A 57,671-nucleotide genomic window follows, 5' to 3' on the forward strand; every position below is an offset into this window, starting at 1 on the left:
CGGGAAGTTCGAGGTGGTCTTTCTGCTGTCCGGGGCATCGGGCTGCATCGCGAGATCTGGCAGAAGGGCGCCGGGCTGCGGACGTACACCATCGTCAGGGTCGCGCTGTTCATGCTAGGGGTCAAGTGTGGGTCCAGCGATGCCCCGCAGACCGGGACCGTCTCCCTGGATCCGTCCCGCATGGCCGTGGATCGTCTCGGGGCGCGGTGGCCAAAGGGCTCAGCTGAGTGGGACCGGACGGTAGTGCGTCGTCAGGCGGCCCGTTTCGTTCAGGACGTGGAAGGCCAGGGACGGCGGGAGGTCCCTGTGGACGTGGTGGGTGGGGGAGGTTTGGGGTTCCCACGGGAGGCGGAGGGTCGAGACCACTCCGGGGGCCACCAGGAGGGGGCGGTTTGCGAATGTCGTGACCGCGGGGGTGTGGGCGTGGCCCGTGAGGAAGGCCGTCACGTTCGGGTGGCGGGCGGTCAGGTCGGTCAGGCGGTGCTCGTCGAACTGGCGGATCTCGTCCACGTACGGCGTGTGCAGGGCCACCGGCGGATGGTGGAAGGCGATCAGCGCCGGCACCTCCGAAGGGGCCTCTGCCAGGGTGGCCGCCAGCCAGTTCAGGGTCTCGTCGTCCAGTCTGCCGTGGTCCTTGCCCGGGACCGAGGTGTCGCAGAGAGCGAGCGTGAAGGCGTCCGTCATATACGCCTGGTTGATCGGGGCCGTGCTCGGGGCTTCCGTCAGGAGGTGCTCGCGGAACGCCGCGCGGTCGTCATGGTTGCCGGGGCAGGTCAGGAGCGGGTGGCGGGTCGTCAGGAGCTTGCGGGCCGCCTCGTACTCCGCCGGGGCCCCGTGGTCGGCGATGTCGCCCGTGACGATGACGGCGTCCAGGTCGTACGGGAGGGCGTTCAGGTAGTCCATGACCGCGCGGGTGCGGGCGATGCTGCGGCCGTCGTCCTCCTCCCGCGTGTCTATGTGGAGGTCGCTCACGTGGGCGATCACCGTCTGCTTCGCGGAACGTAGCGGCGTCGCGGACTTTGGCGGCTGCGTGGAGTGTGGCAGCCGTGGCGGTTGCGTCGGCATTGCTGGGTCGGCCTTTCTGGTGGGCTCGCGGTTTCTCCGCGTAGGTGAACCTACGGCCGCGCACCCGCCTCCGTTAAGGGCCGGTCGTACGCGCCTGGCCTCGTCCGGGGGCGCGGCTCCGTAGGAAGCGGATCGACGGGGCCGGGGGGCTGCCGTCCTGGGGCGGGTCCCCCGGGGTCACTACCGCGCGTACCCCGTAGACCTCGGCGATCAGTTGCTCCGTGATCACCTCCGCCGGGGTGCCCGCCGCGTACGCCGTGCCCTCCTTCAGGATCAGCACGTGGTCGCAGTACATCGCCGCCAGATTGAGGTCGTGCAGCGCGATCACGCTGGTGAGGGGGAGTTCCGCGATCAGTGCGAGCAGTTCCAGCTGGTGCTGGACGTCCAGGTGGTTGGTCGGTTCGTCCAGGAGGAGTTCGCGGGGTTCCTGGGCCAGGGCGCGGGCGATCTGCACGCGCTGGCGTTCGCCGCCGGACAGCGTGTGCCAGGACTGGGCCGCCCGCTCGGTGAGGCCCGTGTGCTCCAGCGCCTCCCGCACCGCCCGCTCGTCCTCGGGCGTGGGGGCCGACCACGCCCGGCGGTGCGGGACGCGACCCAGGCGTACGACATCTCGTACCGTCAACTCGACCTGCGTGGACGCGTGTTGCTCGACCACGGCGATGCGGCGCGCCACCGCCCGGCGGGGCGTGTCGGCGAGCGGACGGCCGTCCAGGGTGACCACCCCGGCGGCGGGCGCGAGGACGCCCGCGAGGAGGCGCAGCAGCGTGGACTTGCCGGAGCCGTTGGGGCCGAGGAGGCCCACGGTCGCGCCGGGCGGCGGGGCGAGGCTGACGCCGTCCACCACGAGCCGGCCGCCGGCCTCGCGGGCGACGCGATCCGCGCGCAGGCCGCGCCCGGTGCCGGCCGGCCCTTCCCGGCCCCCGGTGCCGGCCGGCCCTTCCCGACCCCCGGACCCAGCCGGCCCTTCCCGACCCCCGGTCCCGACCGGCCCTTCCCGGCCCCCGGGTCCGCGCGCCGTGTCGGGCGTCGTCTCGGGCCTCACCCCGCCCGACCTCTCGGGCCTCACGTCGTCGCCCCCCGCGTCCGGTACAGCACCAGCACGAACGCCGGTACGCCGATCAGTGATGTCACCACGCCCACCGGGACCTCCTGGGGGTCCAGGGCCGTGCGGGCCAGCGTGTCCACCCAGATCAGGAAGAGCGCCCCGGCCAGTGCCGTGACCGGCAGCAGGCGGGCGTGGCCGGCGCCGGCGAACGCGCGGGCCGCGTGCGGCAGGACCAGGCCCACGAAGCCGATGGCGCCCGCCGAGCTGACCAGCGCGGCGGTCAGCAGCGCCGTCACGCAGAGCAGCACGAGCCGGGTGCGCGCCACGTGCACGCCCAGCGTGGCCGCCGCCTCCTGGCCGAACGCGAAGGCGTCGAGCGTACGGGCGTGGCCGAGGCAGACGACCAGCGCCACGGCGAGGACGGCGCCGCACAGCCACACGTCCGTCCAGCCCGCCCCGCTGAGCGAGCCCAGCAGCCAGAACAGCACGCCCCTGGTGGTCTCCGCGTCGCCCGCCGTGAGGACGACGAACGACGTCAGCGCGGAGAAGAGCTGCAGCGCGGCCACGCCGGACAGCACCACCCGGTCCGTCGTCCCGCCCAGCGTGTGGCTCAGGAGCAGGACGAGCGCGAAGGACAGGAGCGCGCCCACGAAGGCCCCCGCCGAGATGGACACCGCTCCCCCGCCCACCCCGAGGACGACGACCGCGACGGCCCCCGTGGACGCCCCGGACGACACCCCGAGCACGAAGGGGTCCGCGAGGGGGTTGCGGAGCAGGGACTGCATGACCGCCCCGCACACCGCGAGGCCCGCGCCGCAGACGGCGGCGAGCAGGGTGCGGGGCATCCGCAGGTTCCAGACGATGCCGTCCCTGAGGGTGGTGAGGCGCGACTCGCCCCAGCCGAGGTGCGCGGCGAGCACCGACCACACGTCGGGCACGGAGATGTCGGCGGGGCCGATGGTGACGGCGAGCGCCACGGACAGCGCGAGCGCCGCGCACGCGGCCAGCCACAGCAGCCCCTGCCGGGCGGGTGCGGCCACGCTCATGTGGTGAGCCCGAACTTCCGCAGCCCGGCCGCCACTTGCTCGATGCCGTCGACGGTGCGGATCGTGGGGTTCATGGCCTGGCCGCTGAGCCGGACGTACCGTTTCTTCCTGACGGCGGTCAGGTTCTTGGTCGCCGGGTTGGTCTCCAGGAACCTGATCTTCGCCTCGGCGCTCTCGGCCGACTGCGACCTGCGGGTGAGGTCGCCGAGGACGAGGACGTCGGGGTCGCGGTCGGCGACGGTCTCCCAGTTGATCTGGGGCCACTCCTCGCGGGTGTCGTGGAAGGCGTTCTTCGCGCCGACTTCGCGGGTGATGATGCCGGGGGCGCCGCAGCAGCCCGCCATGTACGGGGCGTCGGAGTTGGCGAACCAGTAAAGGATCGTCGCGTCGGACGCCTCGACGTCCTTCGTGGCCTTCGCGACGCGGCCCTTCAGGTCGGCGATCAGCCGCTCGCCGCGCTGGCGCACGCCGAACACCTTTGCCAGGTCGCGGATCTCGCCGTAGACGGTGTCCATGGTGAGGGTCCGCACGCGTTTGCCGTCGCCGCCGCCGTCGTTGTCCTTGCCCGCGCAGTCGGTGGGCGAGACGTAGACGGGCACGCCGAGGTCGGTGAACTTCGCGCGGTCGGCGACGCCGCCCTTGCCGACGGTGTAGAGGAAGGAGGCGCTGACGAAGTCCGGTTCCTTGGCGAGGACCTTCTCCAGGGAGGGGTAGCGGTCGGCGAGCCGCTCCACCTTCGCGTTGTCCTTCGCCAGGTTCTTCGCGACCGGGTCGGTCCAGGTGCCGGTGCCGGCCATGCGGTCGGCGAGCCCGAGGGAGAGAAGGATCTCCGTGGAGCCCTGGTCGAGCGAGACGGCGCGCTGGGGCGGGGCCGTGACCAGCACGTCCTTGCCGCAGGAGGCGACGGTGACGGGGTAGCCGTCGGCGCCCTTGCCCGCGGGCTCCGGCGCCGAGCCGCCGCCGCAGGCGCTCAGCGTGAGCGTGCCGGCCATGAGGAGTGCGGCACGGCGCAGGACGGATGTACGGGCTTTCGAGGACACGCGATCCCTTGAGTGTCACGGCTCATACGCGGAGCCTGGTCTGCGTCACGACCTTCGCCGCCCGGTGTGCGGGCGAAGGCGCCAGCAGGTCTTCGGACTCGGGATCAACCGGGCGGGGCGCCTTCCCGGGCGTCGTGAGACGCCCAGTGGCCGTGGCCCCGCCCGTCCCCCTCACCGCTGCGCGTCAGTTCCGGATTCGCACCGGATTCCCTGGCCCAGGTGTGGGTTTGACTGGCTTGCGCAAGTTATCACGCGTGCTCACGGGGTCGGTCCGGGCCTCGGCTCGCCCCGGTAGGAGCCGAAGGACCAGTGGTTTCCCTCCGGATCCGCGACGGCGAACTCGCGTCCGCCGTACGGTTTGTCCTCGATCTCGGCGATGACCCGCACGCCCGCCTCGGTGAGCCGGCGGTACAGGTCCTCCACCCGGTCGGTGACGACGTAGGCGCTCGCGGTGCCGGGTGTGCCGCAGGTGCCCTCGGTGGCGGGGTCGTGGGAGCCGAGCATGACGCCGCCGCCCTCGGGCCAGTCGAGCTGCGCGTGGACGACGCGGCCGCCGTCCTCGTGGACGGCCGTGCGCAGGAAGCCGACGGTGCCGACGAGGAAGTCGATCAGCGCGGGGGCGTCCTCCGCCTGGAGACCCGGCCAGATGGTGGGAGCGGGCGCGCCGGGGGCGGGTGCGCCGGGGGTGGGTGCGTTGGAGGCGGGTGCGCCGGAGGTGGGTGCGTTGGAGGCGGGGGCGGGGGACGGTGCGGGGTTCGGTGTGGTGTTGGTCATGTCCCTCACTCTTCGCCCTCGCCGTGCGCCCCGGCTTGGATGTTCCGGCACTCTTCGGCGAGCCAGCCGGTGGGGCTCGTCCCCGTGTACCGGCGGAAGTCGCGTACGAGGTGGGAGTGGTCGCAGTAGCCGGTGTCGGCCGCGACCCGGGCGAGGTTCGGCGGGCCGCCCGCCGCGACGGCGCGGACCACGGCGTCCTTCGCGTGCTGGAAGCGCATCAGGCGGGCGGCCTGCTTGGGGCTCAGCCCGGTCTCGGCGCGAAAGAGCGCGGTCAGGCGGCGTTCGCTGAGCGCGACGTGCCGGGACAGGGCGCCCAGCGTGTCCGCGCCGCGGTGCCGGGCCAGCCGGGCCCAGGCCTCGGCGACCTCGGGGCGTACGGTCCCGGCGGTACGGTCCGTGGCCGCGCGCCGGCGCAAGTAGGCGGAGAGGGCGGCGAAGCGGTCCTCCCAGCGGTCCAGCTCGCACAGCCGCTCGCGGAGGTCGCCGGCGCGCTCGCCGAACACGTCGGTGCCGGCGACGACGGACTGTCCGGTCAGCGCCCCGGCGGGCAGGCCGAGGAGGGCGCGGGCCGCCAGCGGGTGCACGGCGAGCTGGATGCCCGCCTCGTGCTCGGGCTGGACGACGTACACGGGGCTCTGGTGCAGGCCGCCCACGACGATGTCGGTGCGGGTGGCGTCCGGGCCGGTCGCCCGGTCGGGGGTGTCGCCGCCGGCGATGGCGCCGTCCAGCGAGAAGATCACCGTCAGGTGGGGCGAGGGCAGGCCCCGGTGCAGGGCGGGGCGCTGTCCCGCGGTGCGGTAGCCGACCGCGGAGACGACCATGCCGTCGAGCCGGGGGACGGCCCTGACGAACTCACGGGAGCCCATGCGGCCAGTATGGGCGATGCGACCGCCCCCCGCGGCGGCCCCCGCCATCCCCGCCGGCGCCCGCCGTCACCGCTGGCCCCCGCCATCCCCGCAGCCCCCGCCCTCCCCCGGGTCCGGCGTCCCTCTCCCCTACCCGCCTCCACCTCCCCCCATGCCGCCGCCGCCCGGTGACGTCGATCATGGGAATCGGCCCCCGGGGGCCCATAGAGTTGCGCGCCGCTCCGAACGGGGCGCACACCGCTCTCAGGGAACGGCAGGGACGCAGAGACATGGCAGCAGTACGGGTGAAGAGCAGGCCGGCCCTCATCGGCGCCATGGGCGCGCTGGCCGCCGCCGTCCTCGCGGGCAGCGCGCTGTGGCCGACGGACCAGGCGAGCGCCGCCGACACCTCGGCGGCCACCGCCCGCGAGCTGTCGCACTGGCCGAAGCCCGTCGCGAAGCGGCTCGGCGAGGTCATCGCCGCGAACGACCACAAGGGCGCGTACGCCGTCTTCGACGCGGACAACACGACGTACCGCAACGACCTGGAGGAGTCGCTGCTGCCCTTCCTGGAGATGAAGGGCGTCCTGACCCGCAAGACCATGGACCCGTCCCTGAAGGTCATCCCCTTCAAGGACAAGGCCGGGCACAAGGAGAGCCTCTACAGCTACTACAACCGGCTGTGCGAGGTGGACGACCAGGTCTGCTACCCCTGGGCCGCGCAGATCTTCTCCGGATTCACGCTGAGGGAACTCAAGAAGTACGTCGACGAGCTGCTGGCGTACGGCAAGCCGATCCCCGCCGAGTACTACGAGGACGGGAAGCCGACGCGGACCGAGGTGAAGCCGCCGGAGTTCTCCCCGGGCATGCGGCAGCTCTACCGGACGCTGCGGGCGCACGGCATCGAGGTGTACGTGGTCAGCGCGGCCGCCGAGGACCTGGTGCGCATGGTCCTCGCGGACCCGAAGTACGGCTACGGCGTGCGGCCGCAGAACGTCATCGGCGTCTCGCTCCAGCTCAAGGACCGCGGGACCGGTGACGTCACCACCTCCCGCAAGGAGATCGCCGAGGGCCGCTTCGGCGAGAAGGAGCGGGCACGGCTCGCCGGGCGCGAGCTGACGCCGAACCTCTGGGCGCCGCTGACCTGGTTCGAGGGCAAGCCCGCGGCGATCAACACCTACATCGACGAGTGGCGGAAGCCGGTCCTGGTGGCCGGGGACACCCCGGTCAGCGACGGCCCGATGCTGTTCCACTCCGCGGACGTGGAGCACGGTGGCGTACGGGTGTGGGTCAACCGCAAGGACGCGTACATGAAGCAGCTCGACGGCATGAAGAAGGAGAACGCGCGACGCCAGCGGGAGTTGGGCCAGAAGGTGACCGCGGACAAGCGGTGGCTGACGGTCACTCCGGAGCAGATCGGCTGACACGCCGCACGACCACGTCGGCCGCGGGGGTACGGGGTCATGGGCGTACGGGCCATGGGCGCACCGCTCATGACTCCCCGGCCCGGTGTCCCCCCGCCCGGCGCCCGTCGGCGGTCGCCCAGGCCGCCACCCGCTTGGCGAGCGCGCCGCCCGTCCGGGCCCAGGCGAAGTGGTCGAGCCGGGTGCCGGTCTCCCGCGCGGTCAGGTGGTGGCGGGTCAGGCGCGCCCGCGGGGTCTTGGCGAGCAGGTGGTCGAGGGCGCCGGCGGGGGCGTAGGCATCGCGCTCGACGGAGACGGCGAGAACAGGCAGATCCAGGGTGCCGAGCACCGTCTCGTAGTCGAGCGCGGAGCCCCTGGCGCGGTAGCGGCCCGTACGCACCTGGCGCGCCCAGTCGCGCATGACGCCCCTCGGCTGGTCGCCGCCGAAGCCGAGCCGGGTGCCGGGCCAGCGGCCGAGCACGGCCGCCGTGGCGGTGATCAGCAGTTGGGTCAGGAGCAGGCCGGGGCCGCGCAGGGCGCCGAACGCGCGGAACCAGACCGAGCCGGTGGCGACGATCACTACTCCGTCGACGCCGGGACCCCGAAAACCGGAACCCCCTACGCCGGAGCCCCCAACACCGGAGCCCCCGACACCGGCGTCCCTCAAGTCCGGGCCCCCGACGCCCGAGCCCCCGAAGTCCGAGCCCCCGGCGCCGACGGTTTTCCTCGCCAATGACGCGTACACCAACGCGAGTTGCCCCCCGAGGCTGTGGCCGAGGAGGTACAGGGGCGGCTCGGCGCCCAGCTCGGCGCGGATCGCGGCGAGGACGGCCGGCAGGTCCTCCTCGACGATCGCCCGGTAGCCGTGGTCGCCCGCCGCGCGGCCGGTGCGGCGCGGAGTCGCCTCGCCCTGGCCGCGCAGGTCGGCGGTGAGCGCGGTCAGCCCCTCGTCGTGCAGCTGACGCGCGAAGCGGCGGTAGAAGCGGGCGGGGGTGCCCATGGCCGGCAGGACGAGCACCACGGGAGCCGGGGGCGGGCCCGGCGCCGGCCCCGAGCCGGACGGCAGGAAGCGTTCCGGCGCGGGGGCGCGCAGGCCGCGCACCGGAAGGCGGGTGCCGTCCGGGAGTTCGGCGGTCGTCACGAGGGGCAGCGCGGCGACGGGTTCCGGCTGGGTCATGGGGCCCAGCATGTCCCATCGCACACATGACCGCACGGGCCCACGCCGAAACGGGGCACGCCGGGACGGAGCCACGACGGGACGGGGCGCGCGACGGGCAACTCCCGCCGCGCGCCCCGCATTTGGTCGGCCGGCGCTGCGCGGCCGCTCGCTCAGCGGCTGTAGCGCATCAACGCGCGCACCATGTGGCAGGTGATGTCGGAGGGCGGGTGGATCCCGACCTGCTCCGCCATGCTCCTGATCGTGGTGTTCTTCGCCTGGTTCGGCAGATGGACGCCCGAGTCGAGCAGGGCGATCGCCAGGCGCATGGCCTTCAGACGGCGGTTGTGGTGGACGTACCACTCGCGGGGGCGGCCGGCGGGCAGCGCCTTCTTCTCCAGCGGGGCGTACGGCAGGTCGATCAGTACGGGTCGGGAAACACGCTTCTTCGTCGGTGCGGCAGCGGGCACGGGCATCCTCCTGTCGCGGTCGGGACCCCCCGTCGGGCGCCCTCGAACACTACGTTGATTCTACCGCCCGGCACTGACAATCGCCGCTGGCCAGACGGGCTTTGAGGCATTCGAACAAGGCCGTGCCGCACGGGCCTGGGGCGGGTGGTTCGGGGGGTAGCGTGTGGGCATGGAGATCTGGATCAACCCCGCCTGTTCGAAGTGCCGGAGCGCCCTGACGCTGCTCGACGCGGAGGGCGCCGACTACACCGTGCGCCGCTACCTCGACGACGTGCCGAGCGAGGACGAGATCCGCGCCGTCCTCGAACGCCTCGGCCTCGAACCCTGGGACATCACGCGGACCCAGGAGCAGGCCGCCAAGGACCTTAACCTCACCGACCGCGAGGCCTGGCCCCGTGACGCCTCGGCCCGCGCCCGCTGGATCAAGGCCCTCGCCGAGCACCCGAAGCTGATCCAGCGGCCCATCATCACCGCCGACGACGGCACGGCGGTGGTCGCCCGGACCGAGGAGGCCGTGCGGGACGCGCTCGCCCGCTGACGCCCGGGAGCGGGCGCCGCCGCCTCCGAGCCCGCGGAAACCGGTCGGGAGCGTATACGGACCGGCCCTCGCGAGCGTGCGGGCGGCGGCGCCGCACCCGGGACCGCCGCCGCCGACGCGGCCCCTGAGTGACGTGGGCCACACCCCAGCAGGTAACACGGGGTTCACACGAGGGCAACGGCCGGGAAATCGCGGATTGCCAGGCTGCCGCACATCACCACGGCACCGCAGCACCCGCACGTTCTGCGCCGTACCGAACGTTTCAAGGATGGGGCCCCCGTGACCTTCAAGGCTGAGTACATCTGGATCGACGGCACCGAGCCGACCGCCAAGCTCCGTTCGAAGACCAAGATCCTCGGGGACGACGCGAAGGGTGCGGAGCTGCCGCTGTGGGGCTTCGACGGATCCAGCACGAACCAGGCCAAGGGGCACGCCTCGGACCGGGTGCTGCGGCCCGTCTTCACCTGCCCGGACCCGATCCGCGGCGGCGACGACGTACTCGTCCTGTGCGAGGTCCTCAACACGGACATGACCCCGCACGAGTCCAACACCCGCGCCGAACTGGCCGAGGTCGAGGCCCGGTTCGCCGCGCAGGAGCCGATCTTCGGCATCGAGCAGGAGTACACCTTCTTCGAGGGCGACCGCCCGCTCGGCTTCCCCGTCGGCGGCTTCCCCGCCGCCCAGGGCGGCTACTACTGCGGCGTCGGCTCGGACGAGATCTTCGGCCGCGACGTCGTCGAGGCGCACCTGGAGAACTGCCTGACGGCGGGCCTCGGCATCTCCGGCATCAACGCCGAGGTCATGCCCGGCCAGTGGGAGTTCCAGGTCGGCCCGCTCGCCCCGCTGGAGGTCTCCGACCAGCTGTGGCTCGCCCGCTGGCTGCTCTACCGCACCGCCGAGGACTTCAAGGTCTCCGCGACCCTCGACCCGAAGCCGGTCAAGGGCGACTGGAACGGCGCGGGCGCGCACACCAACTTCTCCACCCGGGCGATGCGCGAGGGTTACGACGCGATCATCACCGCCTGCGAGTCCCTCGGCGAGGGCTCCAAGCCGATGGACCACGTCAAGAACTACGGAGCCGGCATCGACGACCGGCTCACCGGCCTGCACGAGACCGCCCCGTGGAACGAGTACAGCTACGGCGTCTCCGACCGCGGCGCCTCGGTCCGCATCCCCTGGCAGGTCGAGGTGGACCGCAAGGGCTACATCGAGGACCGCCGTCCCAACGCCAACGTCGACCCGTACGTGGTGACGCGCCTGCTCGTCGACACCTGCTGCTCCGCGCTGGAGAAGGCCGGCCAGGTCTGACCCGCCGTGCACACCGCCGACGGGGGCACCCACCGATACGGGTGGGCGCCCCCGTCGTCATCTGATTCAATGGGGAGCATGGGCAGCCACCAGAACACCTCGACGGGTCGTGACGACCTCGAGCCTTTCTGGCCCTCCCGTCAGCACCACGACTTCGACCGGGTGTGTTGCCGCGCGACGAACGCGCGGGCCCTCTAAAGCCGTTCACCCCGGCCTTCGCCTGACGCGCACGACGTAACGACGTACGTCTCGTTCTCGACGACTCCTTATCTCGCGCGAAAGAGCTGACCTCTCATGGCGAACTCCCGTACCTTCACCGCCACTGCCACCGCCACCGCCCCCTCCTCCGCCCGGGGGCGCCTGCGCGCCGTCGACCCGGACGAGGTGGTGCGCGTCCCCGACTTCCTGCCGCCCGGCGCCACCTGGCTGCCCGCGCCGCAGCACACCCTGCCGACCCTGCCGGGGCAGCCGCCGATGGTCGGCTACCTCGTCCTCGTGCCGGCCGCCGCGCAGGAGAGCGCCCCGCCGCAGGCACCGGCCACGGGGCCGATCACCATCGACGCCGTCCAGCGCTCCGCCGCCGTGGAGGGGCGGCCCCTGGACCTCACGTACCTGGAGTTCGAACTCCTCGCGCACCTCGTCGCGCACCCCCACCGGGTGCACACCCGCGACCAGTTGGTGACCACGGTGTGGGGGTACGGCCACGTCGGCGACGGGCGGACCGTGGACGTCCACGTGGCGCGGCTGCGGCGCAAGCTCGGCGCCGAGCACCGGGCGACGATCCAGACGGTGCGGCGGGTGGGCTACAAGTACGTGCCGCCGACGCCCCGCTGAGCGCCCGCCCTCTGCCGGCAGCAGAAGGCGTTCCCTGACCGCCGCGATCAGGGCAGAGTCACCCGCATGAGACTTCTGATGCTGGGTGGGACCGAGTTCGTGGGCCGTGCCGTCACCGAGGCGGCGCTGGCCCGTGGCTGGGAGGTGACCGTCTTCCACCGCGGCCGGCACGCCGCGCCGCGGGGCGCCAGAGCCGTGCACGGCGACCGTACGGCGGACGGCGGCCTCGCCGGGCTGGCCGGCGGCGAGTGGGACGTGGTGGTCGACACCTGGTCGGCGGCGCCGCACGCCGTACGGGACGCGGCGCGGCTGCTCGCCGGGCGGGCCGGACGGTATGTGTACGTGTCGAGCGGCTCCGTGTACCGCTACCCGGGCGAGGCCGGCTCCGACGAGAACTTCCCCGTGGTGGACGGTGACCCGGACGCGGCGGCCACGACGTACGAGCGGGACAAGCGGGGCGGTGAGCTGGCCGCGCTCGACGCGTTCGGACCGGAGCGGACGATCCTCGCCCGGGCGGGGCTGATCCTCGGCCCGTACGAGAACATCGGCCGCCTGCCGTGGTGGCTGAACCGGATGGCGCGGGGCGGCCCCGTGCTGGCTCCCGGGCCCCGGGACCTGGAGATCCAGTACGTCGACGTGCGGGACCTCGCCCAGTGGATCCTGGACGCCTCGGCGGCGGCCCTGCACGGCCCGTACAACCTGGTCAGCCCCATGGGCCGGTTCACGATGGGCGAGCTGCTCGACGCGTGCGCCGAGGTGGCGGGCGCCCCGGACGTGTCGCTGCGGTGGACGGCACCGGAGACGGTGCTGGAGGCGGGCGTCGAGCCGTGGTCGGAGCTGCCGGTGTGGCTGGCGCCCGGCGAGCTGCACGACACCATGCACCGCACCTCCTCGCGGAAGGCGATCTCCGCGGGGCTCGAGGCGAGGCCCGTCGCGGAGACGGTGCGCGACACGTGGGAGTGGCTGCGCTCCCTCGGCGGCACCCCGCCGCAGCGCCCGGACCGCCCGACGGTCGGCCTGGACCCCGCCAAGGAGGCCGAGGTGCTCGGGCTCTAGGGCGCGGGGGGTCCGGGGGGGGTGTCGTCAGGTACACCCCCGGGCCGGGGGGCGGGCCCCGTGACCTGGGCGCGTGCGGCGGGCGAGACTGGGTGACGCCGTAGACGCCGAGAGGGATGGATGCCATGACGAGGCTGAACGACGCAGTGATCGCGGGGGCCCGGGGCCTCTATCTGGCGATCGTCTCGATGGTGGGGTCGAACGTCCTCTTCGTCTTCTCGGTCGTCTCGATCGCGTTCCTCCCGCTCGGCATCGGCTTCCTCACCACCCCGGTCATCCTCATGGGCGTGCGCAAGTACGCCGACGCGCACCGCGTACGGGCCGCCGAGTGGTCCGGGGTGCGCATCCCGGTGCCCTACCGTCCCTTCCCCGCCGGGAAGCGGTCCGGCCTCGCCGGGCAGGTGGAGCGCTGCTCGCTGATGCTGAAGGACCCCGCGACCTGGCGCGACCTCCAGTGGCTCCTGGTGAACATGTCCGCGGGTGCCGTCGTGGCGCTCCTGCCCCCGGTGCTGATGCTCTACATGGTGTACGGCTGGGTCCTCGCGCTCGGCGTGTGGGAGCCGATCCACGAGGCCGGCGGCGGCGAGTGGTTCGCCTTCATCCACGTGACCTCGCAGTCCACCGCCAACCAGGCGGCCGTGCTCGGCATGGTCATCTTCCTGCTGGGCGTCGCGGTCAACACCTCGCTCATACGCGCCCACTTCCTCCTCGCCCGTACGTTCCTCGCGCCCACGGCCGCCATGCGGGAGCGCCAACTGGCCGACCGCGTCGACCGGTTGACCGAGACCCGGCACGACGCCGTGGACAACTCCGCCGCCGAACTGCGCCGCATCGAGCGCGACCTGCACGACGGCGCGCAGGCCCGCCTGGTCGCCATGGGCATGGACCTCGGCACCATCGAGGCGCTCGTCGAGACGGACCCGGCCAAGGCCAAGCAGCTGCTCGCCGAGGCCCGGCGCAACTCCGGCGAGGCGCTGGGCGAACTGCGCGACCTGGTCCGCGGCATCCACCCGCCGGTCCTCGCCGAACGCGGCCTCGGGGACGCGGTGAAGGCCCTCGCGCTGCGCCTGCCGGTGGCCACCGAGGTCGACGTGGAGCTGCCGGGGCGGGCCGGGGCCCCGGTCGAGTCGGCGGCGTACTTCGCGGTGAGCGAGGCGCTGACGAACGCGATCAAGCACTCGGGCGCCGACCGCGTCTGGGTGGACGTCCACCACGCCGACGGCATGCTCCGCGTCTCCGTCACCGACAACGGCAGGGGCGGCGCCAACCCCGGGGCGGGCTCCGGGCTGAGCGGGATCGAACGCCGACTCGGTACATTCGACGGCGTCCTGGCCGTCAGCAGCCCCGCCGGCGGTCCCACCATGGTCACCATGGAGATCCCTTGCGCGTTGTCCTAGCCGAAGACCTCTTCCTGCTGCGCGACGGCCTGGTGCGGATGCTGGAGGCATTCGGCTTCGAGATCGCGGCCGCCGTGGAGAGCGGGCCCGAACTCACCAAGGCCCTCGCGGAGTTGGAGCCGGACGTCGCCGTCGTCGATGTCCGGCTCCCGCCGTCCCACACGGACGAGGGCCTCCAGTGCGCGCTGGCCGCCCGCCGCGCCCGGCCCGGACTGCCCGTCCTCGTCCTGTCGCAGCACGTGGAGCAGTTGTACGCGCGGGAGCTGCTGGCCGACGGCACGGGTGGCGTCGGCTACCTCCTGAAGGACCGGGTCTTCGACGCGGCGCAGTTCATCGACGCCGTGCGCAGGGTCGCGGCCGGCGGCACCGCCATGGACCCGCAGGTGATCCAGCAGCTCCTGTCCCGGCGCTCGCGCGACCAGCCGCTCGGGGCGCTCACCCCGCGCGAGCGCGAGGTGCTCGAACTCATGGCGCAGGGCCGCTCGAACACGGCGATCGCCGCGCAGCTCGTCGTCACCGAGCGGGCCATCGCCAAGCACACGTCGAACATCTTCGGAAAGCTCGGCCTGCCGGTGTCCGACGACGACAACCGGCGGGTGCTCGCGGTGCTGGCCTATCTGGACCAAGGGCGCTGAACACGCAGGGCGGTTGATGCGTATGTAGTCCCATGGGACGCACATCACGAAAACGATCCAAGCTGGCGGGACGGATGATCGGCGCGTCGGCGGCCCTGCTCCTGGGCGGCGGCGGCCTGGTCGCGGTGAACGTCCACGCGAGCGCCGACGAGACCGGCGACCGGCCGCCGCCGCGGAGCGCCGGGCAGCGGGTGTCGACCATCAGCTGCCCGGACGTGGCCACGGAACTGTCCGAGGTGCCCCCGCCCGCCCGCGAGGCGGTGGACCGCGAACTCGCCGAGCTGGACGGCCAGATCACCCGGGCCTACGACCAGCTCACCGCCGCGCGGGACAAGGAGTCCGTGCTCGACCCGCTGGCGGAGCGGCGGCGCGCAACCCTCGGCGAGATCGCGGACGCCATGGACCGGGCGGGCGGACGCCCCGAGGGGCTCGACGGCATGGCGCCCTGCACGGTGCGCGCCTCCATCGGAGACGGATCGCGCTCCGGTGGCCGCAGCGAGAACGGGCCCGTCGCCGAGGACTTCGTCGCGATCGAGTCCGTCCGGCCGGACGTGAACCGGCCCCGCGAGCAGCGGGGCGCCTCCCGGGGCACCTTCACCACGAAGTGCGGGCGGAACGAGAACGGCAAGTTCAACCCGGACAACGTCATCGTCGCCCCCGGGGTGAGCAACGGCGCCCACCACATGCACGACTACGTGGGCAACCAGGAGACGGACGCGTTCTCCGACGACGACGACCTCGCCGGCGGCGCCACCAGCTGCCGCGATCAGGGCGACAGGTCGACGTACTACTGGCCCGTGCTGCGGCTCCAGAACGGGCGGGACGAGGACGACGCCCGGGCGGACGGCGGCGGCAAGGACCAGAACGTCGGCGAGATCCAGACCCCGGCCTCGGTCACGCTGAAGTTCGTCGGCAATCCGCGGAGCAAGGTCGTCGCGATGCCGCGGTTCCTGCGGATCATCACCGGCGACGCCAAGGCGTTCACGAACGGCGACGCGAACGCCAACGCCTCGTGGAGCTGCACCGGTTTCGAGAACCGGCAGCTCACGGACAAGTACCCGATCTGCCCCGAGGGCAGCAAGGTCGTGCGCCGGTTCGCCTTCCAGAGCTGCTGGGACGGGCGGAACACCGACAGCGCCAACCACCGCACCCACGTCGCCTTCGCCGACCGGCGCACCGGCGCCTGCCCGCAGGGCTTCCGGGCCATCCCGCAGCTGGTGCAGCGCATCGTCTACGACGTGCCGCCGGGCCCGGGATTCGCCGTCGACTCCTTCCCCGAGCAGCTGCACAAGCCCGTCACCGACCACGGCGACTTCATCAACGTCTTCGACGAGCGGCTGATGCGGCGCGTCGCGGGGTGCGTCAACTCCGGGCAGCGCTGCTCCTGAGAGCGGCCCCACCCCTCGGGGCCGGCCCGCCACCCCCGGGCCGGCCCCTTCGCGTCAGCCCATGCGGTGACCGCGGTGGCCCCCGCCGTGCCCGTGCGCGGCGTCCACCACGGTCCCGCCGAGCCGCTCGCGCAGCGCCGAGATGTCGGCGGGGCCGCCGACCGCGACCCAGCTGCCGCCGACGAGGTACGTGCCCCCGTAGTCGTTCGCCTCGTCGAGCCATTCGGCCTGGCCACGGGCGTTGGCGAAGGTGACGAGGACGTAGCGCCGGGCACCGTCGTCACAGGTGGCCTGACGCAGGTCGGCGGCGTCCGTCTGGACGTCGGCCGTGCACCCCGCCCTGGCCGCCAGCTGCTCCAGGCTGCCGCGCGCCGTGTCCGGTGTGCCTGGTGTGTCGCCGCCCCCCGAGCCGCACCCCACGCTCACCGCACCGCATCCCACCAGCGCGAGCAGAAGGCCCACACCTCTGCCCGCCCGCGCCCTTCGTGCTGCCCGCATCGCCCACCGACCTCTTCCGGCGAGTGCGACTCGCCTGTCTCGTATGCGCCTGTGTGGAAGGCCCACCGCACGGATACCGTGCGCCGCAGCCTCACCTCAGGGGGTACACATGTCCGCACCGTCCCGACGTTCCCTGCTCGGCACCGCCGGCGCCCTCGGCCTCGGCGCCGCCGTCGGCGGGGTGCCGCTGCCGGCGCACGCCGTCGAGGGGTCCGCGAAGGCCCCCGCGTTCGATACGGATGCCGCGCGCGCGGCGCTCAACAGACTCCTGCCGCGGCACGCGGAACAGTTCCGGCTCACCCTCGTGCCCGCCCAGGGGCGCGAGGACCGCTTCCGGGTCACCGGCACCACCGGCCGGATCACGGTCACCGGCACGACGCCCGCCGTGCTCCTCACCGGCGTCCACTGGTACCTGAAGTACGTGTGCGGCGTCCACATCACCTGGAACGGCGACCAGCTCGACCTGCCGCACAGGCTGCCCGCCCCGGTGAAGCCGCTGGAGCGGTCCACCTCGCTGCCCCACCGGTTCGCCCTGAACGACACCAACGACGGTTACACCGCGCCGTACGCCGACTGGGCGTACTGGGAGCGCATGATCGACGTACTCGCCCTGCACGGCTGCAACGAGGTGCTGGTCGTGGCGGGCGCCGAGGCCGTCTACCACCGGGTCCTCACGGAGTTCGGCTACTCCGAGGCCGAGGCGCGGACCTGGCTGCCGGCGCCCTCGCACCAGCCGTGGTGGCTGCTCCAGAACCTGTCGGGGTACGGCGGCCCCCTCAGCGCGCGGCTCATCGCGGACCGCGCCGCGCTGGGGCGCAGGATCGCCGACCGGCTGCGCTCGCTCGGCATCGCTCCCGTGCTGCCCGGCTACTACGGGCACGTGCCCGACGGCTTCGTGGCGCGCAACGGCGGGGACGCGCGAGTCGTCCCGCAGGGCGTCTGGCACGGCTTCCCCCGGCCCGACTGGCTCGACCCGCGCACCGACGCCTTCGCCCGGGTCGCCGCGTCCTTCTACCGCCACCAGCGGGAGCTGTTCGGCGCCGCCGACCTGTTCAAGATGGACCTGCTGCACGAGGGCGGGACGCCCGGCGACGTGCCCGTGCCGGACGCGGCGCGCGGGGTGGAGAGAGCCCTGCGCGCCGCGAGACCCGGGGCCGTCTGGGTGATTCTGGGTTGGGAGGCCAACCCGCTGCCCGCGCTGCTCGACGCCGTCGACAAGAAGCGGATGCTGATCGTCGACGGCGTCTCGGACCGGTACGCGAGCGTCACCGACCGGGAGAAGGACTGGGGCGGCACGCCCTACGCCTTCGGCACCATCCCCAACTTCGGCGGCCGCACGACGATCGGCGCCCGCACCCACCTGTGGAACGAGAAGTTCTTCGCCTGGCGCGACAAGCCGGACAGCGCGCTCGCGGGCACCGCCTTCATGCCCGAGGCCACCGACCGCGACCCCGCCGCCTTCGAGCTGTTCTCCGAACTCGCCTGGACCAAGGCCCCCTTGGACCGCGCCGCGTGGTTCTCCTCCTACGCCGACTTCCGCTACGGCGGGCGGGACCGCGCCGCGCGCTCGGCCTGGCGGGCACTGCACGACACCGCCTACCAGCACACCGCCGTGGAGCGCAGCGACCCCCACGACTCCCTGTTCGCCGCCCGCCCCGACCTGGCGGCGGCCCGCGCCGCCGAGTACGCGCCGCGCGCCCTCACCTACGACCCGGCCCGCTTCGACGCCGCGCTCGCCGGGCTGCTCGGGGTGCCGGGCGCCCTACGGGGCAGCGCCGCCTACCGCTACGACCTGGTGGACGTGGCCCGCCAGGCCCTCGCGCACCGCAGCCGCCAGCTCCTGCCCCAGCTGCGGGCCGCGTACCGGCGTAAGGACCAGGAGACCTTCCGCGCCCTCTCCACGCTGTGGCTGCGGCTGATGCGGCTCTCGGACGAGGTGACGGGCACCCACTCGGCCTTCCTGCTCGGGCCCTGGATCGAGGCCGCCCGGCGCATGGGCACGAGCGAGGCCGAGTGCGCCGAGTTCGAGCGGACCGCCAAGGTGCTGATCACCACGTGGGGCGGGCGCGCCACGGCCGACGGCGGCAAGCTCCACGAGTACGGCAACCGCGAGTGGCACGGCCTGCTGGGCGACTTCTACCTCCCCCGCTGGCAGCGGTGGCTCGACGAGCTGGCGGACGCGCTGGCCGCCGGGCGCGCGCCGGCGCCGGTCGACTGGTTCGCCGTGGAGGACTCCTGGACGCGGGAGCGCGAGGACTATCCGCTGCGCCCGGCCGGCGACGCCCACCGCACCGCCGCACGGGTGCGCGGCGTGCTCGCGCGGGCGCCCTACCAGGGGACCGTCGAGGTCACCGCCGAACCGCCGGCCTTCCCGCCGGGCGGCCACGCGCTGGTGAGCGCCGTCTTTCGCAACGTCAACGGGCTGCGCGCCACCGGCCGCGTCGACTTCGCGTTGACCGGCATCGACGCCCGGCCGACCGGCCCGGTGTCCCTGCCGAGGGTCGGCCCGGGGGCGACGGGAAAGGTGACGTGGCGGGCCAGTGCGCCGGACACGCCCCTGGACCGGCCGCTGCGGCCGATGCCCTACGAGATCACCGTGCGGTACGGACCGGCGGGCGAGCGGCGGGTGCGGCACGTCCACGAGGGGACCCTGTTCGAGGCGGGACCGGTGAGCGACGCGTGGCGGACGTACAGCACCAACGCCGCCGTCTTCGGGGAGCTGGAAGAGCGGTACGCGATCGACGGGGGCGGCGCCGACCTGTGGAAGGGCACCGCCGAGTTCGGCACGCTGTACCGGCGGCAGGCGTTGCGGGACGGGGTGTCGGTGACGGTGCGCGTCGACACGCAGGCGGTCACGGGGCCCTGGGCGCGCGCCGGCCTCATCGCCCGTAACACCATGGCGACGCCGGGCTCCCGCGGCATCGTGGACCTCGCCGTCACGCCGGCCAACGGCGTCGTCCTGTCGTACGACACCAACGGCGACGGGACGCTGGACGCCTATCAGCGGATCACGGGCGTCAAGGCGCCGGTGCTGCTGCGCCTCACGCGTGCCGAGGGCTCCGTCACCGGCGCCTGCTCCACCGACGGCGGCGCCTCTTGGCGCACGGTGGCGACGGTGCGCGTGCCGGGCGCCGCCGCGGCGCAGGACGTGGGGATGTTCATGAGCGCGACGAACGGTGGCGACGAGGGGCGCGGGACGGTCGAGTTCAGCGGCTGGGCGGTGACGCCGTAAAGCCGTGCCGCGTGGGCACGTGTGTGCGAGGGTGGGGCCGTGAACGCGAACTGGGAAGAGCGCGTGGCGAAGGCCTGGGACACCTTCGACACCTACGAAGAGGACCGCGCCGGGGAGTTCCGCGCGCTGATCGGCCAATTGGCCGCGGAGCTGCCCGAGGGCCATCCCGCCGGCCTCTTCGAGCGGGCCTGCGCCTTCGACTCGACCGGGCACTCCGACCGGGCCGTGCCGCTGTACCAGGAGGCACTGGAGCGCGGCCTGGACGGCGGCCGCAGGCGGCGCGCGCTGATCCAACTCGCCAGCTCGCTGCGGAACGTGGGCCGGGCGGCGGAGGGCGTCGCGCTCCTCGGTCCGGAACTGGAGGCGGCCCCGGACGAGTTGGACGACGCCGTGCGCGCCGTCCTCGCGCTGTGCCTGGCGAACCTCGGCCGGGAACGCGAGGGCCTCGCCCTGGTGCTCGGCGCCCTCGCCCCCCATCTGCCGCGCTACCAGCGGTCCATGGGTGCTTACGCCCGCGCTCTGGTGGAGCCCGCCGAAGCCTGAGGTGACCAACCGACGATTCGCTCGTTTTGCTGAACGTGTCGTCGAATGTGCAGTCCAAGCAGCCGCAGTCCGCGAGCGCCAGCGGCCCCGCTCCCGTGGTCGACGTGGAGCAGGCCGAGGCCGCCCTCGTCGAGCACTACCCCCGGCTCGTCCGGCTCGCCTATCTGGTGCTGCCGCCGAGCCTCGGACGCAACCGCCGCGTCCTGACCGCCCACGCCCTGACCCAGCGCGCCCTGCCGCGCGGCCGCACCCCGGGCACGGCGGTCGTCGTCCCCGCCCAGCACGGCGGCGGGGGCGGCCACCAGCGGGACCCCGGCTACGCGTACGTGCGCCTGCGGGTCCTGCGCGGCGCGCTCGACGCCGGGCTCCCCCTGACGTGGCGGGCCCGGCCCCGGCGGGCGCAGCTGCCCCCGCTGCTGCCGCAGGTCCTCGGGCTCCGGCTCTTCCCGCACGCGGGCGGCGCCGACGAACTGGCCCTGGACCAGCACCTGGCCGAGCTGTCCGGCGCGGGCCGCGCCGCCTACGTGCTGCGGGGCCTGGAGGCGCTCGACGACGCCGGGGTGCGCACGGTGCTCACGGCCGCCGGGTGCGACGACCCGGACGACGCCCTCGCCGAGGCGGACGAGGTCGAGGCCCCTTACGCCCTGCTGGCCTCCCCCGAGTTCGACCCCTGCTCCCTGCAGGCCCGGCCGACGGACCTGATGCGGCGCAGGCAGCACATGAAGGCCGCGGGCGTCGCGGCCGTCGCCCTGCTGGTGTGCGGGGCGCTGCTCGGCCTGCCGGGCGAGGGCTGGGGGCCCGACGGCGCCGCCGCTCCCCCGTACGCGCAGAACCCGGCCGGTCAAGCGGCCCTCGACCCGGGCCGGTTGACGGTGGCCACGGCGGGGGCGTGGAAACGTTCCGCCCGCGCCGACTTCTCGGTGTGGCCCGCCCGCGGCGGCCTCGTCGGCGACAAGGACCTCCTGCGCCGCGCCCTCGCCGTCTGGGCCCGGCCCGGCGGGACCGTCCAGGTGTCGGCCACCCCGGGCACGCCCTCCGGGGCGCCCCCGGGTCCCGCGCAGCTCCTCTTCGCCGGTGAGGTCGACGCCGCGCGCGTGGTGCTGTTCCACGACGGTCTGCGCATCGTGCGCTACGCCGAGCCGAAGGAGGGCACGAGCGGCGCCGCGCTGGACTTCGCGCGCGTGGACGGGGCGAGCGGTCCGGAGGCGAGCGCCGTCGTCGTCAGCCGCGCGGACGGCAACATCCGCTATCTGACGGCCCCCTGGATCCGCGCCACCGAGGTCCGCGACCTGCTGAAGCCCGCCGGGCAGGCCGTGCCGCTGCGCCGCGACGAGGACGGCGTCACCGAGCCCTTCTCCGGCCCCGCGCCGAGCGGCCGGTGCACGTCCTGGAACGCGCTGCGGATGCGCGACGACCTGGGCGCGGAGCGGATGTCCACCGACCTCGGCGAGCTGGTCCCCGCCCGGCTGACCGCGGGCCGCCCCGAGGCGCCGCGCGAGGCCACGCCCGCGGACTGGGCCAAGTCCGCCTGCTCCCTGGCCACGGTGCGCTCCAACGGCGTACGGACGGTGAACTCCTGGGCGTACGCCCGCCAGACGCTGCCCGAGGCCAACGGCGCCGCCCAGTGGGTCTGCACCCGGGCCGAGACCTGGCGGGGCGCGGGCAGCCGGAGCTTCGCGGAGATCCAGCCGGCCGATGTCCCGGCGGGCGCGGTGGCCGCCAAGGCGGAGGACTCCCCGGCGTGCGGGGCGCGCGACCCGAAGGTGCTCGCGGGCGTGCTGTGGAAGTCCCGGGCCGGCAACTGGTACCTCCTGGGCGCGGGCAGCAAGGACGTGACGTCCCTGTCCTCGTCCGGCGGCGACCGCGTCCAGGACAACGTCATCGCGGTCAGGACGGAGCGCACCGCCCGCGTCCGGCTGACCGGCACCCTCGCGGACGGCACGAAGGTGACGACGCTCGGCTAGCGCGAACGCGGCGACGCACGGCGACGCGGCGACTACGGCGACGGTCCGGTGGGTGGCCCGGGATTTTTCCCCGCGCCACCCCCTGTACCCCCCGGCTACCCGTCAGTACATTGACGCCATGTCTCACAAGCAGAGCCGGGTGCCCGGATCCGTCGCCTCCGAGCACATACCGCTCAAGGCGCGCGACGTCTCCTTCTCCTGGGCGGACACCCCGCTGCACTGGCTCCCGGGCGACCCGTTCACCGCGCACACCATCAACGTCCTGCACCTGCTGCTGCCGGCCGGGGAGCGCTGGTTCGTGCACGTGTACAAGCAGGTCCTGCCCCACATCCGGGACGAGCGGCTGCGCGCGGACGTCATCGGGTTCATCGGCCAGGAGGCGATGCACGCGCAGGCCCACGACGAGGTGCTGCCGCACCTCAGGGAGCAGGGACTGGACCCGACGCCGTACACCGCCCAGGTCGACTGGCTCTTCGAGAAGCTGCTCGGGGACCGCGCCCTGCCGCCGGGCCGGGCGCGCCACTGGTGGCTGATGGAGCGCGTGGCGATGATCGCGGCCATAGAGCACTACACCGCCTTCCTCGGCGACTGGGTGCTCAACGCCGAGGAGCTGGACCGCAGGGGCGCGGATCCGACCATGCTGGACCTGCTGCGCTGGCACGGCGCCGAGGAGGTCGAGCACCGGTCGGTGGCCTTCGACCTGTTCCAGCACGTCGACGGCGGCTACCGGCGCCGGGTGCGGACCTGGGCGACCGCCTTCACCGCGCTGGTCTTCCTCTGGCAGCGCGGGGCGCGGTTCTTCATGGAGAACGATCCGACGCTCGTCGGCGGCCGGGCGAGCTTCCGGGCCTTCCACCGCGGCGGGCGCGCGGGCACCCTGCCGTCGACCGGCGCCATGCTGCGCTCCATCCCCCGCTATCTGGGCCGGGACTACCACCCGTCCCAGGAGGGCAGCACGGCCCAGGCCGTGGCCTATCTGGCGTCCTCGCCGGCCGCCACCGCCGCCGAGCAGGCCGCCGCCCAGCGGTCGAACGGAAGCGTCTGACATGCCCCGCATCCCCACCCTCGCCCTCGTCGCGGGCGGCGCCCTGCTCGCGCGGCGGGCCCTGCGCCGCCGCATCGCCGCTTCCCCGCTGTGGCCGCTGCCCGCCCTGGAGGAGCCGGTTTCCGGACAGCCGCGCCCCCGGGCGCTGCGGCTGCGCGTGGCACGCCATGAGCGGGTGGCCGAGGGCGTGGTGCAACTCCGCCTGGAGGGGCGGGACTTGCCGCGCTGGCGGCCGGGCGCCCATCTCGACCTGGTGCTCCCGTCGGGACTCGTGCGGCAGTACTCGCTGTGCGGCGACCCCGAGGACAGCTCCTCGTACACCGTCGCCACCAGGCTGATCGCCGCCGAGGACGGGGGCAGGGGCGGTTCGCGCGAGGTGCACGAGCGGTTGCGGGAGGACGACGAGGTCGAGGTGCGCGGGCCGCGCAACCGCTTCCCGCTGGCGGACGCCCCCTCGTACGTCTTCGTCGCCGGTGGCATCGGGATCACGCCGATCCTGCCGATGCTGCGGGCCGTCGCGGCCTCCGGGGTGCCGTGGCGGCTGCTGTACGGGGGGCGGTCGCGCCGCTCCATGCCGTTCCTCGAAGAGGTCGCCGAGCTCGCCGGGGAGCACGCGGGGCGGGTGACCGTCGTCGCCGAGGACGAGGACGGGCTGCCGGACGTGGCCGCCTTCCTGAGCGGGACGCCCGAGGGCGCCGCCGTGCACGTGTGCGGGCCGCCGGCGCTGCTCGACGCGGTGACGGACGCGCTGCCGCGGGGGTGCGCGCTGCGGACGGAGCGGTTCTCGGCCGGCGCCCGAAGCGGCGGCGACACGGCCTTCGAGGTCGAACTGCGGCGCAGCGGGCGCACGGTGGCGGTCGGCGCCGACAGCACGGTGCTCGCCGCGGTCCGCACCGTGCTGCCGGACACGGCGTACTCCTGCGAGCAGGGGTTCTGCGGTACGTGCCGGCAGCGCGTGCTGGCCGGGGAGGTCGACCACCGCGACGAGCTGCTCACGGACGGGGAGCGGGTGTCCGCCATGCTCATCTGCGTCTCGCGGGCGCACGGCGGACGGCTGGTGCTCGACCTGTGAGCCCCGGGGCCGATCCGGCCCCCCGAGAGGCCGGATCGGCTCGGTAAGGTGTTCGTATGACAACCGGGGTACGCCGCAGGATGGGTGTCGAGGAGCGGCGGCAGCAGCTGATCGGCGTCGCGCTCGACCTGTTCAGCCACCGCTCGCCCGACGACGTCTCCATCGACGAGATAGCGGCGGCCGCGGGCATCTCGCGCCCGCTCGTCTACCACTACTTCCCCGGCAAACTCAGCCTGTACGAGGCGGCGTTGCGGCGGGCGGCCGAGGACCTGGCCGAGCGGTTCGTGGAGCCGCCCGAGGGCCCGCTCGGGGCCCGGCTGCTGCGGGTGATGGGCCGCTTCCTGTCCTTCGTGGACGAGCACGGGCCCGGCTTCTCCGCGCTGATGCGGGGCGGCCCGGCGGTCTCGGCGGGCGGTGGCTGCGCGGTGGGCACGGCGTCGACGACGAACGCGCTGATCGACTCCGTGCGGCAGGCGGCGTACGACCAGATCCTCGCGCACCTGAAGGTCACCGCGCCGTCCGCCCGGCTCGAACTGGTCGTGCGCTCCTGGATCTCACTGGCCGAGTCCACGGCGCTGCTCTGGCTGGACGGCCGGCGCATCCCGCGCGCGGAGCTGGAACGGCAACTGGTGCACGACTTCGTGGCGTTGACCGCCGTGAGCGCCGCGCACGACGAGGAGATGGCGGCGCTGCTGCGCGAGATCCTCGCCGAGGAGCCGGCCGACGGCCCGTTCGCGGAGCTGATCGGCCGGCTGGTCGCGCTGGCGCCGTGAGCGTCCCGCTGAGCGTGCGCGCGGCACGGGAGGGCGACACGGCCACCCTCGCCGGCCTCTACGACGGCGCGGCCCGCTGGATGCGGGAGCGCGGCATCGAGCAGTGGCGGCCGGGTGACAAGGACGAGCGGCACTTCCGCCGGCTGATCACCTCGGGCGTCGATGAGGTGTGGCTCGCCCACGAGGGCGAGGAGGTCGTCGGGGCGTTCGAGGTGTGGTGGCGGGACGAGGCCGCGTGGGGTGTGCGGGCGCCGGACGCCGGCTATGTGCACCGGCTCATGGTGCGGCGCGGGGCGCGGCCCGGGACCGGGCGGGCGATGCTCGCGCGGGCCGAGCGGCGGATCGCCGCGGCCGGGCGCGCGCTGTGCAGGCTGGACTGCGTGACGGCCAATCCTCGGCTGCGCGCGTACTACGAGGACGCCGGGTACACGGTCGTGGGTGAGTTGCCGGACAAGGTCGCCGCCGACGGGAGCACGTACGGCGTGACGTTGCTGGAGAAACGACTCACCGGGTGTTAGGGCCGGTCAGGCCGAGGACCAGGAGCGCGATGTCGTCGTCCCTGTCGTGGCCGAAGCAGGCGAGCAGCGTGTCGCACAGGGCCGCGACGCCGTGCGGCGCGTCGGCGGCGGCGGCCCGCAGGTGTTCCATGGAGACCGCGAGGTCGATGCCGCGGGTCTCGATGAGGCCGTCGGTGACCATGAGGAGCCGGTCGCTGGGGCGCAGCAGTGTCTCGGTGGGTGCGGGTCGCTCCAGGCCGAGGCCGAGCAGCGGGCCGCACGCGTCGAGGTAGGCGGCGCCGCCCTCGCCGACGACGAGCGGCGGGATGTGCCCGGCGTTGGAGACGCGGGTGCGTCCGGTCGCGGGGTCGACGAGGGCGAGGCAGAGCGTGGCCGTGACCTCGGGGTGGTAGCGCTGGAGCATTCTGTCGAGGCGGTGGGCGAGTGTCCGCGGGTCGGATTCGTCGACGCAGTAGGCGCGCAGGGCGTGCCGGATCTCGACCATCACGGTGGCGGCGTCCAGGGAGTGCCCGACGACGTCGCCGATGGCGGTGAGGACGCCCTGCGGGGTGGGCAGCGCGGCGTAGAAGTCGCCGCCGATCTCCGTGTCGCTGGAGGCGGGTTCGTAGCGCACGACGATTTCCGCGCCGGGGACCTGGGGCACGAGCGCGGGCAGGAAGCTGCGCTGGAGGGTCAGCGCGATGTGCCGCTCCATCTCGTACATGAGCAGCCGCTCGGCGGCGAGCGCGGTGGCGTGGGCGAGCCGGCCCACCAGGCGCCCGGTGTCGGGGAGCGGCCCTTGGGCGTACGCGGGGGTGGCCAGGCACACGGGGGCGCTGCCCTCCCGGCTGCGGGCCAGGGCGAGCCGGGCCCCGTCGGGGCGGCCGGCGGCGCCGGGGGCCTCTGCCTGGAAGAAGCCGGGCGGCCACAGCGGGGAGGGCGCGATGGTGCTGCGCACGCCGACGTGGCCGGACATGATGCGCAGGATGAGGCGGGCGACCGCGTCGTGGGCGCCGTCGTCGGGCAGGGAGGCGGCGGCCCGGCGCCGGGACAGGCCCCGGTGCATCGCGCCGTCGTGGCCGAGGATGAACGCGGCGGCGGGGCTGCGGGTGAGGCGGTCGGTGCCCGCGGCGGCGGCGTCGGCCAGTTCGCGTGGGCAGCGGGCGGACTGCACGTCGAGGATGGTCTCGGCGAGCCGCGTCAGGTGCCCGGCCTCGGCCTCGGCGTCGCTGCGGTGGCGGGCGCCGCGGGCCACGGCGCGGACGACGGCCTGGATCTCCTCCGGTTCGGCGGGCACGGTCAGATAGGCCTCGCCGCCCGCGTCGAGGCCGTGGCACCGGTCGAGGGGCGAGACGCGGGCCGCCGAGAAGTGCACGACGGGCAGGGCGGCGGTGTGCGGCAACTCCTTGAGGCGGCGGCACAGCTCGAAGCCGCTCATGTCGGGCAGGCCGACGTCGATGAGGGCCACGTCGGGCAGTTCGCCGGCGCGGTGGCGCGCCTCCAGTTCGGCGAGGGCCTCACCGGCGGTCGCGGCGAGGATGACGCGGTGGCCGTCCCGGCGCAGGACAGCGCCCAGCGCGTATCGACTGGCGGCGACGTCGTCGACCACCAGGATCGTGGTGTCTGCCTTGCCGTTGGCACTCAAGCTGGCCCCTTTGGGGCAGGGCGGGCGGGGCAGGCCCCCCTCGGGCCTGCCCGACCAAGTTAGCGCTCCGGTACGCGCTGCGGGAGAAGACCGCGACGGCCCGACCGGGAACGGTGAAGATCCCCGGAAGCGCTCTCGCGGAGGGTGTCCTTGCCGATATGATCTGCGCCCTTCGCGTGAACTGTCCCCGGGTGGGGCGCTTGCCCTCGCCCCGGCGTCCGTGCGGGCGGCGACGGCGGAACGGCCGCTCCGGCGAGCGGACTCGTGACCTTCGCCTTCCGCGGGGCGTTCACCGGAGTGTCCGCACTCCTAAGGGGCCTCATGACCCAGCACGTCACCACCGCGCCCGCCCTCACCGACTCCATGCCGTGCCGGGAGTGGTGGCGCGACGCGGTCATCTACCAGGTCTACCCGCGCAGCTTCGCCGACGGCAACGGCGACGGCATGGGGGACCTGCCCGGCATCACGGGCCGCCTGCCGTACCTGCGCGAACTGGGCGTGGACGCCGTCTGGCTCTCCCCCTTCTACGTCTCGCCGCAGGCCGACGCCGGCTACGACGTGGCCGACTACCGCGCCGTCGACCCGGTGTTCGGCACGCTCGGCGACGCCGTCGACCTCGTGCGCGAGGCGCACGCGCTGGGGCTGCGCGTCATCGTCGACCTCGTGCCCAACCACTGCTCGGATCAGCACGAGTGGTTCCGGCAGGCGCTGCGCGAGGGTCCCGCGTCGCCGCTGCGCGACCGCTTCCACTTCCGTCCCGGCAAGGGAGACGATGGCGAACTGCCGCCCAACGACTGGGAGTCCGTCTTCGGCGGCCCCGCCTGGACCCGTGTCGAGGACGGCTCCTGGTACCTGCACCTCTTCGCGCCCCAGCAGCCCGACTTCAACTGGGACCACCCGGCCGTCCGGGACGAGTTCCGCTCCGTGCTGCGCTTCTGGCTGGACCTCGGCATCGACGGTTTCCGCATCGACGTGGCGCACGGCCTGGTCAAGGCGGCGGGCCTGCCCGACATCGGCCACGAGGAGCAGGTCAAGCTGCTCGGCGGGCAGGCCGTGCCGTACTTCGACCAGGACGGTGTGCACGAGATCTACCGCGACTGGCGCAAGATCCTCGCGGAGTACACGCGCGAGGAGGGCACGGAGCGCATCGCCGTCGCCGAGGCGTGGACGCCGACCGTCGAGCGCAGCGCGCGGTACCTGCGCCCCGACGAGCTGCACCAGGCCTTCAACTTCGAGTATCTGACCACCGGCTGGGACGCCGCCGCCCTGCGCGCCGTCATCGACCGCTCACTGGCCGCTATGAACGCCGTGGACGCCCCCGCCACCTGGGTGCTCTCCAACCACGACGTCGTACGCCACACCACGCGCTTCGCCGACGGCGACGCGGCCCGCGGGCTGCGCCGGGCGCGGGCGGCCACGCTGCTGATGCTGGCGTTGCCCGGTTCCGCGTACCTCTACCAGGGCGAGGAGCTGGGTCTGCCCGAGGTGACCGAGCTGCCCGACGACGTGCGTCAGGACCCGGCGTTCTTCCGCTCCGCCGGGCAGGAGGGCACGCGCGACGGCTGCCGGGTGCCGCTGCCCTGGTCCGGGGAGCGCGCGCCGTTCGGGTTCGGGCCCCTGGAGGGCGGCCCGAGCTGGCTGCCCCAGCCGGGGTCCTGGAAGGACCTGTCGGTGGCGGCGCAGACCGGTGATCCGGCCTCGACGCTGGAGTTCTACCGCGCCGCGCTCGCCGTGCGCCGCGAGCACCCGGCGCTCAGCGCGGGCCGGGGCATCGAGTGGCTCCAGTCCCCGGCGGGTGTGCTCGCCTTCCGCCGCACGCGCGCCGGGGCGGCGTTCGTCTGCACGGTGAACCTCACCTCCCGGCCCGTCGCCCTGGCCACGCCGGGCACCCTGCTGCTGGCGAGCGCGGAGGTGGCGCCGGGGTGCGGGGAGAGCGTCCTGCCCGCCGACGCGACGGCCTGGTGGGCGGCCTGAGGCCTGCCGGGCCGTCGCATCGGCATCGGCGCGCGGCCGCTCCCCCGACGGGACGGTGCCGGTCGAACCCGCGCCGGACCTGGTGGTTCGCGGTTCAACCGCCTCGGTGTCCGGGCGCCCCCGGGGAATCCCGGAGCGCGCACTGGTACCTGTGGCGTAGCGAATGCGGTCCGAACCCGACCAGGGGATGATCGGTCGGGGGGCGGGCATCTGGCAGACTCAGGCCTATGGGTGAGACGATCGTGACGACACTTGAGGGCCGGCAGGCGCCCGCTGATCCACCCATCGCGGGTGACGACGAGCGCCGCGACGGGCAGGCCCTGCTGCGTCGTCTGCGTGCCCCCCGCCGCCCGCGGCTGTGGTTCGAGATCGTGCTCATCGCGGTGAGTTACTGGACGTACTCGCTGATCCGCAACGCCGTCCCGGAGCAGAAGGCGCAGGCCCTGCGCAACGCCGACTGGATCTGGCGCGTCGAGGGGGACCTGGGGATCGCCGTCGAGAGAAGCGTCAACCACGCCGTCGACTCGGTGACATGGCTCATCGTCGGCATGAACTACTACTACGCGACGCTGCACTTCGTGGTGACGCTCGGTGTCCTCGTCTGGCTCTTCCGCAGCCATCCGGGGCGGTACGCGGCCACGCGCCTGGTCCTGTTCGCCACGACGGCGGTGGCCCTCGTCGGCTACTACCTGTATCCACTGGCGCCCCCGCGCCTGATGAACGGCACCACCTTCATCGACACGGTCCTGGTGCACCACACCTGGGGCTCGATGGCCTCGGGCGACCTGAAGACCATGTCGAACCAGTACGCGGCGATGCCGTCCATGCACATCGGCTGGTCCCTGTGGTGCGGGCTGACGATCTTCGCCCTGGCCTCGGCGCCGTGGGCCAAGGTGCTCGGCCTGCTCTACCCCGTGACGACGCTGGTGGTGATCGTGGCGACCGCCAACCACTTCTGGCTGGACGCGGTCGGCGGCCTGATGTGCCTGGCCTTCGGCCTCCTGGTGGCCCGCCTCTGGTACGGGCGGCCGCCCCACCGGCTGCCGCGCGAGGTGGCGGTACGGGACGCCGAGGCACCGCCCCTGCCGGTCAGGCTGTAGGGGCCACTCGAAGCTGTTCCCCGCGCGCCCCGGGCCCCGCTAGCCGCCGTAGAACCGTTCGTCCACGACCGCCCGCGCCCGGCGCGTGATCCGCCGGTAGTCGTCCAGCATGTCCCCGACGTGCCCCGCGTCGTATCCCAGGTAGCGCCCGACGGCGGCCAGCTCCCGCCCTCCGGCGGGGAACGTGTCGCCCGCGCGGCCGCGCACCAGCATCACCGCGTTGCGCACGCGCGTCGCGAGGACCCAGGCCTCGTCGAGGATCGCCGCATCGTCGGCCGGGATCAGCTCCGCCTCGCGGGCCGCCGCCAGTGCCGCGCGGGTGCGGGTCGTGCGCAGACCCGGTACCCTGCCGCCGTGCTCCAGCTGGAGGAGCTGCACGGTCCATTCGACGTCGGAGAGGCCGCCGCGCCCCAGCTTGGCGTGCAGGGTCGGGTCGGCGCCGCGCGGCATCCGCTCGGCCTCCATGCGGGCCTTCAGCCGGCGGATCTCGCGCACCGCGTCCTCGCCGAGACCCCGCTCGGGATAGCGCAGGGGGTCGGCCAGCTCGATGAAGGCGCGGCCCAGCTCCTCGTCCCCGGCCACCGGCTCGGCCCGCAGCAGCGCCTGGGACTCCCAGCCGAGGGACCAGCGGCGGTAGTACGCCTCGTACGACTTCAGGGTGCGCACCAGGGGGCCGCTCCTGCCCTCCGGGCGCAGATCGGCGTCTATGGCCAGCGGCGGGTCCGCGGAGGGCAGCTGCAGCAGTCTGCGCATCTCGGCGACGACCTTGGCGGCCGCCTTCGCGGCCTCCTGCTCGTCGGCGCCGTCCCGGGGCTCGTGGACGAAGAGGACGTCGGCGTCGGAGCCGTAGCCCAGTTCGTGGCCGCCGAAGCGGCCCATGCCGATGACCGCGAACCGGGTCGGCAGCGTGTCGCCCCAGCCGTCGCGGACGACCGCGCGCAGGGTGCCCGCGATGGTGGCGGCCGTCAGGTCGGAGATCGCGTCGCCCACCCGGTCCACGAGCGCGCCCGGATCGGCCTCGGCGGGGCTGTCCTCGGTGCCGTACGAGCCGATGATGTCGCCCGCGGCCGTGCGGAACAGCTCGCGGCGGCGCACCCCGCGGGCCGCCGTCACGCCCTGTTCCGCGCCGTCCGCGCGGCGCACCGCGGCCAGGATCTCCTGCTCCAGGTGGGCGCGGCCGCGCGGTACCAGGCCCCGCTCGTCGCCGAGCAGCGCGACCGCCTCGGGGGCGCGCAGCAGCAGGTCGGGCGCGAGACGGCCCGCGGAAAGGACGCGGGCGAGGTTCTCCGCGGCGGCCCCCTCGTCGCGCAGCAGCCGCAGGTACCAGGGGGTCTTGCCGAGCGCGTCGGAGACCTGGCGGAAGTTCAGCAGGCCCGCGTCGGGGTCCGCGGAGTCGGCGAACCAGCCGAGCAGGACGGGCAGCAGCGTGCGCTGGATGGCCGCCTTGCGGGACACCCCGGAGGCGAGCGCCTCCAGGTGGCGCAGGGCGCCGCTCGGGTCCGCGTAGCCGAGGGCGACGAGCCGCTCGCGGGCCGCCTCGGTGCTCAGGCGGGCCTCGACGGGGGCGAGTTGGGCGACGGCGTCGAGCAGCGGGCGGTAGAAGAGCTTCTCGTGCAGCCGGCGTACGACGGAGGTGTGCCGCTTCCAGGCGCGGCTCAGCTCGGTGATCGGCTCCGTGCGCATCCCCAGGGAGCGGCCGATGCGCCGCAGGTCCGCGTCGTCCTTGGGCACCAGGTGGGTGCGGCGCAGCTTGTACAGCTGGATGCGGTGCTCCAGGGAGCGCAGGAAGCGGTACGCGTCGTCGAGCTGGGCGGCGTCCACCCGGCCCACGTAGCCGCCCGCGCCGAGGGCGTGCAGGGCGACGAGCGTGGACCCGCTGCGGATCGAGGGGTCGCTGCGCCCGTGCACCAGCTGGAGCATCTGGACGGCGAACTCGACGTCCCGCAGGCCGCCGGGGCCGAGCTTCAGCTCCCGGTCGATCTCCCCCGCGGGGATGTTCTCGACGACCCTGCGGCGCATCTTCTGCACGTCGGGCACGAAGTTCTCGCGTTCGGCGGCGCGCCAGACGAGCGGGGTGAGCGTGGCGACGTACTCCTCGCCGAGGGCGTGGTCGCCCGCGACCGGGCGGGCCTTGAGCAGTGCCTGGAACTCCCAGGTCTTCGCCCACCGCTGGTAGTAGGCGAGGTGGCTGGAGAGGGTGCGCACCAGCGGGCCGTTCCTGCCCTCGGGGCGGAGGTTGGCGTCGACGGGCCAGATGGTGCCCTCGATGTTCGTCTCGGAGCAGACGCGCATCATGTGCGAGGCGAGCCGGGTGGCGGCCCGCAGCGCCTCGCCCTCGTCGGCGCCCGCCCCGCCGTCGGTGGGCTCGGCGACGAAGATGACGTCGACGTCGGAGACGTAGTTCAGTTCGTGGCCGCCGCACTTGCCCATCGCGACGACCGCGAGCCGGCACCGGGCGGCGTCGTCGGGCGCGGCCGCGCAGGCCATGGCGAGGGCCGCGCGCAGGGTCGCCGTGGCGAGGTCGGCCAGTTCGGCCGCCGCCTGGGCGACGTCGGTGGTGCCGCACACGTCCCGGGCGGCGATGGCCAGCAGGCAGCGGCGGTAGGCGACGCGCAGCGACACCGGGTCGGTGGCCTCGGCGAGGCCGCGTTCGAAGTCCGCCACGCCGGGGTGCAGGTCGGCCGACTCGTAGGTGGCGAGGGCCCGCCAGTCGCGGGGGTGCCGGGCGAGGTGGTCGGCGAGGGCCTCGGAGGCGCCGAGCACGCCGAGCAGCCGGTCGCGCAACGGCTTGGCGGTGACCAGGGTGTCCAGCAGTTCGCGCCGGCCGGTCGCGTCCTCCTGCGCCTCCACGAGCCGCACCAGGCCGAGCAGGGCCAGGTCCGGGTCGGCGGTGGCGCCGAGGGCATCCAGGAGCAGCGGGTCGGAGCGGACGGCGCTCAGCTCCGGGTCGTCCAGGAGCCGCTCCGCCGCCGACGGATCGGTGAAGCCGTGCCGCAGCAGCCGGGTGAACGTGCTGCTCCTGCGCCCTCCGGTACCGCGCCAGCCCCCTTGCAGCGGGCGCCTGGCGCTGTCCCCTTCCTGCGGCAGCGTCATGGTCTCGCGCCTCCGTTCGATCACTTCTGGGCCCGAGCCTACGGCCTGTCCGCCGCGTTCCGCCCCCGTGGCCCCGTCGTGGCTGATGTACTGCCGTGCATGGAATACACGCTTGAAGTGATCCCGCTGCCGGTGAGCGACATCGACAGGGCCAAGGAGTTCTACCGCGACAGGCTCGGCTTCCACGTCGACATCGACACGGAGGTCCTGCCGGGCATGCGCATCGTGCAGCTGACCCCGCCCGGATCGGGCTGCTCCGTCGCCCTGGCCGGCCCCCGCCTCTGGGAGACGATGGGCGGGCCGGCACCGGCCACGGGCTCCTACCAGGGGCTGCAGCTGTGCGTCGCCGACGCGAAGGCCGCCCACGCCGAGCTGACGGCGCGCGGCCTGGACGTCACCGAGCCGGTCGAGCACGCGCCGCAGGACGGCGGCACGTTCATGTACTTCAAGGACCCGGACGGCAACGGCTGGGCGATCCAGGAGTACCGGGTGCGGGCGTCGACCCCGCTGCGGGACGCGATCGTCAGCGCCCCGTAGGGGGTTGCGGCGCCGGCTCCGCCCGTTGCTCCCGCCCTATCGCGAGCCCTACGGGCGGATAAGGGGCCGGCCATCGGATGGCGGCCTCGGGGCCGGGCTCGCCGTGGCCGCTTCCGCGACCCTGCGCCAGCGCCTCGTGCGCGCGGGTCAGGCGGCTCCCCATCCGCGCCCTCTCCTGATGGCGCCGGGCCCGCCGCCAGGCGTCGCGCCAGCGGACGCGCTCGGCGCCGTCCGTCACGCCGCAGACCTCCAGGAAGGCCATGAGCTGGTCGGCCGCCAGCGTGGAGCTGCCCGCCAGCATCCGCAGCACGGTGCTGTGCGGCAGCTCCCCGTGCCGGCCGGCCCGGCGTTCCATCTCGCCGAGGGGCATCGCCCCCGCCCGGTGGTAGAGCGCGCGCAGGGCGCGGTTCAGCTCGGCCCGGTCGTGCACCCGGTCCGGGGCGGGCACGTCGGCCCGAGGATCGCGGCGGCGGTGCTCGGCGTAGCGGGCGGCGCGCCACAGCCGCCGCGCCTCACCGACCGGCGCCCCGCAGGCCCGCGCGTAGGCCTCCACGACCGGCAGCCGGGGAACGCGGTTGCCGCTCGCGGCGCGAGAGAAGGTGGTGGCGGAGAAGGCGTGCCGGGACTCGGCCGCCATCTGCCGGTGGGTCAGGCCCGCCGTCCGGCGCTGGGTGCGCAGCCACTCCGCGAGAGCGCGCAGCTCCGGGTCGGGGGCGCGGATCGGCTGCTCCGGGCGTGCCACGGCCGGTCCCCGGTCACCGTCCTTCGGGCGCGGCGGGGGCGGCGGGGGCGCGGCGGGCCACCTGGGCGCCGATCAGCCCGCAGGTCGCCAGGACCTCGGCGATGACGACGACGGGCATGCCGGTGAGCGCCAGCGCGATCCCGGCCACCAGGACCACGATGACGATGACGGTCTGCCGCCCGTCCAGCTGGCCGCAGGGCGGGGACGCGACGCAGGCGGGACGCCGATGTGAGTGCATGAGGGAACCTCTGGGTCTCGAAGTGCCCGGGCGCCGTGCCCGGCTCGGGCACGGATGCCGTGCCGACCGGGCGCCGAACAGCGCCCGGTCGGCCCATGGTGGCACCGGATCCCGAGGCGTTCACGAGGTTGATGCGCCCCTGCCCCAGCCGCGCGAGCGCGGTGGGGGGCACCCGTGACCACCGTCCCGCACGGGCGGTGTCCCACCTGCGCGGACGGAGCGTCTCCGAACGTTTGCACTACATGGGGAGGCGGGTTGATGCAGCCGCGCCCCCTCTGACCAGAAAATCTGGTACCCCGCTCGGGAACACCCGGGCCCGTGCGCGGGGTATCGGCGGGATCAGAGAACCGGCAGGTTCTTCCGCAGCTCGAAGGCGGTGACCTCGGAGCGGTACTCCTCCCACTCCTGCTTCTTGTTCCGCAGGAAGAAGTCGTAGACGTGCTCGCCGAGCGTCTCGGCGACCAGTTCCGACTTTTCCATGAGCGCGATCGCCTCGCCGAGGTTCTGCGGCAGCGGCTCGATGCCCATGGCGCGGCGCTCGGCGTCGGAGAGCGCCCACACGTCGTCGTCGGCGCCCGGCGGGAGTTCGTAGCCCTCCTCGATGCCCTTGAGTCCGGCGGCCAGGAGCACCGCGTACGTCAGGTAGGGGTTGGCGCCCGAGTCGATGGAGCGGACCTCGACGCGGGCCGAGCCGGTCTTGCCCGGCTTGTACATCGGTACGCGGATCAGGGCCGAGCGGTTGTTGTGGCCCCAGCAGATGTACGAGGGTGCCTCGCCGCCCGCGCCGGCCGTGCGCTCGGAGCCGCCCCAGATGCGCTTGTAGGAGTTCACCCACTGGTTGGTGACCGCCGAGATCTCCGCCGCGTGCCGTAGCAGGCCCGCGATGAAGGAGCGGCCGACCTTGGAGAGCTGGTACTCGGCGCCCGACTCGTAGAAGGCGTTGCGGTCGCCCTCGAAGAGGGAGAGGTGGGTGTGCATGCCGGAGCCGGGGTGCTCGGAGAAGGGCTTCGGCATGAAGGTGGCCTGGACGCCCTGTTCGAGCGCGACCTGCTTCATGACCAGGCGGAACGTCATGATGTTGTCGGCCGTGGAGAGGGCGTCCGCGTACCTGAGGTCGATCTCCTGCTGGCCGGGCGCGCCCTCGTGGTGGCTGAACTCGACCGAGATCCCCATGGATTCGAGCATCGTGATCGCCTGGCGGCGGAAGTCCATGCCCACGTTCTGCGGGGTGTGGTCGAAGTAGCCGCTGTTGTCGGCGGGCGTGGGCCGCGAGCCGTCCAGCGGCTTGTCCTTCAGCAGGAAGAACTCGATCTCGGGGTGGGTGTAGAAGGTGAAGCCGAGGTCGGAGGTCTTGGCGAGGGCCCGCTTGAGGACGTAGCGCGGGTCCGCGAAGGACGGGGAGCCGTCCGGCATCAGGATGTCGCAGAACATGCGGGCCGTGCCGGGGGCCTCGGCGCGCCAGGGCAGCACCTGGAACGTCGACGGGTCCGGCTTGGCGATCATGTCCGACTCGTACACCCGGGCGAATCCCTCGATGGCCGAGCCGTCGAAGCCGATGCCCTCGTCGAAGGCCTGCTCCAGCTCGGCGGGGGCCACGGCCACCGACTTCAGGAAGCCGAGGACATCCGTGAACCACAGGCGTACGAACCGGATGTCGCGCTCCTCCAACGTACGGAGCACGAATTCCTGCTGCTTGTCCATCTTCCGCTTCCACCCATCGTTGCTGGTCAGGCCGCCTGCTCCCGTGCTACGGGATACCTCGGGCACACGAGCATCCCACTGCCGGGTTTCCAACGCGTTGCGCACCCCGTGCCGTCGGGGCGCGGGCCGTGTCGCGTGCCGCTCTGTGCCCATAGTGCCTGCTGATCGGCTCCTTCGTAACGCCGGGCCACCGCGAGGTCCCGCCCGCGTCTGCGCCCGGGACTTTGATCTGCGGGCCCGGTCACCGTCGCGCACGCCGACCGCTCCCCCGCCGAACACGCCCTGCGCGCCGCCCAGACCGACCTCGCCGATGAACACTGGGACTGCGCCGCGTACTTCTTCTACGAGCGGCCGGGGTCGGACAGGCGGGCACAAGCCCTGTGAGCCGGGGCGTCCTCGCCTTACGATCAGCGGACTCGTTCGTCGTCCCGTCCCTCCCCCGCGCAGAAGGACACACCATGGGTTCCGCCAAGAACACGAGCACCCCCTCCCGCAAGGACCGGATAGCGGAGATGCGCCAGGCCGACCGCGCCCGGGAGCGGCGGAACCGGGTCCTGGCCGTCGTCGGCGGCGCGGTCGCCGTCGCGGCGCTCGGCGTGGGCGGCTTCCTCCTCTTCTCCCACACGTCGGACGGCTCGGCCGACAAGGCGGACTCCAAGCCCTGGCCCGCGTACAAGGTCACCGAGGACGGCGAGAAGGTCTGGGGCAAGCTGGGGCGCAAGCACGTCACCAAACAGGTCGACTACCCCATGACCCCGCCGGTGGGCGGCGACCACGACCAGGCCTGGATGAACTGCAACGGCGACGTCTACGACAAGGAGCTGCCGGAGGTCAACGCCGTGCACTCCCTGGAGCACGGCGCGGTGTGGGTCACGTACAACGACAAGGCGGACCCGGCCGACGTGAGGAAGCTCGCGGCGAAGGTCAAGGCGACGCCGTACTCGTTGATGAGCCCCGTCGAGGACCAGAAGGACCCCGTCATGCTGACCGCGTGGGCGCACCAGCGGACGGTGAGCGGCGCGGACGACCCGAAGGTCAAGGAGTTCTTCTCCCGGTACGTGCAGGGCAAGCAGACTCCCGAGCCGGGCGCCGCGTGCACGCGCGGGCTGGCCCGGTGAGGGTCCCCGCCGGGCGCCGCCGCACGCACTGGATGGTCGGTTCGCTCGCGGCGGCCGCCGTCCTCGCGGGCGGCCTCACGGCGGCCGTCGCCACGACGTCCGACCACGGCGCGTCCGACGCCGCCGGCGCGCCGGACAGCGCGTCGGCCGACGCGGGCTTCGCGCGGGACATGGCCGTCCACCACCAGCAGGCCGTCGAGATGTCGTACATCGTGCGGGACCGCACCGACGACGAGGAGGTGCGCCGCCTCGCCTACGACATCGCCCAGACGCAGGCCAACCAGCGCGGCATGCTGCTCGGTTGGCTGGACCTGTGGGAACTGCCGAAGGTGCCGGAACGGGCGCCGATGGAGTGGATGGGCATGGGCGACGCGCCGCCCGGCAAGGACGGGGCGCTGATGCCGGGGATGGCGACGAACACGGAACTGTCCCGGCTGGAGAAGCTGCGGGGCAAGGAGGCGGAGGTCCAGTATCTGCGGCTGATGACGCGGCACCACCGGGGCGGGGTGCACATGGCGAAGGGCTGTGTGAAGCGGTGCGAGGTGCCTGTCGAGCGGCGCCTGGCCCGGGGCATGGTGGAGTCGCAGACGTCGGAGATCACGCTCCTGGCGGACCTGCTGAGGGCACGAGGCGCGAAGCCGCCGGCCGGCTGAGAACTCCGGCCGCCCAAGACGCGGGGGGGGGCATCCGGGCGCTGGGGGTCGTCCGGGGGCCGGGGGTCGTCCGAGGGTCGGGGGTCGTCCGGGGGCCGGGGGTCGTCCGGGGGCCGGGGCGCCGGGGCGGGGGCGGGGGCGCCCCAGGGCGGGGCTTGCTGACCGCTGTTGACGCCTGCGCGCAGGGCCACTGAGCACCAGGAGCGCCAAGACACGAGGTCCCCGCAGCCCGGGCCCGTCCGACCGCTGCCCACGCCCGGGCACAGGGCCGTCGAGGACCCTGAACGCCAAGACACGAAGTCCCCCGCAGCACGGGACCGGCCGACCGCTGCCCGCGCCCCGGACCTGGCCGCCGGGGCCCCTAAAGCTCCGGGTCAGACATCTGTCCCGGCCCCCGGGGCCTCCCACGCTCACGCCAGGCGGGGCAGGTCCCGGGGGTCGAGGCGGCCCTGGAGGGGCTCGCCGGTGAGGTGGCGTTCGACCTCGGCGACCGCGTACGCGCCGAGCCGCCGCACCTCGCTCCCCTGCGCCCCCGCGATGTGCGGGGTGACCAGCACGTTGGGCAGGGCGAGGAGCGCGTGCCCCGGTGGGAGCGGCTCGGGGTCCGTGACGTCCAGGAACGCGTCGAGGCGCCCCGACCCGCACTCCCGCGCCAGCGCCTCCGTGTCGATGAGCGCCCCCCGCGCCGTGTTGATGACGACGCCCCCGTCCGGGATCAGCGCGAGCATGGCCCCGCTCAACATGCCTCGCGTCGAGGGCAGTTGTGGGGCGTGGACCGTGACGATGCTGCTGCGCGCGCACAGTTCGGGCAGCGTCACCGCCTCGACCCCGAGCGCCCGCGCCCCGGCGGGCGTCACGTACGGGTCCGTGAGCAGGATGCGGTACCCCGCGCCGGAGGCCCGTAGCGCCGCGATCACCCGGCGCCCGATGCGGGACGCCCCGATGACGCCGATGGTGCGCGCGTCCGCGCCGGTGCGCTCGGCGAACGACGGTCGCCCGGCCACGTACCCGGCGGCGGTCCGCAGCGCCCCTTTCGCCGCGAACGTGATGGCCGCCAGCGTGAACGCCGCCACAGGGCCCGCGTTGGCGTCCGCCGCCGAGGAGACGGCGATGCCCCGCTCCCACACCGCGTCCGTCACCAGGGGCTTGACCGAGCCCGCCGCGTGGACGACCGCCCGCAGGCGGGGCGCGTGCGCCAGGACCTCGGGGGTCAGCGGCGGGCACTCCCAGCCGGTGACCAGGATCTCCACCCGGGCGAGGACCGCCCGCGCCGCCTCGCCGGTGAGCGCTCCGGACAGGACCTCGGGCTCCAACCGTACGCGGGCCGCCAGCCGTTGCCGCAGATCCGGCGGGAAGACCCGGTCCGCGACCTCGGCGCCCATCGCCAGCGCCACCACCGGTCTGCCGTCGACTCCCGCCGCCCCTTCCGCCCCCTCCGCCTGCTCCGTCACGCGCGACCATCCCTCGTAGTAACCGGTTACCAAGCAGTGCTCGGAGGCTAGGACCAAGCAGTGAATCCGGTCAAGGGACCGCTCGGCAAAGGGGGTTGACCGTGGACAGTAACCGCTTTAGATTCCGGGCACCTTATTCCGACGAGGGAGGGGTTGCCGTGCCGACGGTGACGAAGGACCGGGCGGAATCCGAGGCGGTGATGCCGCCCGACAGGCACGATAATGGGGCAAGAGGCGCGAAATCCGGCCAGGACACACCGCGTAAACGGTTTCAGCGCACCCGCTTCCTGGTGCTGCTCATGGCGCCGGGACTGGCGTACTTCCTGGTCTTCCACTACGGCGCCTTCATCGCCAATGCGGTGGCCTTCAAGGAGTACGTCCCCTTCGACGGCCTGTGGGCCAGCCCCTGGGTCGGCGGCGCGAACTTCGAGCGGATGTTCGGCGACCCGGACTTCTGGCACGCCACCTGGAACACCCTGTTCATCGCCGTGCTCCAGCTCGTCTTCTTCTTCCCCGCGCCGCTCGCCCTCGCCCTGCTCCTGCACAGCCTGACCTCGGACCTGCTGCGCCGCTTCACGCAGTCCGTGATCTATCTGCCGCACTTCCTGTCGTGGGTCGTCGTGGTCGCCCTCTTCCAGCAAGTCCTCGGCGACACCGGCCTGTTGAACACCACGCTCGGCGACGCCGGGCTGCACACCGTCGACATCATCGGCAATCCGGACGCGTACCGGCCGCTCGTCGTGATCGAGGTGGTCTGGAAGGACGCCGGCTGGGGGACGATCATCTTCCTCGCCGCGCTCATGCAGGTCGACGAGCAGCTGTACGAGGCGTCGGCGATCGACGGGGCCGGGCCCTGGCGTCGCTTCTGGCACATCACGCTGCCCGGCATCCGGCCGATCATCGTCCTGCTGCTCATCATGCGGCTCGGCGACATCCTCTCCGTCGGCTTCGAACAGATGCTGCTGCAACGGCAGTCGGTCGGCCCGGAGGTCGGCGAGGTCCTGGACACCTTCGTCTTCTGGCAGGGCATCGTCGGCGGCGACACGGGATACGCGGCGGCCGCCGGTCTCTTCAAGGGCGCCGTGGGCGCGGCGCTCGTCTTCACCGCCAACCGGATCGCCCACCGGCTGGGCGAGCAGGGGGTCTACAAGTGAGTACCGACCAGGTCACCAGGCCCGCCTGGGCGGAGCAGCCGAGGTTCGCGACGAAGGCCGCCAAGGCGGTGGCGCTCGCGATCGTGCTCGGCCTCGTCCTGATCCCCTTCCTCGTCATCGTCTCCACCTCGCTGGCCTCCCACCGCGAGGTCGTGGACAACGGCGGCTGGGTCCTCTGGCCGAGCGATCCGACCCTGGGCGCCTACCGGGCCGTCCTCAGCGGCGGCGTCGTCACCAAGGCGCTCGGCGTGAGTGTCGCCCTCACCGCCGTCGGCACCCTGCTCTCACTGGCCTGCACCACGTTCCTCGCGTACGCCCTCGCCCGCCCCGGGGTCTACGGCGCCCGGCCCGTGCTCCTGCTGATCCTGTTCACCTTTCTCTTCCCGCCCGGCATGATTCCGGCGTTCCTGCTGGTCAACGGCATGGGAATGAGGGACACCTACGCGGCGCTCATCGCGCCCGTACTGATCAACGTCTTCAACCTGATCGTGCTGCGCGGCTTCTTCCAGGGGATACCGGAGGAGTTGTACGAGGCGGCCCGGCTGGACGGGGCGGGCGACTGGCACATCCTGTGGCGGGTGGTGCTGCCGCTCTCCAAGGCGGCCCTCGCCGTGGTGTCCCTCTTCTACGCGGTGAGCTACTGGAACGCCTGGTTCCATGCCTCGATCTACCTGGAGTCGGACCACTGGCCGCTCTCCCAGGTGCTGCGTACGTACGTCATCGGGGGCTCGCAGATCGCCGACACGGGGCTGAGCGAGGCCGGCCAGGTCTCCGCCCCTCAGACGACGCGGACGGCTGTCCTGGTGATCGCCACCGCGCCGATCCTGCTCGTCTACCCCTTCCTCCAGCGGTACTTCACCAAAGGCGTGCTCACCGGCGCCATCAAGAGCTGACCTCTCCCCCGACGCCCCCTCCTGGATCGTTTTCCGACCCGCCGTACAGAAGGGCTCATCCCCGTGTCCGGTTCCTCGATGTCGCGGCGCACCCTGCTCCGCTCCATGGCCGTCGGCGGCGCCGCCCTGGCCGCCCCGTCCGCCCTCACCGCCTGCTCGACCGGCTCCACCGGCGCGGGCGTCTCCAACGCCGGCAAGAAGGCGGTCCCCTGGCCCACCTTCACGCCCGCCCGGGGCCCCGCCCCCGACCTGGCGCCGACCGCCGCCGGCGTGCAGGCCGGCTACACGAAGTACCCCGGGAAACTGGTCCGGGCGGTCGCGGAGAAGCCGGGCACCGGCAAGCAGAAGATCAAGGTCATGACCATCACCTACGGCACCCCGCCGAGGCCGGCCGGCCGGAACGCGTACTGGCGGGCGGTGAACGAGGCGCTGGGCGTGGAGGTCGAGTTCACCGTCGTGCCCGATGCGGACTTCCGCGCCAAGATGGCGACGCTGATGTCGGGCGACGACCTGCCCGACATGATCAACTTCGGGGGCGGGTACGTCCTGCCGCGCGAGTCGCAGTTCGTGCGGTCGCGGTGCGCCGACCTGAGCGAGCACCTGTCGGGCGACGCGGTCGAGGACTACCCGAACCTCGCCGCCATCCCCACGTACGCCTGGGAGGGCATGGGCCGCATCGCCGGGCGCATCTACGGACTGCCCGTCGAACGCGCCAAGGTGCAGGGCGCGATGTTCATCGACCGCGAGGCCTTCGACCGGGCCGGGTACCGGCCCGGCATGTCCGCCCCCGACTTCCGGGCCATGGCCCACGAGGCCTCGCGGGGCCGGAAGTCGGCCCTCGGCGCGTCCACCGCCAGCTTCTTCGGCTACCTCTACCACGCGATGTGGCACGGGGCGCCCAACCAGTGGCGGATCAAGGACGGCAAGGCCGTCGACATGTACGGGACCGACGCGTTCAAGGCCGCCCTGGAGTACATGGCACGGTTGCGCCGGGACGGCTCGTACAACTCCGACGCCACCTCGGTCTCCCAGGTGGACCTGAAGACGCAGTTCCACAACGGCACCGTCCGCTCGATGACCGACGGCTGGGGCGCCGTGACGTCCAACGCCCAGGCCATCGAGGACCGGTTCACCCTCGACGTCGCCGAGCCCTACGCGGTCGACGGCGTCACCCCCGTCTACCAGCAGAGCCGGGGCTGCTTCGGCTACACCGTCGTCAAAAAGGCCGCCAAGGACCGCATCCGGCTGATGCTGCGCGTACTGAACTGGCTGGCCTCGCCGTTCGGTTCGAAGGAGTACGAGCTGGCGCACTACGGCGTCGAGGGCACCCACTTCAGGTACGACGGGACGGGCGACCCCGTCGCCACCGAACTCGGCCTCGTCGACTCGCGCACCAACCTGCCCTTCCCCTACCTGATGGACGCGCCGCAGCCGCTGTACCTCCCCGGCTTCCCCGACCTCACCGAGCGGCTGCACGCCTGGCAGAAGAAGGTCGTGCCGCTGCTGGCGCCCGACGACCACTGGGGCCTGATGTCGGACACGTACAACCGGCAGTCCGCCACGTTGGACCAGATCATCACCGACGGCGTCACGGCGATCGTCGCCGGCCGCAAGAAGCTCTCCGACTGGGACGGCATCTACAAGAAGTGGCGCGCCCAGGGCGGCGAGCGGTCCGCCGAGGAGTTCTCGAAGGAGTACGAGGCCGCGCACTGAACCGGGGTCCGGGCGCGGGATGATGGGCCCGGGCGCGCGTCGGCGGACGCGGGGTGCGCCGGTGGATGCGGGGTGCGCCGTGGGCGCCGGGTGTGCCGGTGGACGCCGGGTGGGTGTGAGGCGAGGGAGAGACAGTGGGGGATCGGGTCACCATCCGTGATGTGGCCGCGCGGGCGGGGGTGTCGGTGGCGACCGTCTCGCGGGTCCTCGCGGGCAACTACCCGACGTCGACGGCATCACGCGCCAAGGTGCTGCGGGCGGTCAAGGACCTCGACTACGTCGCCAACGCGCACGCGCGCGCGTTGGCGGGCGCCGGGCGCAAGACGATCGCGGTGCTGATGCTGGACGTGGTCGGCGCGTTCTACGCGCAGGTCGCGCAGGGCGTGGAGATGGAGGCGGCCCAGCACGGCCGCCTCACCCTGGTCGCCTCCACCGGCAGCGACCCCGCGCGCGAGCTGGCGCTGGTCCAGATGATGCGGGAGCAGGCCGCGGAGGCCGTGGTGCTGGTGGGCGGGGTCACGCAGGACGACGAGTACCGGCAGCGGATGGCCCGCTACGCGCAGGTCCTCGCGGCGGCGGGCTCCCGGCTCGTCCTGTGCGGGCGGCCGGCGCCGGCGCCCGACGTGCCCGCGCTGGTCGTCGAGTACGACAACGAGGCCGGCGCCCATGCCGTGACCAGCCACCTCCTGGGCGCCGGACACCGGCGGATCGCGCTGCTCGGCTACCAGCCGGGGAACACCACCGGCGAGGCGCGCCTCGCCGGCTACCTCCGGGCGCTCGCCGACCACGGGGTGCCGCGCGACGAAACGCTGCTCCACGGCGTCGGGTTCGGGCGCAACCACGGCTACCGGGCGATGCGGGAGCTGCTGGCGGCGGCGGACGGGAAACCGGACTTCACGGCGGTCTTCGCCGGGGACGACCGGGCCGCGGCGGCGGCGGTCGTCGCGTTGCGGGAGTACGGGCTGGACGTCCCCCGGGACATGTCGGTCGTCGGCTACAACGACGACCCCGTGGCCGCGGACATCACGCCCGGTCTGACGACGGTCCACATCCCCGCGGAGGAAATGGGCCGCACGGCGGTCCGCCGCGCCCTCGCGGGGGATCTCCCTCGCACGGCGCAGGAACGTCACCTCCTAGGCACGCATATCGTCGTCCGCGACAGCGTCAGGGGGGTTCGGGGCGGGTAGGGGGCGGTGACGCCCCCCTCCAGGCCGCCGCTTCGCGGCGATGTCTCCCACCCACCCGTTTACCCCGCGTCGGGCGGGAGCCGCAGGGGCGGCCGGTAGTCGGTGGGGGCCGGGTGGGTGCCGCCCGACGGGCACCGAGTAACGGGCCCCGCCCGGCGGGCACCGAGTAACGGGCAGGCGAGCGGGGACAGGCCGGAACGGCCCCCACCGACCACCGCGTCCGCAGAGGTCCCCCTACAGCACCCGGCCTACGCCGAGCAACGGGCGGGTGGGTGGGAAACACCCGCCGCGAAGCGGCGGCACAGAACACCCCCACCCGGCCAACGGGGAACAGGAACGTCGCCCCTACAGCACCCGGCCTACACCGAGCAACGGGCGGGTGGGTGGGAAACGTCCGCCGCGAAGCGGCGGGACAAAGGGACCGCCACCCGGCAAACAGGGAACAGGAACGTCGCCCCTACGGCTCCCGGCCTACGCCGGGCAACGGGCGGGCGGGTGGGAGACATCCGCCGCGAAGCGGCGGGACAGAACGGCCGCCAGGAAAGCGGCGAGCCGGCGCCCCGAGGGGCCCCAGGCCCCTCGGAAAGCCCCCGCTACCTCCGCGCCCCCGCGAGAACCGCCTCCGCCACACCCCCCGGCAGATCCCGCATCACCAGATGCCCGGAGGGCCACGCCAGCCGAAACCCCCCACCAAGGCCCCCGGCCAGCCCCCGCTGGCGCCCGACCCACTCCCCCGAACCCCCCGCCCAAGCGGCCAGCACCGTCACAGGCGCCCCGCCGGGCAACGGCGCGGCCCGCCGCAGCTCCGCCAGCTCCACCGCGACGTCGCCGTAGGTCACGTACTCCATGAGCATCGCCCGCCACACCCGCCCCGCCCCGTAGAGGCCGGCCCACGGCGTGGGCGCCACCAGCCCGCGCAGCCCGGGTCCCACCGCCCGCGGCACCCCCGCCCCGCACAGCACCGCCCCGCCCACCCGCGCGAGCGCCACCCGCAGCCGGCGCGGCACCCGCACCCGGGGCCGCTCCTCGACGCTGGAGTCGACGAGGACGAGGCCCGCCGTGCGCCGCGGATACAGCCGTGCGAACGCCTCCGCGTGGAATCCGGCGAGCGAGTGCCCGACCACCGTGACCCGCTCCCCGCCGAGGCCGACCCCCTCCAGCACCCGCGACATCCGTTCCGCCTCCCCGCGCAACGTGGGCGCCACGCGCGCGTGCCCGCTCAGCCCGAGTCCGGGCCGGTCGAAGCGGACGACGGTCCGGTGCGGCGCCAGCAGCGGCACCACCGGGTCCCAGTCGAACCAGCCGAGTCCGAGCCCGGCGCTCAGCACGCACACCGGGCCGCTGCCCGTCACCTCGACGTGCAGCGGCACTCCGTCGACGCGTACGAAGGTCATCCCCGTCGGGCGGCCGATGCCGCGGCGGCGGCGAGGGACCATGCGAGGACGGCGATCCAGACCGCGATGAACAGCACCTGGAGCCGCTGCCCGCCCCCGAGCCCCCAGGTCCCGTGCCCCGACTCGAACGCGGCGACGGACGCCAGCGTCCACCCGGTGGCGGCCAGTTCGAGGACGAGAAGGACGGGCCCGCTCCGCGCGAGGGCGGGCCATACGGCGGGCTCGCGCCGCGCGACGACGGTGAGCAGCACCATGCCCGCCAGCGCCCCGGCGACGGCCAGGCCGCTGCTGACGGTGTGCGCGGTATGCGTCCAGGGGACGTCGCCCGCCGCCTGCCGCGCGAGGCACCCGGCGTCGACGGTGGGCGCGCAGCTCAGCGGCAGCCGTGAGTCGACCGCCGTGGCCGCCCCGAACAGGGCGATCCCGGTCCAGCCCGCCGCGGCCCGCCCCCGGCACCGCAGCCACCCCAGCGCGCTCAGCGCCCCGGCGAGGACGAGGAGCCCGGCCAGCAGGTCGAAGGAGCGGAAGAACGTCCCGTACGGCTGGTCGGTGGCGGCGAGTTCACTGACGTACGTCCGAAGGGGCGAGAGGCGGGTGGGCAGGAGCGTCTCCACCGTCCAGGTGGTGTAGAGGAGCGCGCCGAGCAGCAGCAGCGCCGAGCAGGCGGCATGGGCGACGGCGGGTCGCCGGGGGCCGTCGTGCGGCGGCCCGGTCCGCTGCGGGGGCATGCGGGCGGCCGCGGTGGTGGAGGGGGAGTTCGCGGGGCTCATGTCAGGCCGCCGATCGTGCGGGCAGGCGTCGAGGGCGGGATCCGCGCGGCGGGTGGTGGGACGGTGCTGCCCGGTTCCGGCGGGGAGTCGACACGGCGACCGACCCCGATACACCCCGTTTCGTCCGTAATCGTCATGCGCTCATGATCGACGCAGGGCCGGGAGCCCGCACGTCGTCGGACACCCGGCCGGGGGCAGGGCCCACCTCGTGGCGAGGACACCCCACGAGGACAGCCCACCAGGACAGCCCACGAGTCAGCCCACGGGGGCGACCTCGGGCCGCCAGGCATCGCGTCGCTCTGACGATTACACTGGGCGCGTGCCTCAACTACGTCTCGCCCTGAACCAGATCGACTCGACCGTCGGCGATCTCGCCGGGAACGCCGAGGCGATCGTCCGCTGGACCCGGCACTCCGCCGAGCAAGGGGCGCATCTCGTCGCGTTCCCCGAGATGGCGCTGACCGGGTACCCCGTCGAGGACCTCGCCCTGCGCTCGTCCTTCGTCCAGGCCTCGCGGGACGCGCTGCACGCGCTCGCCGCCCGGCTGCGCGACGAGGGATTCGGGGAGCTGCCGGTCGTCGTCGGCTACCTCGACCGCACCGAGGAGGCCAAGCCGCGCTACGGCCAGCCCGCCGGCGCGCCGCGCAACGCCGCCGCCGTGCTGCACCGCGGCGAGGTCGTGCTGACCTTCTCCAAGCACCACCTGCCCAACTACGGCGTCTTCGACGAGTTCCGCTACTTCGTGCCGGGCGAGACGCTGCCGGTCGTACGCGTGCACGGCGTCGACGTCGCCCTCGCCATCTGCGAGGACCTCTGGCAGGACGGCGGCCGCGTGCCGGCCGCCCGCAGCGCCGGGGCCGGCCTGCTGCTGTCCATCAACGCCTCGCCGTACGAGCAGAACAAGGACGACCAGCGGCTCGAACTGGTCCGCAAGCGCGCCCAGGAGGCCGGCTGCACCACCGCCTACCTCGCGATGATCGGCGGGCAGGACGAGCTGGTCTTCGACGGGGACTCGATCGTCGTCGACAAGAACGGCGAAGTCATCGCGCGGGCGCCGCAGTTCGCGGAGGGCTGCGTGGTCCTCGACCTCGACCTGCCCGCCGCCGCGCCCGCCGCGCCGTCCGGCGTCGTGGACGACGGGCTGCGCGTCGAGCACGTCACGGTCTCCGAGGAGCCGGTGCCCGCGTACGAGGCGGAACTCACCGGTGGGTACGCCGAGCGGCTCGACGACGACGAGGAGGTGTACTCGGCGCTGGTCGTGGGCCTGCGCGCGTACGCCGCGAAGAACGGCTTCAGCAGCGTCCTGATCGGGCTCTCCGGCGGCATCGACTCGGCGATCACCGCCGCCATCGCCTGCGACGCGCTGGGCGCCCGGAACGTGTACGGCGTCGCCATGCCGTCCCGCTACTCCTCCGACCACTCCATCGCCGACGCGGAGGAATTGGCGCGGCGCACCGGGCTCAACTTCCGTACCGTGCCGATCGCGCCGATGTTCGACGCGTACATGGGTTCGCTCGGGCTGACCGGGCTCGCCGAGGAGAACCTCCAGTCGCGGCTGCGCGGCACGATGCTGATGGCGCTCTCCAACCAGGAGGGGCACATCGTGCTCGCGCCGGGCAACAAGTCCGAGCTCGCGGTGGGCTACTCCACGCTCTACGGCGACTCCGTCGGCGCCTATGGCCCCATCAAGGACGTGTACAAGACGTCGATCTTCCGGCTCGCCCGGTGGCGCAACCGGGCGGCGCTGGAGCGGGGGCAGACGCCGCCGATCCCGGAGAACTCCATCAGCAAGCCGCCGAGCGCGGAGCTGCGGCCCGACCAGGTCGACACGGACTCGCTCCCCGACTATCCCGTCCTCGACGGGATCCTGGAGCTGTACATCGACCGGGACCAGGGGGCCGACGCGATCGTGGCCGCCGGCTTCGACCGGGAGTTGGTCACGAAGACGCTGCGGATGGTGGATACGGCGGAGTACAAGCGGCGGCAGTACCCGCCGGGTACGAAGATCTCCGCGAAGGGGTTCGGCAAGGATCGCCGGCTCCCCATCACCAACCGCTGGCGCGAAACCGCCTCCGGCTGAGGCAAGCGGCCCCCCTCTCTCCTTCAGCGGCCGCTGCCACCTACCCGCCCGCTTCCCCCTCGGCCGCACCCCCGCCCGCCCACGGGTTCACCGGAACCGAGCCCCCGCAACGAACCGCCCACCCGGCCCCGGGGTCGGGCGCCCCCACGGACTGTCCGCCGCTTCGCGGCGATGTCTCCCGCCCACCCACCCGTTTACCCCGCATCGCGCGGAACCGTAGGAGCGCATGCCGAGCAACGGACGGCCAGCCGCCCGCCCGGTTGCCCCGCGTGGGCCCTCGCCGTAGGGACAGCCCTGCCGCTTCGCGGCAGATGTTCCCCACCCACCCGCCCGTTTGCCCGGGGACGGGCCCCTTGCCGTAGGAGCATCCGCCCGCCCTCCCGATTGCGCCGCGTCGAGTCCTTGCCGTGGGAGCGGGGGCCGCCTCTGCTCCTACGGGACCTCCCGATACGGGGTAAACGGGTGGGTGGGTGGGAGAAACCCCCGCCGCCGCGAAGGCGGCGGACCAGGGGATGACGCCGGGCAAACGGGCGGGTGGGCGGGAAACATCCGCCGCAAAGCGGCGGGCCAGGGGATGACGCCGGCAATCGGGCGGGTGGGCGGGAGACAACCGCCGCGAAGCGGCGGGCCAGGGGTGATCCCGGGCAACGGGCGAGTGGGCGGGGAAGATCCGCTGCGTCAGCGGCGGGCCAGGGCAGGACGCCGGGCAACGGGTGGGTGGGAGAGATCCGCCGCGTCAGCGGTGGGGCAGGGGGTGACGCCGGGCAACGGGCGGGTGGGTGGGAGACAACCGCCGCGCAGCGGCGGGACAGAGATGCCCCCGGCCAGGCGGCGGCCCCAGACAAACCGGCGGGAGAGGTCCCCTGCGGCAGCCGAAGGCCCCGCGCACACGAGCCCGCGAGGCGCCCACCACGGGACAGGAGACGCCCCGGGGTACACACGCGCCTGACGCCCGCTACGACACAGGGACGCCCCTAACCGAGAGGCCGGCCCCGCAGACGCGAGGTCAGTGGGAGGACCGCTCCCGGCGCCGCACGGCGCCGGAGGCGACGATCCGCTCCGGCCCCGCCACCGGCCGCCGCCGGTCCACCACATACGCCACCCCCGCCACCACGACCCCCAGAACGGCAAGCACCGCCCCGGCCCCCGCCGGAGACGTCACCCCGAACCCCGCCGCGAGGGCGAGCCCCCCGACCCAGGCCCCACCCGCGTTGGCGAGGTTGAACGCCGCCTGATTGGCGGAGGAGGCCAGCGACGGAGCCGCCGACGCCTTCTCCATGACCATCAGCTGCAACGGCGACCCCGTGGTGAACGCCGCCATGCCGAGCAGCGCGACCCCCAGCGCCGCGCTCCAGCCGGCGCTCATGAGGAGCGGGAAGAGGGCGAGGACGACGGCCAGCGCGATGAGCCCGCCGAAGAGGGTGCCGCGCAGGGAGTGGTCCGCGAGGCGGCCGCCGAGGAGGTTGCCGGCGGTGGCGCCGACGCCGAACAGCGCCAGGAGCACCGTGACGCTGGACTCGGCGTACCCGGCGGCGTCCGTGAGCATCGGCGTGATGTAGCTGTACGCCGCGAAGAGCGCGCCGAAGCCCGCGACGGTCGTACCGAGTGCCAGCCATACCGGCCCGCCGCGCAGCGCCCGCAGCTCGCCGCGCAGGCCGACCGCGTCGCCGTGGCCGTGGTCGGCGGGGACGAGCAGGGCGAGCGCGGCGATGGCGGCGAGGCCGATCGCGCTGACGGCGAGGAAGGTGGCGCGCCAGCCGAGCTGCTGGCCCATGGCGGTGGCGACCGGCACGCCGACGATGTTGGCGACGGTCAGTCCGAGGAACATCAGCGAGACGGAGCGGGCCTTGCGCTCGGGCGCGACGAGCCCGGTGGCGACGACCGCGCCGACGCCGAAGAAGGCGCCGTGCGGCAGGCCGCTGAGGAAGCGGGCGGCCAGCAGGGAGGTGTTGCCGGGGGCGACGGCGGAGAGCGCGTTGCCGATGACGAAGAGCACCATGAGGCCGATGAGGACGCGCCGGCGCGGCAGTTTCGCCGTGAGGGCGGCGAGCAGCGGGGCGCCGATGACGACGCCCAGCGCGTACGCGGAGACGAGGTGTCCGGCGGCGGGGATGGATATGTGCAGGTCGTCGGCGACGTCGGGCAGCAGGCCCATCATGACGAACTCGGTCGTGCCGATGCCGAAGGCGCCCACGGCGAGGGCGAGCAGGGCCAGGGGCATGAAGAGGTACCTTCCACGGAAGCGGGGGGTGCGGGCGAGGGGAATCCGTAAGTTTACTTCCGGAACAAACTCCCCCGCACCCCGTATTCCGTGGCGTGAGGCATCCCGCGGTGCGAGGCGACGACCGTACGGCCGACGGCACCGGAATCCGAGGGCGTCAGGAGGAGAGATCCACCCGCGCCGCGATCGGCAGGTGGTCGCTGCTCGTCTCCGGCAGCGTCCAGGAGGAGACCGGCTCGACGCCCTTGACCATGATCTGGTCGATCCGCGCCATCGGGAACGACGCGGGCCAGCTGAAGCCGAAGCCGTTGCCCGCCGCGCCCTGCGTGGAGCGCATCTGGGAGGTGACCGCGTTCAGCGCGCGGTCGTTCATCGTGCCGTTGAGGTCGCCGAGCAGGACGACCTTGCCGATCGGCTCGTCGGCGATGGCCTCGCCGAGCGCGTCGGCGCTGTTGTCGCGCTGGTTGGCCGTGAAGCCCGCGTCGAGCTTGACGCGGACGGACGGCAGGTGGGCCACGTAGACGGCGACGTCGCCCTTGGGGGTGTTGACCGTCGAACGCATCGCGCGGGTCCAGCCCAGCTTGATGTCGACGGGGCCGGTGCCGGAGAGCGGGTACTTGCTCCACAGCCCGACGGTGCCCTCCACCGCGTGGTACTTGTACTGGCCCGCCAGCGCCTTCTCGTACGTGGGGACGGCGTCCGCCGTCAGTTCCTCCAGGGCGATCACGTCGGCGCCGGACGCGGCGACGTCGCGGGCGGTGCCGGTCGGGTCGGCGTTGTCCGCGTTGACGTTGTGCGTGGCGACGGTGAGGTCGCCGCCGGTGCCCGACTTGTCGCCGAGCAGGCCGCCGAACGAGTTGATCCAGATGATCAGCGGCAGGAGCAGGGCGATCAGCGCGGTCGCGGACTTGCGGACCACGCCGACGACGGCCAGCACGGGGATGAGGACGCCGAGCCACGGCAGGAACGTCTCGATCAGGCTGCCGAGGTTGCCGATGTCGTTCGGGATCTGCGCGTGGAAGAGCATCACCAGCGCGATGAGGACCGCGGCGCCCGCGGTGACGAGCCCGCGCCGCCAGATGTCCGGGTCGCCCCGCCAGCCGTCGAGCAGACGTCGGAACCGGGACCCCGGACGCTCGGGCTCCGAGCCGCCGCTGCCCGTCTCCGTCATATACGTCTGCGCCATACTCTCGTCGCCTCACTGCCTGCCGTGCACACCGTCGGTCCGCCCCTGAAACCCTAGGGGATGATCGGTGTCTTCCCTGCCGTCCGCGACGGCCGTACAGGCACTGGGACGATCAGGGCGGCGTGGCGGGTTCCTGAACAGCGGCCGGTAACGCCGGCTGTGACGAAACGCGCATATGCGCACGGTTCCGCGACCGGAGCGTCACCCGGCGTTGCGATTGCCGGCTCAGGCCGCCGGGCGCAGGCCCTCCAGCGCGGTGTCCACGATCCGCTCCGCGAGGTCGTCGTCGAGCGTCGCCTCGGGCCGCATGACCGTGCGCAGCAGCATCGGCCCGACGAGCAGGTCGTTGGCCATCTCGATGTCGACGTCCGCGCGCAGCTCGCCGTCCGCGACCCCCCGCCGCAGCACGTCGCAGGTGGCGCGGCGGCGGGGGTCGACGACCGTGCGGTGGTAGGCGTCCCACAGCTTGGGCAGCGCCTTCATCTGCGCGAAGACGTTGTGCAGCAGGGCCGAGGACCGCATGGAGAGGCCGCGCCTGCGCAGGCCCTCCAGGAGGCAGACGAGGTCGTCGCGCATCGAGGTGCCGGGCAGCGCCGGGTCGGGCTCCTCGAAGACGCGCAGGACATCCACGAAGAGGGCCTCCTTGCCGTCCCAGCGCCGGTAGATGGTGGCCTTGCCGACGCCCGCGGTCCTGGCGATCCGCTCGATGGACAGCTCCGCGAGCGGTACGCCGTCCTCCAGGAGCCGCACCACGCCCTCGATGATCGCCTGTTCCACGGCCTCGCTCCGGGGGCGCCCCGGACCGCCGCCCTTGCCCTTGGCGATGTAGACCACTTCTTCTCCGTATCTGTGACGCGCCGGCTGCCGGGCCGATTCTCCCTCAGTGCCCCGAGGCGCCCACCGCCTCGGTCTCCTTCTCCCGCGGTCCGGGCGCCGCGGGCAGCCGGCCCGGCAGGAACAGGAAGACGACGACGGTGCCGATCGCGGCGACGCCCGCGCCCCACAGCGCCGTGATGTGCATGGCGTGCAGGAACGAGTCGTTGGCCGCGGTCACCAGCGGCTCGCCCCGGGGGCCGAGCTTCGCGGCGAAGCCCAGGGTGGCCTCGATGGACTCACCGGCGGTGTGCCGGGCGCCCTCGGGCAGCAGGGTCAGCTTGTCCTCGACGCCGTTGCGGTACGCGGTGGACAGCACCGAACCGAGGACCGCGATGCCCAGGGCGCCGCCGACCTGCCGGAAGGTGTTGCTGAGCGCGGAGGCGGAACCGGCCTTCTCGCGCGGCAGGGCCTGCATGATCACGACGCTGGTGGGCGTCATGATGTGCGCCATGCCGGTGCCCATCAGGAAGAAGATGACCTCCAGGATCCAGATCGGCGTATCGGCGTCGAGGATCGTGAAGGACGCCAGCGTGGCCATCACCAGGAGCAGGCCGCCGGTGCACACGGCCCGGACGCCGAAGCGGTCGACGACCAGGCGGGCGCGCGGCGCGAAGATGAGCTGGGCGACGGCCAGCGGCAGCATCAGCAGGCCGGTCTGCAGCGGGGAGTAGCCCCGCACGCTCTGGGTGTAGAAGACGGAGAAGAAGGTCACACCCATCAGCGCGAAGAAGACGAGCGCGATGGCGCTGATCGCCGCCGAGAAGACACGGTTCTTGAAATACGAGATGTCGACGGACGGGTGGTCGCACCGCTTCTCGTAGAGCACGAAGGCGACGAGGACGGCGAGGCCCGCGAGGGAGGTGCCGAGGACGGCGGGGTCGGTGAAGTCGGCGAGCTGGCCGCCCTTGATGATGCCGTAGACGAGCAGGACCAGGCCGACGACGGAGAGCGCGACGCCGACGAGGTCGACGCGTCCCGGCTTGGGGTCGCGCGAGTCCGGCACCAGCCACACCATGAGGGCGACCGCGACGAGCACGATCGGCACGTTGATGAGGAAGACCGAGCCCCACCAGAAGTGGTCGAGCAGCACACCGCCGGTGATCGGGCCGATCGCGATGGCGAGGCCGACACCGCCCGCCCAGATGCCGATCGCCTTGGGCTGCTCATCGCGCTCGAAGACGTTCATCAGGACGGCGAGGGTCGCGGGCATCACGAAGGCCGCGCCGAGGCCCATCACCGCGCGGAACGCGATGAGTTGGACGGGTGAGCCGGACTCGGCGGCGAGCGCCGATCCGATGCCGAACACGACGAGCCCCGCGAGCAGGACCTTCTTGCGGCCGAGCCGGTCGCCGAGCAGTCCTGCGGTGAAGAGCAGGCCGGCGAAGACGAGGGTGTAGGAGTTTATCGCCCACTCCAACTCGCCCTGGGTCGCGCCGAGGCCGGTCGGTTCCGGAGTGGAGATCGTCTTGATGGCGACGTTCAGGATCGAGTTGTCGAGTACGACGATCAGCAGGCTCAGCATCAGCACGCCGAGGATCGCCCAGCGGCGCCGGTGCACGGCCTCGGGTATCCGGGGCGGCGTCGGCGCGGGTGCGGCAGGGGTCGAAGGAGATGACATGGGATCCAGCCTAAACCCATTTCAATACGAGACCGTCTCGTATTGGAAGGTCTTTACCGAGGCATGCCCGAGGCGCGTCCGAGGCGCGTCCGAGGTGCGCCGCCCGTCCGTTGTGGGGGCCCACTAGCCTCCGGGCGGTGTCCGGTGCCACCATGGGAGTGATCCGGGGACGCCGTCAGGGCGCCTCGAGATGACAGAAGGAGCCGTTGCGATGACGCAGCTTTCGGCTGCCCACAAGAGCGCCGACGCCCAGCGAGGCCCCGACAGCAGCAAGGCGCTGTACGGCGGCAAGGGCACGCGACGCATCACTGTGCGGGACATCAGCGCCGCCAAGGAGCGCGGCGAGAAGTGGCCCATGCTCACCGCCTACGACGCGATGACCGCCTCCGTCTTCGACGAGGCGGGCATCCCCGTCATGCTCGTCGGCGACTCGGCGGGCAACTGCCACCTCGGGTACGAGACCACCGTGCCCGTCACCCTCGACGAGATGACCATGCTGTCGGCCGCGGTCGTACGGGGCACCTCGCGCGCCCTGATCGTCGGCGACCTGCCGTTCGGCTCGTACCAGGAGGGCCCCGTGCAGGCGCTCCGCTCGGCGACCCGGCTGGTGAAGGAGGCGGGCGTCGGCGCGGTCAAGCTGGAGGGCGGCGAGCGGTCGTTGGCCCAGACCGAACTCCTCGTCCAGTCCGGCATCCCCGTCATGTCCCACCTCGGGCTGACGCCGCAGTCCGTGAACACCATGGGCTACCGCGTACAGGGCCGGGGCGAGGAAGCGGCGCACCGGCTGGTGCGGGACGCCAAGGCGGCGCAGGACGCGGGCGCGTTCGCCGTCGTCCTCGAACTGGTCCCCGCGGAGCTGGCCGCGGAGGTCACCCGCTCCCTGCACATCCCGACCGTCGGCATCGGAGCGGGGGCCGCGTGCGACGCGCAGGTCCTCGTCTGGACGGACATGCTCGGCCTCACCGGCGGCAAGATGCCGCGCTTCGTCAAGCAGTACGCGGACCTGCGGGGCGTCATGACCGACGCGGCCAAGGCGTTCGCGGAGGACGTGGTGGGCGCGGCGTTCCCCTCGGAGGAGCATGCGGTGCATTAGCCGTGCGGCGCGGGTGTCGTGCGGCGCGTATGCCGTGCGGCGCGTATGCCGTGCGGCGCGTATGCCGTGCGGCGCTTTGGCTGACTGAACGGTGCCTGGCCTTGCCGCCGGGGCCGGGCCAGCGTGGTGCCAGGGCGGACCGCCGATCTTCCCCCGTCGGCGGCCCGCCCTTCCTCGCCCCTGGGCGGCGAGGCTTCCCCGGTCACCCGGTCGCCGTTCCTCACCCTGAGCGGTGGGCCTGCCCCCAGCGCCGGAGCGGTCCGCTGCCCCCTCCCCCCCTCCCCCCCGGTCGGCCGTCCGCCCCAGTTGGCCTCCCGCCCCAGGTGCTGGGTCGCGGTCCACTGAGCCCCCCCCCGTCGGCCGTCCGACACCCCTCCGCCCCTGGGTGGTCGCCCTATCCCGCCGCTTCGCGGCGGATGTTCTCCCACCCACCCACCCGTTTACCCCGCACAGAGCGGAACCGTAGGACCTCCGCCGCGAAGCGGCGGGCCAGGAGACGACGCGGGGTAACGGGTGGGTGGGTGGGAGACATCCGCCGCGAAGCGGCGGGCCAGGAGATGACGCGGGGTAACGGGTGGGTGGGTGGGAGGCATCCGCCGCGGAGCGGCGGGGTAGGGGATTACGCCGGGCCACGGGTGGGTGGGTGGGAGGCATCCGCCGCGGAGCGGTGGGGCAGGGGATTACGCCGGGCAACGGGCGAGGCAGGGCCCGGCGGAGAGGGAAGGCCCTGTCGGCTGGATGTCGGTGGTTTGTCGGTGGGGCATGACACCGTCTGGGCCATGACACGAATCGACAAGAACCCCGACGGCGCAGGGAGCGCGGTCACCGTAAGGGGACTGGTCAAGCACTACGGCGAGACCAAGGCACTGAACGGCGTGGACCTGGACGTCCGCGAGGGCACCGTCCTCGGCGTACTCGGCCCGAACGGCGCCGGCAAGACCACCCTCGTCCGCTGCCTGTCCACCCTGGTCACCCCGGACGCCGGCACCGCCCACGTCGCCGGTTACGACGTGGTCCGCCAGCCCCGCCAGCTCCGCCGCGTGATCGGCCTCACCGGCCAGTACGCCTCGGTGGACGAGAAGCTCTCGGGCCGCGAGAACCTGTACATGATCGGGCGCCTGCTGGACCTGTCCCGCAAGGAGGCGCGGTCCCGGGCCGACGGCCTGCTGGAGCGGTTCTCCCTCACGGAGGCCGCCAAGCGCCCGGCGAGCACGTACTCCGGCGGTATGCGCCGCCGGCTCGACCTGGCCGCCTCGATGATCGGCAGTCCCGCCGTCCTGTACCTGGACGAGCCGACGACGGGCCTCGACCCCCGCACGCGCAACGAGGTGTGGTCCGAGGTCAAGCGGATGGTCGCCGACGGCGTCACCGTGCTGCTCACCACGCAGTACATGGAGGAGGCCGAGCAGTTGGCCTCGCGGCTGACGGTCATCGACCGCGGCGAGGTGATCGCCAACGGCGGCATCGACGAGCTGAAGGCGAAGGTCGGCGGCCGCACCCTGCGCGTCCGCCCGGCGGACCCGCAGGAGCTGCGCCCGTTGGCCGACGCCCTGGACGACCTGGGCCTGACCGGCCTCGCCACGTCCACGGTGGACGTCGAGTCCGGCGCG

General features: G+C 73.4%; 48 protein-coding genes and 1 riboswitch (1 of these 49 running past the window's edge). Of the genes, 27 read left to right on the plus strand and 21 right to left on the minus strand.

The window, feature by feature from the left end:
• Positions 1-219: 219 nt before the first annotated feature.
• From ACZ516_RS02095 to ACZ516_RS02120, 6 genes are all read right to left on the minus strand, one after another.
• The gene (locus ACZ516_RS02095; protein WP_469008056.1) at positions 220-972 is read right to left on the minus strand and encodes a metallophosphoesterase; all 753 of its coding nucleotides are present in this window, start codon (positions 970-972) and stop codon (positions 220-222) included.
• A gap of 166 nt (positions 973-1,138) precedes the next feature.
• Positions 1,139-1,951 (minus strand): ABC transporter ATP-binding protein, encoded by an 813-nt coding sequence (locus ACZ516_RS02100; protein WP_469008695.1) that lies wholly within the window; start codon positions 1,949-1,951, stop codon positions 1,139-1,141.
• A gap of 176 nt (positions 1,952-2,127) precedes the next feature.
• Positions 2,128-3,156 carry a FecCD family ABC transporter permease gene (locus ACZ516_RS02105; RefSeq protein ID WP_469008058.1) on the minus strand — a complete coding sequence of 343 codons (1,029 nt, stop codon included), beginning with the start codon at positions 3,154-3,156 and terminating at the stop codon, positions 2,128-2,130.
• Complete coding sequence (locus tag ACZ516_RS02110) at positions 3,153-4,148, minus strand: ABC transporter substrate-binding protein (RefSeq protein WP_469008697.1); 996 nt, start codon at positions 4,146-4,148, stop codon at positions 3,153-3,155. The genes ACZ516_RS02105 and ACZ516_RS02110 overlap by 4 nt, the downstream gene beginning before the upstream one ends.
• A 114-nt stretch (positions 4,149-4,262) precedes the next feature.
• Positions 4,263-4,447, minus strand: a riboswitch (cobalamin riboswitch).
• Between the two features lie 7 nt (positions 4,448-4,454).
• The gene (locus ACZ516_RS02115; RefSeq protein WP_469008060.1) at positions 4,455-4,970 is read right to left on the minus strand and encodes a VOC family protein; all 516 of its coding nucleotides are present in this window, start codon (positions 4,968-4,970) and stop codon (positions 4,455-4,457) included.
• A 5-nt stretch (positions 4,971-4,975) separates the two neighbouring features.
• Entirely contained in the window at positions 4,976-5,836 is an 861-nt protein-coding gene (locus tag ACZ516_RS02120; protein ID WP_469008062.1) for a helix-turn-helix domain-containing protein, read from the minus strand.
• A gap of 269 nt (positions 5,837-6,105) precedes the next feature.
• Between ACZ516_RS02120 and ACZ516_RS02125 the strand changes: the two genes are divergently transcribed.
• On the plus strand, positions 6,106-7,239 hold the full coding sequence (locus tag ACZ516_RS02125) for an HAD family hydrolase (RefSeq protein WP_361081817.1): 1,134 nt from the start codon (positions 6,106-6,108) through the stop codon (positions 7,237-7,239).
• 67 nt (positions 7,240-7,306) lie between these two features.
• On the opposite strand, the gene ACZ516_RS02130 is transcribed toward ACZ516_RS02125, so the two are convergent.
• Positions 7,307-8,395, minus strand: a complete 1,089-nt coding sequence (locus ACZ516_RS02130; protein ID WP_469008064.1) for an alpha/beta hydrolase family protein — start codon at positions 8,393-8,395, stop codon at positions 7,307-7,309.
• 152 nt (positions 8,396-8,547) lie between these two features.
• Entirely contained in the window at positions 8,548-8,844 is a 297-nt protein-coding gene (locus ACZ516_RS02135; protein WP_467464854.1) for a hypothetical protein, read from the minus strand.
• Positions 8,845-9,013: 169 nt separating this feature from the next.
• Between ACZ516_RS02135 and ACZ516_RS02140 the strand changes: the two genes are divergently transcribed.
• The 7 genes from ACZ516_RS02140 (at position 9,014) to ACZ516_RS02170 (ending at position 16,000) form a co-directional block, all read left to right on the plus strand.
• On the plus strand, positions 9,014-9,382 hold the full coding sequence (locus ACZ516_RS02140) for an arsenate reductase family protein (protein ID WP_469008066.1): 369 nt from the start codon (positions 9,014-9,016) through the stop codon (positions 9,380-9,382).
• Positions 9,383-9,661: 279 nt separating this feature from the next.
• A complete protein-coding gene (glnII, locus tag ACZ516_RS02145; RefSeq protein WP_469008068.1) occupies positions 9,662-10,690 on the plus strand; it encodes a glutamine synthetase in 1,029 nt (342 codons plus the stop codon).
• Between the two features lie 294 nt (positions 10,691-10,984).
• Entirely contained in the window at positions 10,985-11,524 is a 540-nt protein-coding gene (locus ACZ516_RS02150; RefSeq protein ID WP_358699723.1) for a winged helix-turn-helix domain-containing protein, read from the plus strand.
• Positions 11,525-11,590: 66 nt separating this feature from the next.
• Positions 11,591-12,580 carry an NAD-dependent epimerase/dehydratase family protein gene (locus ACZ516_RS02155; RefSeq protein ID WP_469008070.1) on the plus strand — a complete coding sequence of 330 codons (990 nt, stop codon included), beginning with the start codon at positions 11,591-11,593 and terminating at the stop codon, positions 12,578-12,580.
• Positions 12,581-12,696: 116 nt separating this feature from the next.
• Positions 12,697-13,977 (plus strand): sensor histidine kinase, encoded by a 1,281-nt coding sequence (locus ACZ516_RS02160; protein ID WP_469008072.1) that lies wholly within the window; start codon positions 12,697-12,699, stop codon positions 13,975-13,977.
• Positions 13,962-14,612 carry a response regulator transcription factor gene (locus ACZ516_RS02165; protein ID WP_361081830.1) on the plus strand — a complete coding sequence of 217 codons (651 nt, stop codon included), beginning with the start codon at positions 13,962-13,964 and terminating at the stop codon, positions 14,610-14,612. Before ACZ516_RS02160 ends, ACZ516_RS02165 begins: the two co-directional genes overlap by 16 nt.
• A 32-nt stretch (positions 14,613-14,644) precedes the next feature.
• The gene (locus tag ACZ516_RS02170; protein ID WP_361081832.1) at positions 14,645-16,000 is read left to right on the plus strand and encodes a DUF1996 domain-containing protein; all 1,356 of its coding nucleotides are present in this window, start codon (positions 14,645-14,647) and stop codon (positions 15,998-16,000) included.
• A gap of 54 nt (positions 16,001-16,054) precedes the next feature.
• Here ACZ516_RS02170 and ACZ516_RS02175 read toward each other — a convergent pair whose 3' ends face one another.
• Positions 16,055-16,498: a hypothetical protein gene (locus tag ACZ516_RS02175; RefSeq protein WP_469008075.1), complete on the minus strand. Its 444-nt coding sequence runs from the start codon at positions 16,496-16,498 to the stop codon at positions 16,055-16,057.
• Between the two features lie 109 nt (positions 16,499-16,607).
• Between ACZ516_RS02175 and ACZ516_RS02180 the strand changes: the two genes are divergently transcribed.
• The 7 genes from ACZ516_RS02180 to ACZ516_RS02210 all read left to right on the plus strand — a co-directional run bounded on the left by ACZ516_RS02180 (position 16,608) and on the right by ACZ516_RS02210 (position 25,645).
• Entirely contained in the window at positions 16,608-19,730 is a 3,123-nt protein-coding gene (locus ACZ516_RS02180; protein ID WP_469008076.1) for an alpha-N-acetylglucosaminidase, read from the plus strand.
• Between the two features lie 21 nt (positions 19,731-19,751).
• Positions 19,752-20,273, plus strand: coding sequence for a tetratricopeptide repeat protein (locus tag ACZ516_RS02185; protein ID WP_361081838.1), 522 nt, complete (start codon positions 19,752-19,754; stop codon positions 20,271-20,273).
• Between the two features lie 26 nt (positions 20,274-20,299).
• On the plus strand, positions 20,300-22,237 hold the full coding sequence (locus tag ACZ516_RS02190; protein WP_469008078.1) for a hypothetical protein: 1,938 nt from the start codon (positions 20,300-20,302) through the stop codon (positions 22,235-22,237).
• A 118-nt stretch (positions 22,238-22,355) separates the two neighbouring features.
• Positions 22,356-23,282, plus strand: a complete 927-nt coding sequence (locus ACZ516_RS02195; RefSeq protein ID WP_361081841.1) for a metal-dependent hydrolase — start codon at positions 22,356-22,358, stop codon at positions 23,280-23,282.
• Between the two features lies 1 nt (position 23,283).
• Positions 23,284-24,354 (plus strand): PDR/VanB family oxidoreductase, encoded by a 1,071-nt coding sequence (locus tag ACZ516_RS02200; protein WP_469008081.1) that lies wholly within the window; start codon positions 23,284-23,286, stop codon positions 24,352-24,354.
• Between the two features lie 56 nt (positions 24,355-24,410).
• Positions 24,411-25,127: a TetR/AcrR family transcriptional regulator gene (locus tag ACZ516_RS02205; RefSeq protein ID WP_358587326.1), complete on the plus strand. Its 717-nt coding sequence runs from the start codon at positions 24,411-24,413 to the stop codon at positions 25,125-25,127.
• Positions 25,124-25,645, plus strand: a complete 522-nt coding sequence (locus ACZ516_RS02210; protein ID WP_469008083.1) for a GNAT family N-acetyltransferase — start codon at positions 25,124-25,126, stop codon at positions 25,643-25,645. Before ACZ516_RS02205 ends, ACZ516_RS02210 begins: the two co-directional genes overlap by 4 nt.
• Here ACZ516_RS02210 and ACZ516_RS02215 read toward each other — a convergent pair.
• Positions 25,632-27,269 carry a fused response regulator/phosphatase gene (locus ACZ516_RS02215; RefSeq protein WP_361081847.1) on the minus strand — a complete coding sequence of 546 codons (1,638 nt, stop codon included), beginning with the start codon at positions 27,267-27,269 and terminating at the stop codon, positions 25,632-25,634. The genes ACZ516_RS02210 and ACZ516_RS02215 overlap by 14 nt on opposite strands.
• A 321-nt stretch (positions 27,270-27,590) precedes the next feature.
• Here ACZ516_RS02215 and ACZ516_RS02220 point away from each other — a divergent pair, with 321 nt between their 5' ends.
• Together ACZ516_RS02220 and ACZ516_RS02225 are read left to right on the plus strand one after the other, a co-directional pair.
• Positions 27,591-29,243: a glycoside hydrolase family 13 protein gene (locus ACZ516_RS02220; RefSeq protein ID WP_469008086.1), complete on the plus strand. Its 1,653-nt coding sequence runs from the start codon at positions 27,591-27,593 to the stop codon at positions 29,241-29,243.
• Between the two features lie 227 nt (positions 29,244-29,470).
• A complete protein-coding gene (locus ACZ516_RS02225) occupies positions 29,471-30,343 on the plus strand; it encodes a phosphatase PAP2 family protein (RefSeq protein WP_358587335.1) in 873 nt (290 codons plus the stop codon).
• Positions 30,344-30,382: 39 nt separating this feature from the next.
• Here ACZ516_RS02225 and ACZ516_RS02230 read toward each other — a convergent pair whose 3' ends face one another.
• The gene (locus ACZ516_RS02230) at positions 30,383-33,436 is read right to left on the minus strand and encodes a bifunctional [glutamine synthetase] adenylyltransferase/[glutamine synthetase]-adenylyl-L-tyrosine phosphorylase (protein WP_469008088.1); all 3,054 of its coding nucleotides are present in this window, start codon (positions 33,434-33,436) and stop codon (positions 30,383-30,385) included.
• 99 nt (positions 33,437-33,535) lie between these two features.
• Here ACZ516_RS02230 and ACZ516_RS02235 point away from each other — a divergent pair, with 99 nt between their 5' ends.
• A complete protein-coding gene (locus ACZ516_RS02235) occupies positions 33,536-33,973 on the plus strand; it encodes a VOC family protein (protein ID WP_361081855.1) in 438 nt (145 codons plus the stop codon).
• Here the strand turns inward: ACZ516_RS02235 and ACZ516_RS02240 are convergent.
• The 3 genes from ACZ516_RS02240 to ACZ516_RS02250 form a co-directional block, all read right to left on the minus strand.
• Positions 33,960-34,715: a helix-turn-helix domain-containing protein gene (locus ACZ516_RS02240; protein WP_469008090.1), complete on the minus strand. Its 756-nt coding sequence runs from the start codon at positions 34,713-34,715 to the stop codon at positions 33,960-33,962. The two genes, ACZ516_RS02235 and ACZ516_RS02240, sit on opposite strands and share 14 nt — an antisense overlap.
• A 13-nt stretch (positions 34,716-34,728) precedes the next feature.
• Positions 34,729-34,953, minus strand: coding sequence for a hypothetical protein (locus tag ACZ516_RS02245; RefSeq protein ID WP_469008092.1), 225 nt, complete (start codon positions 34,951-34,953; stop codon positions 34,729-34,731).
• Between the two features lie 339 nt (positions 34,954-35,292).
• Positions 35,293-36,654, minus strand: coding sequence for a glutamine synthetase family protein (locus tag ACZ516_RS02250; RefSeq protein ID WP_030786766.1), 1,362 nt, complete (start codon positions 36,652-36,654; stop codon positions 35,293-35,295).
• A gap of 458 nt (positions 36,655-37,112) precedes the next feature.
• Here ACZ516_RS02250 and ACZ516_RS02255 point away from each other — a divergent pair, with 458 nt between their 5' ends.
• Entirely contained in the window at positions 37,113-37,772 is a 660-nt protein-coding gene (locus ACZ516_RS02255; protein WP_469008093.1) for a DUF3105 domain-containing protein, read from the plus strand.
• A 32-nt stretch (positions 37,773-37,804) separates the two neighbouring features.
• Positions 37,805-38,425 (plus strand): DUF305 domain-containing protein, encoded by a 621-nt coding sequence (locus ACZ516_RS02260; RefSeq protein WP_361081894.1) that lies wholly within the window; start codon positions 37,805-37,807, stop codon positions 38,423-38,425.
• A gap of 410 nt (positions 38,426-38,835) precedes the next feature.
• On the opposite strand, the gene ACZ516_RS02265 is transcribed toward ACZ516_RS02260, so the two are convergent.
• The gene (locus ACZ516_RS02265) at positions 38,836-39,807 is read right to left on the minus strand and encodes a hydroxyacid dehydrogenase (protein WP_469008698.1); all 972 of its coding nucleotides are present in this window, start codon (positions 39,805-39,807) and stop codon (positions 38,836-38,838) included.
• 368 nt (positions 39,808-40,175) lie between these two features.
• Between ACZ516_RS02265 and ACZ516_RS02270 the strand changes: the two genes are divergently transcribed.
• The 4 genes from ACZ516_RS02270 (at position 40,176) to ACZ516_RS02285 (ending at position 44,823) form a co-directional block, all read left to right on the plus strand.
• Positions 40,176-41,030 carry an ABC transporter permease gene (locus tag ACZ516_RS02270; protein WP_361081865.1) on the plus strand — a complete coding sequence of 285 codons (855 nt, stop codon included), beginning with the start codon at positions 40,176-40,178 and terminating at the stop codon, positions 41,028-41,030.
• Positions 41,027-41,923 carry a carbohydrate ABC transporter permease gene (locus ACZ516_RS02275; RefSeq protein ID WP_469008094.1) on the plus strand — a complete coding sequence of 299 codons (897 nt, stop codon included), beginning with the start codon at positions 41,027-41,029 and terminating at the stop codon, positions 41,921-41,923. The genes ACZ516_RS02270 and ACZ516_RS02275 overlap by 4 nt, the downstream gene beginning before the upstream one ends.
• Before the next feature lie 78 nt (positions 41,924-42,001).
• Positions 42,002-43,636 carry an extracellular solute-binding protein gene (locus ACZ516_RS02280; RefSeq protein ID WP_469008096.1) on the plus strand — a complete coding sequence of 545 codons (1,635 nt, stop codon included), beginning with the start codon at positions 42,002-42,004 and terminating at the stop codon, positions 43,634-43,636.
• Between the two features lie 134 nt (positions 43,637-43,770).
• On the plus strand, positions 43,771-44,823 hold the full coding sequence (locus tag ACZ516_RS02285; protein WP_358590285.1) for a LacI family DNA-binding transcriptional regulator: 1,053 nt from the start codon (positions 43,771-43,773) through the stop codon (positions 44,821-44,823).
• Positions 44,824-45,416: 593 nt separating this feature from the next.
• On the opposite strand, the gene ACZ516_RS02290 is transcribed toward ACZ516_RS02285, so the two are convergent.
• Complete coding sequence (locus tag ACZ516_RS02290; RefSeq protein WP_469008097.1) at positions 45,417-46,217, minus strand: alpha/beta fold hydrolase; 801 nt, start codon at positions 46,215-46,217, stop codon at positions 45,417-45,419.
• Positions 46,214-46,987 (minus strand): DUF998 domain-containing protein, encoded by a 774-nt coding sequence (locus tag ACZ516_RS02295; RefSeq protein WP_361081873.1) that lies wholly within the window; start codon positions 46,985-46,987, stop codon positions 46,214-46,216. Before ACZ516_RS02295 ends, ACZ516_RS02290 begins: the two co-directional genes overlap by 4 nt.
• 319 nt (positions 46,988-47,306) lie before the next feature.
• Here ACZ516_RS02295 and ACZ516_RS02300 point away from each other — a divergent pair, with 319 nt between their 5' ends.
• Positions 47,307-49,067: an NAD+ synthase gene (locus ACZ516_RS02300; protein WP_361081875.1), complete on the plus strand. Its 1,761-nt coding sequence runs from the start codon at positions 47,307-47,309 to the stop codon at positions 49,065-49,067.
• A gap of 1,006 nt (positions 49,068-50,073) precedes the next feature.
• Here ACZ516_RS02300 and ACZ516_RS02305 read toward each other — a convergent pair.
• From ACZ516_RS02305 to ACZ516_RS02320, 4 genes are all read right to left on the minus strand, one after another.
• A complete protein-coding gene (locus ACZ516_RS02305) occupies positions 50,074-51,288 on the minus strand; it encodes an MFS transporter (protein WP_469008099.1) in 1,215 nt (404 codons plus the stop codon).
• A gap of 157 nt (positions 51,289-51,445) precedes the next feature.
• Positions 51,446-52,474 (minus strand): endonuclease/exonuclease/phosphatase family protein, encoded by a 1,029-nt coding sequence (locus ACZ516_RS02310; protein WP_361088507.1) that lies wholly within the window; start codon positions 52,472-52,474, stop codon positions 51,446-51,448.
• A gap of 225 nt (positions 52,475-52,699) precedes the next feature.
• A complete protein-coding gene (locus ACZ516_RS02315; RefSeq protein WP_469008101.1) occupies positions 52,700-53,308 on the minus strand; it encodes a TetR/AcrR family transcriptional regulator in 609 nt (202 codons plus the stop codon).
• Positions 53,309-53,354: 46 nt separating this feature from the next.
• A complete protein-coding gene (locus ACZ516_RS02320) occupies positions 53,355-54,968 on the minus strand; it encodes an MFS transporter (protein WP_469008102.1) in 1,614 nt (537 codons plus the stop codon).
• Between the two features lie 211 nt (positions 54,969-55,179).
• Here ACZ516_RS02320 and panB point away from each other — a divergent pair, with 211 nt between their 5' ends.
• Positions 55,180-56,061 carry a 3-methyl-2-oxobutanoate hydroxymethyltransferase gene (gene panB / locus ACZ516_RS02325; RefSeq protein WP_358590112.1) on the plus strand — a complete coding sequence of 294 codons (882 nt, stop codon included), beginning with the start codon at positions 55,180-55,182 and terminating at the stop codon, positions 56,059-56,061.
• A gap of 779 nt (positions 56,062-56,840) precedes the next feature.
• Positions 56,841-57,671: the 5' portion of an ATP-binding cassette domain-containing protein gene (locus ACZ516_RS02330; protein ID WP_361080646.1), read on the plus strand. Its footprint extends 189 nt past the window's final position; only the first 831 of its 1,020 coding nucleotides appear in the window; the start codon lies at positions 56,841-56,843; the stop codon falls past the right edge of the window.

The sequence above is a fragment of the Streptomyces sp. NPDC034037 genome (assembly GCF_055575715.1).

Bases quoted from the DNA above. Each gene is read 5' to 3' on its own strand.
- ACZ516_RS02140 (WP_469008066.1), top strand. From the start codon at position 9,014: ATGGAGATCTGGATCAACCCCGCCTGTTCGAAGTGCCGGAGCGCCCTG.
- ACZ516_RS02125 (WP_361081817.1), top strand. From the start codon at position 6,106: ATGGCAGCAGTACGGGTGAAGAGCAGGCCGGCCCTCATCGGCGCCATG.
- ACZ516_RS02250 (WP_030786766.1), bottom strand. From the start codon at position 36,654: ATGGACAAGCAGCAGGAATTCGTGCTCCGTACGTTGGAGGAGCGCGAC.
- ACZ516_RS02310 (WP_361088507.1), bottom strand. From the start codon at position 52,474: ATGGCGCAGACGTATATGACGGAGACGGGCAGCGGCGGCTCGGAGCCC.
- ACZ516_RS02205 (WP_358587326.1), top strand. From the start codon at position 24,411: ATGACAACCGGGGTACGCCGCAGGATGGGTGTCGAGGAGCGGCGGCAG.
- ACZ516_RS02115 (WP_469008060.1), bottom strand. From the start codon at position 4,970: ATGACCAACACCACACCGAACCCCGCACCGTCCCCCGCCCCCGCCTCC.
- ACZ516_RS02155 (WP_469008070.1), top strand. From the start codon at position 11,591: ATGAGACTTCTGATGCTGGGTGGGACCGAGTTCGTGGGCCGTGCCGTC.
- ACZ516_RS02280 (WP_469008096.1), top strand. From the start codon at position 42,002: ATGTCGCGGCGCACCCTGCTCCGCTCCATGGCCGTCGGCGGCGCCGCC.
- ACZ516_RS02160 (WP_469008072.1), top strand. From the start codon at position 12,697: ATGGATGCCATGACGAGGCTGAACGACGCAGTGATCGCGGGGGCCCGG.
- ACZ516_RS02170 (WP_361081832.1), top strand. From the start codon at position 14,645: ATGGGACGCACATCACGAAAACGATCCAAGCTGGCGGGACGGATGATC.
- ACZ516_RS02120 (WP_469008062.1), bottom strand. From the start codon at position 5,836: ATGGGCTCCCGTGAGTTCGTCAGGGCCGTCCCCCGGCTCGACGGCATG.
- ACZ516_RS02180 (WP_469008076.1), top strand. From the start codon at position 16,608: ATGTCCGCACCGTCCCGACGTTCCCTGCTCGGCACCGCCGGCGCCCTC.
- ACZ516_RS02270 (WP_361081865.1), top strand. From the start codon at position 40,176: ATGGCGCCGGGACTGGCGTACTTCCTGGTCTTCCACTACGGCGCCTTC.
- ACZ516_RS02195 (WP_361081841.1), top strand. From the start codon at position 22,356: ATGTCTCACAAGCAGAGCCGGGTGCCCGGATCCGTCGCCTCCGAGCAC.
- ACZ516_RS02110 (WP_469008697.1), bottom strand. From the start codon at position 4,148: ATGGCCGGCACGCTCACGCTGAGCGCCTGCGGCGGCGGCTCGGCGCCG.
- ACZ516_RS02105 (WP_469008058.1), bottom strand. From the start codon at position 3,156: ATGAGCGTGGCCGCACCCGCCCGGCAGGGGCTGCTGTGGCTGGCCGCG.
- ACZ516_RS02255 (WP_469008093.1), top strand. From the start codon at position 37,113: ATGGGTTCCGCCAAGAACACGAGCACCCCCTCCCGCAAGGACCGGATA.
- ACZ516_RS02290 (WP_469008097.1), bottom strand. From the start codon at position 46,217: ATGACCTTCGTACGCGTCGACGGAGTGCCGCTGCACGTCGAGGTGACG.
- panB (WP_358590112.1), top strand. From the start codon at position 55,180: ATGACGCAGCTTTCGGCTGCCCACAAGAGCGCCGACGCCCAGCGAGGC.
- ACZ516_RS02265 (WP_469008698.1), bottom strand. From the start codon at position 39,807: ATGGGCGCCGAGGTCGCGGACCGGGTCTTCCCGCCGGATCTGCGGCAA.
- ACZ516_RS02175 (WP_469008075.1), bottom strand. From the start codon at position 16,498: ATGCGGGCAGCACGAAGGGCGCGGGCGGGCAGAGGTGTGGGCCTTCTG.
- ACZ516_RS02220 (WP_469008086.1), top strand. From the start codon at position 27,591: ATGACCCAGCACGTCACCACCGCGCCCGCCCTCACCGACTCCATGCCG.
- ACZ516_RS02305 (WP_469008099.1), bottom strand. From the start codon at position 51,288: ATGCCCCTGGCCCTGCTCGCCCTCGCCGTGGGCGCCTTCGGCATCGGC.
- ACZ516_RS02320 (WP_469008102.1), bottom strand. From the start codon at position 54,968: ATGTCATCTCCTTCGACCCCTGCCGCACCCGCGCCGACGCCGCCCCGG.
- ACZ516_RS02150 (WP_358699723.1), top strand. From the start codon at position 10,985: ATGGCGAACTCCCGTACCTTCACCGCCACTGCCACCGCCACCGCCCCC.
- ACZ516_RS02295 (WP_361081873.1), bottom strand. From the start codon at position 46,987: ATGAGCCCCGCGAACTCCCCCTCCACCACCGCGGCCGCCCGCATGCCC.
- ACZ516_RS02200 (WP_469008081.1), top strand. From the start codon at position 23,284: ATGCCCCGCATCCCCACCCTCGCCCTCGTCGCGGGCGGCGCCCTGCTC.
- ACZ516_RS02230 (WP_469008088.1), bottom strand. From the start codon at position 33,436: ATGACGCTGCCGCAGGAAGGGGACAGCGCCAGGCGCCCGCTGCAAGGG.
- ACZ516_RS02245 (WP_469008092.1), bottom strand. From the start codon at position 34,953: ATGCACTCACATCGGCGTCCCGCCTGCGTCGCGTCCCCGCCCTGCGGC.
- ACZ516_RS02235 (WP_361081855.1), top strand. From the start codon at position 33,536: ATGGAATACACGCTTGAAGTGATCCCGCTGCCGGTGAGCGACATCGAC.
- ACZ516_RS02260 (WP_361081894.1), top strand. From the start codon at position 37,805: ATGGTCGGTTCGCTCGCGGCGGCCGCCGTCCTCGCGGGCGGCCTCACG.
- ACZ516_RS02130 (WP_469008064.1), bottom strand. From the start codon at position 8,395: ATGACCCAGCCGGAACCCGTCGCCGCGCTGCCCCTCGTGACGACCGCC.
- ACZ516_RS02225 (WP_358587335.1), top strand. From the start codon at position 29,471: ATGGGTGAGACGATCGTGACGACACTTGAGGGCCGGCAGGCGCCCGCT.